The organism is Agrobacterium sp. El2ro-1b (assembly GCF_048298475.1).
GTDB lineage: Bacteria > Pseudomonadota > Alphaproteobacteria > Rhizobiales > Rhizobiaceae > Agrobacterium > Agrobacterium fabrum.
The window spans coordinates 57672-115342 of record NZ_CP103459.1; the positions used below are offsets into that span (position 1 = coordinate 57672).

General features: G+C 58.5%; 52 protein-coding genes (2 of these 52 cut by a window edge). 31 read left to right on the top strand and 21 right to left on the bottom strand.

Annotated elements, in window-relative coordinates; translation table 11 throughout:
* From NYR50_RS14625 to NYR50_RS14635, 3 genes are all read left to right on the top strand, one after another.
* Positions 1–361, top strand: the 3' portion of a protein-coding gene (locus NYR50_RS14625; protein ID WP_418137374.1) for a glutamate-1-semialdehyde 2,1-aminomutase. The gene continues 1043 nt to the left of window position 1, outside the view; the window shows 361 of its 1404 coding nt (coding positions 1044–1404); its start codon lies beyond the left edge, outside the window; it ends in the stop codon at positions 359–361.
* Between the two features lie 117 nt (positions 362–478).
* Positions 479–1549, top strand: a complete 1071-nt coding sequence (locus NYR50_RS14630; RefSeq protein ID WP_418137375.1) for an NAD-dependent epimerase/dehydratase family protein — start codon at positions 479–481, stop codon at positions 1547–1549.
* 13 nt (positions 1550–1562) lie between these two features.
* Positions 1563–2906, top strand: a complete 1344-nt coding sequence (locus NYR50_RS14635; protein ID WP_418137376.1) for a DUF4910 domain-containing protein — start codon at positions 1563–1565, stop codon at positions 2904–2906.
* 4 nt (positions 2907–2910) lie between these two features.
* Here the strand turns inward: NYR50_RS14635 and rfbC are convergent, their stop codons facing one another.
* On the bottom strand, positions 2911–3438 hold the full coding sequence (gene rfbC, locus NYR50_RS14640; protein ID WP_418137377.1) for a dTDP-4-dehydrorhamnose 3,5-epimerase: 528 nt from the start codon (positions 3436–3438) through the stop codon (positions 2911–2913).
* Between the two features lie 304 nt (positions 3439–3742).
* On the opposite strand from rfbC, the gene NYR50_RS14645 reads away from it, so the two are divergent.
* From NYR50_RS14645 to NYR50_RS14675, 7 genes are all read left to right on the top strand, one after another.
* The gene (locus NYR50_RS14645) at positions 3743–5035 is read left to right on the top strand and encodes a methyltransferase domain-containing protein (protein WP_418137378.1); all 1293 of its coding nucleotides are present in this window, start codon (positions 3743–3745) and stop codon (positions 5033–5035) included.
* A complete protein-coding gene (locus tag NYR50_RS14650) occupies positions 5032–5844 on the top strand; it encodes a glucose-1-phosphate cytidylyltransferase (RefSeq protein WP_418137379.1) in 813 nt (270 codons plus the stop codon). Before NYR50_RS14645 ends, NYR50_RS14650 begins: the two co-directional genes overlap by 4 nt.
* Complete coding sequence (locus tag NYR50_RS14655; RefSeq protein ID WP_418137380.1) at positions 5841–6494, top strand: PIG-L deacetylase family protein; 654 nt, start codon at positions 5841–5843, stop codon at positions 6492–6494. The genes NYR50_RS14650 and NYR50_RS14655 overlap by 4 nt, the downstream gene beginning before the upstream one ends.
* A gap of 86 nt (positions 6495–6580) precedes the next feature.
* Complete coding sequence (locus NYR50_RS14660; protein WP_080812426.1) at positions 6581–7291, top strand: helix-turn-helix transcriptional regulator; 711 nt, start codon at positions 6581–6583, stop codon at positions 7289–7291.
* A gap of 54 nt (positions 7292–7345) precedes the next feature.
* A complete protein-coding gene (locus NYR50_RS14665) occupies positions 7346–9508 on the top strand; it encodes a GumC family protein (protein ID WP_418137381.1) in 2163 nt (720 codons plus the stop codon).
* Positions 9509–9511: 3 nt separating this feature from the next.
* Positions 9512–10771, top strand: a complete 1260-nt coding sequence (locus NYR50_RS14670; protein ID WP_418137382.1) for a polysaccharide biosynthesis/export family protein — start codon at positions 9512–9514, stop codon at positions 10769–10771.
* 222 nt (positions 10772–10993) lie between these two features.
* Entirely contained in the window at positions 10994–11290 is a 297-nt protein-coding gene (locus NYR50_RS14675; protein WP_418137383.1) for a hypothetical protein, read from the top strand.
* A gap of 386 nt (positions 11291–11676) precedes the next feature.
* Here the strand turns inward: NYR50_RS14675 and NYR50_RS14680 are convergent, their stop codons facing one another.
* Entirely contained in the window at positions 11677–12669 is a 993-nt protein-coding gene (locus NYR50_RS14680; protein WP_418137384.1) for a GDP-L-fucose synthase family protein, read from the bottom strand.
* A complete protein-coding gene (gene gmd / locus NYR50_RS14685) occupies positions 12653–13723 on the bottom strand; it encodes a GDP-mannose 4,6-dehydratase (RefSeq protein WP_006311440.1) in 1071 nt (356 codons plus the stop codon). The genes NYR50_RS14680 and gmd overlap by 17 nt, the downstream gene beginning before the upstream one ends.
* Positions 13724–14039: 316 nt before the next feature.
* Between gmd and NYR50_RS14690 the strand changes: the two genes are divergently transcribed.
* Positions 14040–15119 (top strand): class I SAM-dependent methyltransferase, encoded by a 1080-nt coding sequence (locus tag NYR50_RS14690; protein ID WP_418137385.1) that lies wholly within the window; start codon positions 14040–14042, stop codon positions 15117–15119.
* A 229-nt stretch (positions 15120–15348) separates the two neighbouring features.
* On the opposite strand, the gene NYR50_RS14695 is transcribed toward NYR50_RS14690, so the two are convergent.
* From NYR50_RS14695 to NYR50_RS14715, 5 genes are all read right to left on the bottom strand, one after another.
* The gene (locus NYR50_RS14695) at positions 15349–16158 is read right to left on the bottom strand and encodes an inositol monophosphatase family protein (protein WP_418137386.1); all 810 of its coding nucleotides are present in this window, start codon (positions 16156–16158) and stop codon (positions 15349–15351) included.
* Positions 16159–16185: 27 nt separating this feature from the next.
* Positions 16186–17247 (bottom strand): ABC transporter ATP-binding protein, encoded by a 1062-nt coding sequence (locus NYR50_RS14700; RefSeq protein WP_418137387.1) that lies wholly within the window; start codon positions 17245–17247, stop codon positions 16186–16188.
* Complete coding sequence (locus NYR50_RS14705; RefSeq protein WP_418137388.1) at positions 17244–19475, bottom strand: ABC transporter permease; 2232 nt, start codon at positions 19473–19475, stop codon at positions 17244–17246. Before NYR50_RS14705 ends, NYR50_RS14700 begins: the two co-directional genes overlap by 4 nt.
* A gap of 77 nt (positions 19476–19552) precedes the next feature.
* Positions 19553–20578 carry an ABC transporter substrate-binding protein gene (locus NYR50_RS14710; RefSeq protein WP_174012300.1) on the bottom strand — a complete coding sequence of 342 codons (1026 nt, stop codon included), beginning with the start codon at positions 20576–20578 and terminating at the stop codon, positions 19553–19555.
* 98 nt (positions 20579–20676) lie between these two features.
* Complete coding sequence (locus NYR50_RS14715; protein WP_418137389.1) at positions 20677–21705, bottom strand: ABC transporter substrate-binding protein; 1029 nt, start codon at positions 21703–21705, stop codon at positions 20677–20679.
* A 217-nt stretch (positions 21706–21922) separates the two neighbouring features.
* On the opposite strand from NYR50_RS14715, the gene NYR50_RS14720 reads away from it, so the two are divergent.
* A complete protein-coding gene (locus tag NYR50_RS14720) occupies positions 21923–22669 on the top strand; it encodes a response regulator transcription factor (RefSeq protein ID WP_418137390.1) in 747 nt (248 codons plus the stop codon).
* Positions 22666–24798 carry a sensor histidine kinase gene (locus NYR50_RS14725; protein WP_418137391.1) on the top strand — a complete coding sequence of 711 codons (2133 nt, stop codon included), beginning with the start codon at positions 22666–22668 and terminating at the stop codon, positions 24796–24798. The genes NYR50_RS14720 and NYR50_RS14725 overlap by 4 nt, the downstream gene beginning before the upstream one ends.
* 175 nt (positions 24799–24973) lie before the next feature.
* Here the strand turns inward: NYR50_RS14725 and NYR50_RS14730 are convergent, their stop codons facing one another.
* The gene (locus NYR50_RS14730; RefSeq protein ID WP_418137392.1) at positions 24974–26062 is read right to left on the bottom strand and encodes a hypothetical protein; all 1089 of its coding nucleotides are present in this window, start codon (positions 26060–26062) and stop codon (positions 24974–24976) included.
* Between the two features lie 396 nt (positions 26063–26458).
* On the opposite strand from NYR50_RS14730, the gene NYR50_RS14735 reads away from it, so the two are divergent.
* From NYR50_RS14735 to NYR50_RS14755, 5 genes are all read left to right on the top strand, one after another.
* Entirely contained in the window at positions 26459–28753 is a 2295-nt protein-coding gene (locus tag NYR50_RS14735) for an FdhF/YdeP family oxidoreductase (RefSeq protein WP_418137393.1), read from the top strand.
* A 119-nt stretch (positions 28754–28872) separates the two neighbouring features.
* Entirely contained in the window at positions 28873–29682 is an 810-nt protein-coding gene (locus tag NYR50_RS14740; RefSeq protein ID WP_418137394.1) for a cyclase family protein, read from the top strand.
* Positions 29683–29821: 139 nt separating this feature from the next.
* Entirely contained in the window at positions 29822–30259 is a 438-nt protein-coding gene (locus NYR50_RS14745) for a curlin (protein WP_174012290.1), read from the top strand.
* 60 nt (positions 30260–30319) lie between these two features.
* Positions 30320–30718 (top strand): curli-like amyloid fiber formation chaperone CsgH, encoded by a 399-nt coding sequence (gene csgH / locus NYR50_RS14750; RefSeq protein ID WP_174012289.1) that lies wholly within the window; start codon positions 30320–30322, stop codon positions 30716–30718.
* A gap of 167 nt (positions 30719–30885) precedes the next feature.
* The gene (locus NYR50_RS14755) at positions 30886–31299 is read left to right on the top strand and encodes a curlin (RefSeq protein WP_418137395.1); all 414 of its coding nucleotides are present in this window, start codon (positions 30886–30888) and stop codon (positions 31297–31299) included.
* Between the two features lie 46 nt (positions 31300–31345).
* Here NYR50_RS14755 and phrB read toward each other — a convergent pair whose 3' ends face one another.
* Genes phrB through NYR50_RS14770 form a run of 3 tightly spaced genes read right to left on the bottom strand, consistent with a single transcriptional unit; the run spans position 31346 to position 34001 of the window.
* Positions 31346–32869, bottom strand: a complete 1524-nt coding sequence (phrB, locus tag NYR50_RS14760; protein WP_418137396.1) for a (6-4)DNA photolyase — start codon at positions 32867–32869, stop codon at positions 31346–31348.
* 44 nt (positions 32870–32913) lie between these two features.
* Positions 32914–33474 (bottom strand): GNAT family N-acetyltransferase, encoded by a 561-nt coding sequence (locus tag NYR50_RS14765; protein ID WP_418137397.1) that lies wholly within the window; start codon positions 33472–33474, stop codon positions 32914–32916.
* A gap of 59 nt (positions 33475–33533) precedes the next feature.
* Complete coding sequence (locus NYR50_RS14770; RefSeq protein ID WP_010974137.1) at positions 33534–34001, bottom strand: Lrp/AsnC family transcriptional regulator; 468 nt, start codon at positions 33999–34001, stop codon at positions 33534–33536.
* A 121-nt stretch (positions 34002–34122) separates the two neighbouring features.
* On the opposite strand from NYR50_RS14770, the gene NYR50_RS14775 reads away from it, so the two are divergent.
* The 11 genes from NYR50_RS14775 (at position 34123) to ehuA (ending at position 46035) form a co-directional block, all read left to right on the top strand.
* On the top strand, positions 34123–35601 hold the full coding sequence (locus NYR50_RS14775; RefSeq protein WP_418137398.1) for an NAD-dependent succinate-semialdehyde dehydrogenase: 1479 nt from the start codon (positions 34123–34125) through the stop codon (positions 35599–35601).
* Positions 35602–35614: 13 nt separating this feature from the next.
* A complete protein-coding gene (locus tag NYR50_RS14780; protein ID WP_418137399.1) occupies positions 35615–37018 on the top strand; it encodes an aspartate aminotransferase family protein in 1404 nt (467 codons plus the stop codon).
* 160 nt (positions 37019–37178) lie between these two features.
* On the top strand, positions 37179–38627 hold the full coding sequence (locus NYR50_RS14785) for a PLP-dependent aminotransferase family protein (RefSeq protein WP_418137400.1): 1449 nt from the start codon (positions 37179–37181) through the stop codon (positions 38625–38627).
* 67 nt (positions 38628–38694) lie between these two features.
* Positions 38695–39714, top strand: coding sequence for a hydroxyectoine utilization dehydratase EutB (gene eutB, locus NYR50_RS14790; protein ID WP_418137401.1), 1020 nt, complete (start codon positions 38695–38697; stop codon positions 39712–39714).
* Positions 39711–40724 carry an ectoine utilization protein EutC gene (gene eutC, locus NYR50_RS14795; protein ID WP_418137402.1) on the top strand — a complete coding sequence of 338 codons (1014 nt, stop codon included), beginning with the start codon at positions 39711–39713 and terminating at the stop codon, positions 40722–40724. Before eutB ends, eutC begins: the two co-directional genes overlap by 4 nt.
* Complete coding sequence (gene doeA / locus NYR50_RS14800; protein ID WP_418137403.1) at positions 40721–41899, top strand: ectoine hydrolase DoeA; 1179 nt, start codon at positions 40721–40723, stop codon at positions 41897–41899. The genes eutC and doeA overlap by 4 nt, the downstream gene beginning before the upstream one ends.
* A gap of 3 nt (positions 41900–41902) precedes the next feature.
* Complete coding sequence (gene doeB / locus NYR50_RS14805; RefSeq protein ID WP_418137404.1) at positions 41903–42916, top strand: N(2)-acetyl-L-2,4-diaminobutanoate deacetylase DoeB; 1014 nt, start codon at positions 41903–41905, stop codon at positions 42914–42916.
* Positions 42917–42976: 60 nt separating this feature from the next.
* Positions 42977–43828 (top strand): ectoine/hydroxyectoine ABC transporter substrate-binding protein EhuB, encoded by an 852-nt coding sequence (ehuB, locus tag NYR50_RS14810; protein WP_418137405.1) that lies wholly within the window; start codon positions 42977–42979, stop codon positions 43826–43828.
* Positions 43829–43888: 60 nt separating this feature from the next.
* The gene (gene ehuC, locus NYR50_RS14815) at positions 43889–44554 is read left to right on the top strand and encodes an ectoine/hydroxyectoine ABC transporter permease subunit EhuC (RefSeq protein ID WP_010974128.1); all 666 of its coding nucleotides are present in this window, start codon (positions 43889–43891) and stop codon (positions 44552–44554) included.
* 12 nt (positions 44555–44566) lie between these two features.
* Entirely contained in the window at positions 44567–45259 is a 693-nt protein-coding gene (gene ehuD, locus NYR50_RS14820) for an ectoine/hydroxyectoine ABC transporter permease subunit EhuD (protein WP_418137406.1), read from the top strand.
* A complete protein-coding gene (gene ehuA, locus NYR50_RS14825) occupies positions 45256–46035 on the top strand; it encodes an ectoine/hydroxyectoine ABC transporter ATP-binding protein EhuA (RefSeq protein WP_418137407.1) in 780 nt (259 codons plus the stop codon). Before ehuD ends, ehuA begins: the two co-directional genes overlap by 4 nt.
* A gap of 302 nt (positions 46036–46337) precedes the next feature.
* Here the strand turns inward: ehuA and NYR50_RS14830 are convergent, their stop codons facing one another.
* The 8 genes from NYR50_RS14830 to NYR50_RS14865 form a co-directional block, all read right to left on the bottom strand.
* Positions 46338–47057 carry a hypothetical protein gene (locus tag NYR50_RS14830; protein ID WP_418137408.1) on the bottom strand — a complete coding sequence of 240 codons (720 nt, stop codon included), beginning with the start codon at positions 47055–47057 and terminating at the stop codon, positions 46338–46340.
* 149 nt (positions 47058–47206) lie between these two features.
* Complete coding sequence (locus NYR50_RS14835) at positions 47207–48076, bottom strand: sugar phosphate isomerase/epimerase family protein (protein WP_418137409.1); 870 nt, start codon at positions 48074–48076, stop codon at positions 47207–47209.
* Between the two features lie 65 nt (positions 48077–48141).
* Positions 48142–48807: a nucleoside triphosphate hydrolase gene (locus tag NYR50_RS14840; protein WP_418137410.1), complete on the bottom strand. Its 666-nt coding sequence runs from the start codon at positions 48805–48807 to the stop codon at positions 48142–48144.
* 36 nt (positions 48808–48843) lie between these two features.
* A complete protein-coding gene (locus NYR50_RS14845; RefSeq protein WP_418137411.1) occupies positions 48844–49695 on the bottom strand; it encodes a sugar phosphate isomerase/epimerase family protein in 852 nt (283 codons plus the stop codon).
* A 1-nt stretch (position 49696) separates the two neighbouring features.
* Entirely contained in the window at positions 49697–50692 is a 996-nt protein-coding gene (locus tag NYR50_RS14850) for an ABC transporter permease (protein WP_010974122.1), read from the bottom strand.
* The gene (locus tag NYR50_RS14855) at positions 50689–51705 is read right to left on the bottom strand and encodes an ABC transporter permease (RefSeq protein WP_418137412.1); all 1017 of its coding nucleotides are present in this window, start codon (positions 51703–51705) and stop codon (positions 50689–50691) included. The genes NYR50_RS14850 and NYR50_RS14855 overlap by 4 nt, the downstream gene beginning before the upstream one ends.
* On the bottom strand, positions 51698–53188 hold the full coding sequence (locus NYR50_RS14860; protein WP_418137413.1) for a sugar ABC transporter ATP-binding protein: 1491 nt from the start codon (positions 53186–53188) through the stop codon (positions 51698–51700). Before NYR50_RS14860 ends, NYR50_RS14855 begins: the two co-directional genes overlap by 8 nt.
* 117 nt (positions 53189–53305) lie before the next feature.
* Positions 53306–54283 (bottom strand): substrate-binding domain-containing protein, encoded by a 978-nt coding sequence (locus NYR50_RS14865; RefSeq protein WP_080812516.1) that lies wholly within the window; start codon positions 54281–54283, stop codon positions 53306–53308.
* A 239-nt stretch (positions 54284–54522) separates the two neighbouring features.
* Between NYR50_RS14865 and NYR50_RS14870 the strand changes: the two genes are divergently transcribed.
* Positions 54523–55602 (top strand): LacI family DNA-binding transcriptional regulator, encoded by a 1080-nt coding sequence (locus tag NYR50_RS14870; RefSeq protein ID WP_418137414.1) that lies wholly within the window; start codon positions 54523–54525, stop codon positions 55600–55602.
* Positions 55603–55656: 54 nt separating this feature from the next.
* On the opposite strand, the gene NYR50_RS14875 is transcribed toward NYR50_RS14870, so the two are convergent.
* A complete protein-coding gene (locus NYR50_RS14875) occupies positions 55657–57069 on the bottom strand; it encodes a putative bifunctional diguanylate cyclase/phosphodiesterase (protein ID WP_418137415.1) in 1413 nt (470 codons plus the stop codon).
* A gap of 174 nt (positions 57070–57243) precedes the next feature.
* Between NYR50_RS14875 and NYR50_RS14880 the strand changes: the two genes are divergently transcribed.
* Positions 57244–57671, top strand: partial view of a sigma-54-dependent Fis family transcriptional regulator gene (locus tag NYR50_RS14880; RefSeq protein WP_418138252.1) — the beginning only. Its footprint extends 1456 nt past the window's final position; 428 of the gene's 1884 nt are visible here — the first part of the coding sequence; the start codon lies at positions 57244–57246; its stop codon lies beyond the right edge, outside the window.

Here is a 57671-nt window from a genome sequence, read left to right on the forward strand (position 1 = left end):
CTTCGGCATCCAGGGCCATTCGGCCTGCCTCAGCTACTTCACGCTCGACCAAACCGGAAAGCCGTCTCAGGCCTTTCGATCGCTGTTTCTGCAGGAAACCATCCGTCGCGGCCTTCTCGCACCGTCTCTCGTTGTAAGCTACACGCATCAGGACGAGGATATCGCCAAAACGCTTGACGCCATCGATGGAGCGCTCGTCGTCTACCGTAAAGCGCTGGAATACGGAGTAGACAAATTCCTGACGGGACGCCCGTCAGAGGTCGTCTTCCGGCGTTTCAACAGCAACGCGCAGCATCAGGCCAGTCATGGGCTGGCCATGGCCGACATGCCGGAATTATCGGAAAGCATCCGAAAGCCTTAAACGGCTGAGGCACCTAGACCGTTCGCATTATAGCTACAGCCGCTTTGCCCGGTGCATCGATCTCGCCTGAAAAGATACGCTCGTCGCAATCGAAAATAGATTTTGAGGGGAAGTTTCATGCACGTTCTGGTCACCGGACATCGCGGATACATCGGCTCCGTCATGGTACCCATCCTGCGAAAGGCCGGTCACGACGTATACGGCTATGACACCGAATTCTACCATCGTTGCGCTTATGTGCCGGGCGGACCCTTGCCGCAGGTGCCCGGCGTCTGCAAGGACATCCGCGATATCACGCCCGCGGATATGGAAGGTTTCGACGCTGTCATTCACCTTGCAGCGCTGTCAAACGATCCGTTGAGCAATCTCAATCCGGAAATTACCTATGAGATCAATTACCGGGGCAGCGTTCGGGCAGCGCAGGCGGCAAAGCAGGCAGGCGTCAAGCGTTTCATCTTCGCCTCATCGTGCAGTAATTACGGCGCCGCTGGCGAGGGACTGGTCAACGAGACGGCCGAGCTGAAACCGGTATCGGCCTATGGCACGTCGAAGGTCCTGGCGGAGCAGGAGATCGCAAGCCTCGCGAGCCCCGGTTTCTCACCGGTCTATATGCGCCCGGCAACAGCATATGGCCTTTCGCCCATGCTGCGTTTCGATATCGTCCTCAACAACCTGACCGCTTGGGCGGTGACCGAGGGACTGATCCTCCTCAAATCCGACGGATCGCCCTGGCGTCCGATCGTTCACATCGAGGATATTTCGCGCGCCTTTCTGGCCGCGCTCGAAGCGCCGACCGATGCCATACACAATCAGGCTTTCAACGTCGGACAGGATGCGCACAACTATCAGATCAGGGAGATCGCCGAAATCGTCGCTCTCACGGTGCCCGGATGCCGGCTGCAATATGCCAGCGATGCAAGCCCCGATACCCGCTCCTATCGCGTCGATTTCGGCAAGATCGCCCGTGCGCTTCCGGCGTTCAAACCGACATGGACGGCGGCCGCAGGTGCCGAGCAACTCTACCGGGCTTACAAGAGCGCCGGCCTGACAATGGCCGAATTCGAGGGACCGCACTATCAGCGGATCGGCCAACTCCAGAAGCTGATCGGCGACAAGGATATCGACATCAACCTGCGCCGCCCCATGGCCGCGCTGCGCCAGAACGCCGATATTGCGGCATCGGTTTAAACAGGAGGCCCGGATGGGCAAGATGGAGCCTGGTGCAAAGCTGACAGGCGATGCATGGCGAGAGGCAGGTATCGGCCAGACTATTCACGACCTGGCCTCCCGCCTCTTTCCGATCTGTCGCAGCATCACCGGCAAGGGCGTGCGCGACACCATCGATATCCTCAAAGACTACATCGATATCGAGCAGCGCGCCGTCCCGAGCGGGACACGGGTTTTCGACTGGACGGTGCCGCAGGAATGGATCGTCCGCGACGCCTATGTCAAAAACGCGGCAGGACGCAAGGCGATCGATTTTCAAGTGTCGAACCTGCACCTCATGAACTACAGCATCCCTCAACGTCGCGTGATGCCGCTTGGCGAACTGCAAGCGCATATCCATACCTTGCCGGCACAGCCCGATCTCATTCCTTACAAAACGGCCTATTACACGGATGCCTGGGGCTTCTGCATGGCGCATCACGACTTCCTCAAGCTCGAGGAAGGCGACTATGAAGTCGTCATCGACACCGAAAAGACGTCAGGCAATCTGTTCTACGGCGAATATCTGCATCGTGGAAAAAGCGCCAAAGAGGTGCTTCTCTTCGCGCATATCTGTCATCCGTCGCTCGCAAACGACAATTGTTCCGGCCTTGCATTGCTGACATGTCTTGCCGCCGGCCTGAAAGGCAGGTCCACATATTACAGCTACAGGTTCGTCTTTGCGCCCGGAACGATCGGCTCCCTGTCGTGGCTTGCGCAAAACGATGAAGGGATATCGAACATCGCGCATGGTCTTGTGGTGTCTTGCATTGGCGACGGGGGTGGGCCGAACTACAAGCGCAGCCGCCGGGGAGATGCGCTGATAGACCGGATAGCCGCCTGCACGCGCTGCGGAGAGGATCGCAAACACCTCGAGATCGCCGACTTCATCCCCTATGGCTATGATGAGCGTCAATTCTGTTCGCCGGGCTTCAATCTGCCGGTCGGCCTTTTGCAGAGAAGCGCTTTCGGCACCTTTCCCGAATATCACACCTCGGCCGACAATCTCGACTTCATCCGGCCCGAGCACCTCGCCTCATCCTTTTGGATGATCATGGACATGATCGATGCTCTCGAAGACAACTGGACACCGTTGAACCTTCGGCCCAAGGGCGAGCCGCAGCTCGGGAAATACGGGCTTTTCCCTGCGATCGGCGGCCATAAGACGAATGACGATCGCACCATGGCCTATCTCTGGATACTCAACCTCGCCGATGGCAATAACTCGCTAGTCGATATTGCCGAGAGGTCGAAAATGCCGTTCGTGGATATTGCGAGCGCTGCCGGAAGACTGCTCGAGGCGGGCCTCGTCTCCAACCTTGGTTTCCAGACGCGCTAGATCTTCACTGCCAGGCCGGCCAACCGAGGTCTTTCTCTGACATGACGGAGGGAGGCGCCGGCCATTCAACACCGATCGCTGGTTCGTCATGGCGGATCCCTGCCGCGCTCGCCTCGGCATAGGGCACCGAAATCAGATAGGACACGGCAACGTCGTCGCTGAGCGACTGGAAACCGTGCGCAAAACCCTCGGGAATATAGAACTGCGCGCCATTATCGGCTGACAGCACCGTGCCAACCCACTGCAGATAGGTCGGCGAGCCGCGTCGCAGATCGACAGCGACATCCCATATCGACCCTTTGACGCAGGAAACCAGCTTGGTCTCCTGATGCGGCGGTCGCTGGAAATGCAACCCTCGTATGGTGTGCTTGAGCTTTGACAGCGAGAGGCTGTGCTGACTGAAATCGGACACCAGCGCGTTGCTCTCAAATTCACGCTTGCAGAATGTCCTTGCAAACGAGCCGCGACTGTCCCGGACAGGTATCGTATTGACGAGCCAAAGCCCGTCGATCTTTGTCTTCTCAAACAGCATTCGGCGCTCCTGATGCAACCCGTATCCAAGAAGAATTCTACGCCATTTCAGCAGCGCCGGAATACATCCATAGGCAGCAGCATACCTTGAAGGCAGGCAGGCAAATAAGTCACCCTTTCGGTTACTGAAGCCGACAGCAGGAAGCGCATTTTCGCGGATATTCCTGTCAACCTACGGCTTATGGATGACGTTTTCGAGCCGAATGCAGTATCGTCACCCACCCTGATCCATAGTATTTTTTCCTTCTAATAAAAGAATTTTCTGAAATTAACTCAACGACACCGCGAAAATCAGGGGGCGTCCGATGAATAATGAGGCGGTTTTTTCTGCAAGACTGAGCTCGACGCAACATGTCGGGCTTTGCCGTCTTTGCAACTCGCCATTGGTGCATACCTTCGTCGATCTGGGAATGTCTCCGCCCTGCGAAAGTTTCGTTGCAGCTGATGCAGCCAACGACGTCGAGCCATTTTATCCGCTCCATGCATTTGTCTGCGACGAATGCTTCCTCGTCCAGCTTCAGGAATATGTCGCTCCTGAGAACATTTTCACGGAATACGCGTATTTCTCTTCATTCTCGGACAGTTGGGTCGCTCACGCAAAGCGCTATTGCGACATGGTCATCGAGCGCTTCGCGCTTGACCAGTCCAGTTTCGTTGTCGAACTTGCCAGCAACGACGGTTACCTGCTGCAGCATTTCCTGGCCAGCAACATCCCGATGCTCGGAATTGAACCGGCGGTCAACGTCGCGAAGGTGGCGATCGGGAAAGGTATTACGACGCTGACGGAATTTTTCAACGAGGCTCTGGCGACCGATATGGCGGCCAGGGGGCAAAAAGCCGATCTCATCATCGGCAACAATGTCCTCGCACAGGTGCCCGATATCAATGATTTCGTGGCCGGCATGAAAACCCTGCTCAAGCCTGAAGGCGTCATCACCCTCGAGTTTCCGCACATCGAAAAGCTTATCGCGGAAAACCAGTTCGACACCATCTATCACGAGCACTTTTCCTACTTCTCATTGCTGACAATAGAAAAAATGGCCCGTCGTCACGGGCTCAAGGTTTTCGATGTCGAAGAGATCCCCACACATGGCGGTTCACTGCGGGTCTTTTTCTCACACGAAGACAGCAGGTTTCCGCGTGAAGCCCGCGTGGATAGCCTCCTCGCACGGGAGTTGAATGCCGGGCTTGACAAGATCGAGACCTATACGGCGTTCGCCGAAGCCGTGCGCCAGACCAAGCGAAACCTCCTGTCCTTCCTCATCCGCCTCAAGGAGATGCGCAAATCGATCTGCGCCTATGGCGCACCGGGGAAAGGCAACACGCTGCTGAACTATTGCGGCATAGGTACCGATTTCATCGATTTCGCAGTCGATCGCAACCCTTACAAACATGGTCGTCTCACGCCGGGAATGCATATCCCGATCCGGCCCGTCAGCGAAATCCCGCGTATGAAGCCGGACTACGTTCTCATTCTCCCCTGGAACCTGAAGAATGAGATCGTTGCGCAAATGAACGACATCAAAAACTGGGGCGGGAAATTCATCGTTCCAATTCCCGACATATCCATCATTGATCCGAAGGAGTTGGCACAATGAAGGTCGTCTTGTTCTGCGGCGGCAGGGGTACCCGCATCAGGGAATATTCCGAAAGCGTCCCAAAACCGCTGATCCCGCTCGGGTCTCAGCCGATCATGCGGCATGTCATGCAATATTACGCCCGGTACGGGCATGAGGACTTCATCCTCTGCCTCGGCTACAAGGCGCATGTCATAAAAGAGTTCTTCCTGAACAGCCGGCCGGAGAGCTATGCCGATTGCGTCATATCAAGCCCCGGACGCGTGGAACTGCTGGAGGAGCTGCCGAGGGACTGGCGCGTATCCCTGATCGATACGGGGATATGGCGCAACATAGGCGAGCGTCTCTGGGCCGTGCGTCATCATCTCAAAGGCGAGAAGATGTTCCTTGCCAATTATAGCGACGGCCTGACCGACGTCGATCTCGACGACATGATCGCCCAATTCGAAAAGAGCGACAAGCTCGCCTGCTTCCTTGCTGTCAGACCGCCCCTCACCTACCACCTGGCGGAGATCGACGAGAGTGGAAGGGTCCGGGAATTTCGATCGTCGGAAACATCCGATATGTGGATAAACGGCGGCTATTTCCTGATGCGGCCGGAGATTTTCGACTACATGCGCGAGGGTGAGGAACTCGTGCTGGAACCGTTTTCGAGGTTGATTTCCGAAGACAAGTTGATGGCCTACAAACATGAGGGCTTCTGGCGGTCGATGGATACGCTGCGCGACTGGCAGACGCTGGAGGCGATGGTCGAGCGTGGTGACATGCCATGGATCGGAGACGATGCGTCAATGGCACGCAAATCGTCAAACACCAAGCTGCTGCCATGAAAAACATGTCCCTTGCCTCAGCCGGTGATCGACTGTCGATCCTTTGTCTTGGAGCTCATTCCGACGACATAGAGATCGGCGTCGGAGGCACGGTTCTCAGCCTGCTATCAAAGGGCGTATTGCTGGATGTCTATTGGTGCGTGCTCAGTGCCGGCAACGAGCGGGCCCTGGAGGCGCGCAGTTCCGCCGAAGCTTTTCTGGAAAAAGCAGCATCCTACTCGATTGAGCTTGCATCGTTTCAGGACAGCTACTTCCCCTCGCAGAGCCGTGAGATCAAGTCATGGCTGCTGACGTTGCGCGACAAAGTCAGTCCCGACATCATATTCACGCATAGCCGCGAGGATGCGCACCAGGATCACCGCGAAATCAACAGGCTCACATCCAATATCTTCAGAAATAACCTGATTCTGGAATACGAAATCCCGAAATGGGACGGCGATTTCGGCAGGCGAAATGCCTACGTGCCTTTGAGCGAAGACGCGATGAACATGAAGGTCGAGCTTCTCCTGCAGCACTTTGGAACACAGCGATCGAAGGACTGGTTCGACGCGGATACCTTTCGTGGCCTGGCGCGGCTGCGGGGAATGGAATGCCGTGCGCCGACACGTTTTGCGGAAGCCTTTACCGTCAGAAAGCTCACATTCGCCTGAAGCAAGCGCAAGCTCGACGACGGTACGAAAGAGACGTTTTTCGGAAATTCAAAGAAACCAAAAACAATACAGGGGGCATCTTCGTCATGATCCGTAACCATCTCTCCGAGAACCCGCCGGAAGGCGCACCGCATCCGCAGGCCGCAGCCAGTGCGGCCGGCTATATCGGCATCATAGATCGCCGCATGCTCGAGCGGGAATGCCTCGCCCATAGTCTAAACTATCAATATGCGGACAGGTGCATCCTGACCTTCTCCAATCTCGGCGAATGGCAACAGGCGCGCGCGGAAATCGGCATGCCTGCGGCAGTTCTGGTCAGCGCCTGGCCCGGCCCGTCGGCGGAGACAAACCGCGAGCTTGCGGAGATTGTCGCAGCGGTCTCACCGGCCGCCGTCGTCGTGCTCTCCGATGATCAGGATATCAATACCATCCTCGATACGATCGCTCTTGGCGTGCGCGGCTATATATCGAGTTCCGTCAGCGTAGACGTCTGTGTCCAGGCGATCGGTCTTGCAATCGCGGGCGGGCGTTTCATCCCGGCAAGCAGCGTGATGAACATGAAAAGCCTGTTCGGCCTGACGGCACATGCGACCATACCGCCGATGAAATTTACAAGTCGTCAATCGGCTATTGCGGAAGCCTTGCGGTGCGGCAAGGCGAACAAGGATATCGCTCAGGAACTGAACCTCTGTGAAAGCACCATAAAGGTGCATATCCGCAATATCATGAAGAAACTTGGAGCAACCAACCGCACGGAAGTTGCCTGCAAGATCGGCGACATGGGTTACGAGCACTAAACACACGCCATTCACCGACCGCTACCGAACGCCCCGCTTACAGCAGGAACCGTCATGATCCAGTCGTCATCATCTCCGGGTGAGCAGGAAGGTATTTCCCGCTTCATATCCATCCTGCGGGAGCGGCGCAGCGCCGTCTTCATCTGCTTTCTCGCCAGCTTCGCTGTCGCGGCAATCGGCTACGCGCGAACCCCGATCCGATACAAGGCCGAGGCAACCCTTGCGCTTGATGTCCGCAAGCTTCAGGCGCTCCCCACCGAATCCGTGGTATCGCCGCTGCCTCAGGAAAGCCCGGTGCTTCGAACCGAACTCGATATCATCGGCTCGAGGTCTATGGCCGAACGGGTTCTCGTCATCCTGCGGAAAGATCGCCTGCTCGAAGGGCGGCAAACCAACTCCGATCGGGCAACCAACGACGTGACCACGCTTGGCAACGACGCCGAGACATCGAAAATGGTCGACAACCTCATGACCAATGTTCGTGTGATGAATGATGGCCGGTCGTACACAATTTACATCTCCTATTATGCCGGCGATCCGGCACTCGCCGCGAAAGTCGCCAATGCTTTCGGGGAAGCCTATATCGACTATCAGATCGACCTCCAGACAACCGCAACCCGGCGCGTCAGCGCGTGGCTCGGGGAGCGGCTGGTCAGTCTTCGGACGGCACTGGAGGAATCCGAACGTCAGGCATCGCAATTTCGCGAGAAATCCGGATTGATAAACACGGGTGGTCTTCCGCTGCAGTCGCAGCGTCTTTCAAGTCTGAATGTCGAGCTGACGACGCTGCAGGCCAAGCTGGCGGGGTCAAGGGCACGACTGGCGACAGCGCTCGCATTGCAGAAAAGCGGCGATGGGCTGGGGATCACCGAAGTTCTGTCCTCGCCAACGATCCAGCTCTTAAGGGCCGAGCAGGCAAGGGTCATCAGAGCCATTGCGCAGATCGATGAAAGCGGCGCCGTGATGAGCCCCGAGCGGCCGCAATTATCCTCCCAGCTCAGTTCGCTCAACAAGCAGATCGTTTCAGAGATAGCGCAGATTATCGCTGCCTTGCGCAACGAGATCGAGGTCAACGAAAAACAGCGGCAGGAGGTTGAAGCCAGCCTCAATGATGTGCAACGCGCCATTTCCACGACGGATATGGCCATGGTTCAGTCCGGGCAACTCGACCGGGAAGCGGCGGCGAACCGCTCGATCTACGAGACATACCTCGCACGCTACAAGCAGACGATCGAGCAGGACGGTATCGCGACTGCCGAGGCACGGATCATATCGAGCGCCATGCCGTCCCGTAAGCCGACCAGTCCGGACGCGGGTCTGTGGGGCCTTGTTGCACTTCTTCTCGGTTGCAGCACCGGTTTGGCAACGGCTTTCATCCTGAATTTCACTGACCGGTCCGTTGGCTCCATCACGTCTCTTCAACAGAAAACCGGACTTAACGTCATCGGACGCATCCCGCGCATTTCCTTCGGAGAGTTCCAGAACAAGCCCGGGAAATTCAGCAGCGGCGCAGCGGATTTCTACAGCGCGTTTGCCGACCTGCAGACCCACTTACAGTTGGCCGAGAGCAAGGCGAAAGTGATCGCCTTCACGTCTTCCGCCGATGGGGAAGGCAAGACGTTCGTGATTGCCAACCTCGCCAGATCTCTTGCAATGAGCGGCGTGAAGCTGCTGCTGATCGACGCCAATCTGCGAAACCCGGCTCTCGGGACGGAATTCGATGTGGGATCGACGTCGCATGTCGCCCAGGCGATCAGCCATGAGGTCAGTCTGGACGACATTATCCAACGAGATCAGGCCTCCGGGGTCGACATCATCATCGCTGAGAAAAGCGATATGCCGCCAAATCTTGTTCTTGGAAGCAAGCGCTTCGCCGGCCTGATTGCGGAGGCGAGACAGCGGTACGAACTGATATTGATCGAGGCCCCATCCGTTGACCATGACCTCGACCTGTTGCGGATCGCCACACTTTCGGACGCCGTATCCTTCGTGGTCCGGCAGGACGTCGCCGATGGCACGGGCATGAAAAACGCCGTCATCAAGCTGCGGGTCGCGGGCCGACCGATCACGGGCATCATCCTCAACGGAATACGACGCCCGAGAAAGCGTCAACCACCGGTCTGGCCGAGGATTTTCCGGGACTGGAACCCTCATTTCAAGCTGCGGAAACGGGCGACCAGTCTGCGCCCACCGGCTGTGGTCCATAACGAGAGGTGAAACATGCGCTTCGTGACAAGGTCCAGGGGCCTTTCCCTGATGATCGCCAGTACCACCTTTCTGTCCTTGGTCTTTCACCAGATACCGGCCACGGCAGATGGCACCAACTACAAGGTCGCTACCGGCGACGTCCTGACGATCTCCGTCTATGGCGACCCGGGCCTGACCGGCCTCTTCCCCGTCAGTGCAGATGGAACGATCGGTTATCCGCTCCTTGGCAACGTCAACGTGGTCGACCAGACGGTGAACGAAATCGGTGAGCGGATCAGCCGCGATCTGGCAAGCCATGTGGCAAACCGCTCCGTTGCCGTCGCCGTCAAGGAATATGCTCCGATCTTCGTTGTCGGCGACGTCCAGAAGCCGGGGAAATACGAGTTCCGTCCCGGAATGATCGTGCTTGAACTCTTCGCGCTCGGCGGGGGATTGCGCGAGTCGAATGCACAGAGGGACACGTCGGGCATACAGCTGATCGCTGCCCAGCAGGAATATGAAGACATGTCGATGCAACTCCTGTCGCAGGACATCCGGCGCGTCCGGCTGGAAGCGGAACTGAACGACACCGAATTCGAGTATAAGGGCGACGAAATCGGACTTGTCCGGGATCGCGCCGCGCTGGAGAAGATCGTCGCATCTGAAACAAGTCTGTTTCGCCTTCGCCTGTCGGCGCAGCAGGACGAAAAGACCAATCTCGAAGTCCAAAGACAGAACTTCATTCAGGAAATAGACACGCTTCAGAAAAGCAACGTCATGCGCAGCCAACAGCTTGAGCTGCTCGACATGGACGTCAACGCCTCGAAGGAACTTGTGACGCGCGGTGCAGCCTCGGAATCTGCCTTGAGAGAGCGCAAGCGCGAGTTGCTATCCATGAACCAGCAGGTTCTGGAATCAACATCGTTCCTGGCGCGCGCGCAACAAAACAAGAGCGAGGTGGAGCGGCGGATTTTGGAGCTGAAAAGCAAAAGGCACAATGACGCCGCGACCGAATTGCGCGAGACCTCGCTGGACATCATGCGCCTGAAGAAAAAGCTGGACTTCAGCCTTCAATCCATGGCCGAGATCGGTTCGACGGCGCGGCGGGTTTCCAGCCTCGAGGACATGATCCAAACCAAGTTCTTCATCGTGCGGCAGGTTGCAGGCACATATCGCGAAATCGCTGCGGACGAGCATACGCAGGTCCGGGCGGGGGACGTCGTCCGCGTCCGCCTGTCGGTATCCGACAAAGATACGGTTTCGGCAGCGGTCGTCACAGGAAGCGTCAACTAGAGCAACGAGCGTCTCCGCCCCCCTGTTTGAGCGGCCCCACAAGGCAGCTACCGCTTTTGGAGAGATACAACTCCAAGTCGCAATTTGCTATCCTGAAGAGTGCCCTCCGACAGTCTTGTGAGGACCCGCACCAATCAAAAGAGTTTGCCGACGTTCCGATCGGTTAGCTCCCGATTTCCTCCAGAGAACAGAACAATCGGCACAGGTGCCGGGGAGACGGAGATGGAATCCGCGATCGTTCCGGTTGGTTATCACATGGTCAGGCAGCGTGCCGTCATCATCGTGAACGGCGAAAGAGGGCTGCAGCCCGTCCACGTGACGCAAGATGCCCTGAACGACATTCAGTCCCCACCACAGTGCGATGCGCAACGTCTGGCGCAATTCGTCGACGTGTTCGCAACGATAGCGGCATCCAAAATCGAGAAGGGAATGTTTGCCTTCGATGGACAGATCTGGATCACGGCGACCGACGTCCGGGCCTGGCTCAATTTGGCGGCGGAAAACCGACCGGCCAGGTGACGTCTGCCAAACTCTGAAGCTTCTGTCCTTGCCGGCACCCAAAGAACGAAAAGTTGCCAAAAATCAGATGGATAGACGGGACCCTACCGCTTATAGCCAGATTGATCCGAAGTGCTAAAAGCGGTTTGTTAGAGTAACCCGTCGCCCCCTGATATTTTGGCGGGTCCCTGGTAACCGGGGATACCTGGTGACTGGGAGGGCTCGCTCGTTCAATCGGGCGAGCCTATTTGCGTTCCGCACAAACCGTCACCAACGCCGCGCAAATCTTGTTGAGTCGACGGGTTCAGATTGAAATTTGCAAGAATATTACCCCAGTCAAGCTGGAACCACAGACCACACGCCACTCATGGAGTAACGAACGATCGGTCGGCCGCTTTGTGGGCTTGTTAAATGGCTTGTCGCACCATATCCGATTGCAGCGACTTTGGTTGTCGCCACCACTCATACAAATCCTGAATCCCGTATCTGAGTTCGACCGTCGAGGCCCAGCCAAGCGCGTTTAGCCGCGAGCAGTCGAGCAGCTTTCTGGGGGCTCCATCGGGTTTGCTGGTGTCAAAAACGATCTGCCCATCGTAGCCGACGATACCAGCAATCAGATGGGCGAGATTGCGGATGGATATCTCGCGTCCCGAGCCGATATTGATCAGCGGAAAATGCGCCGATGATTTCATGAGGAAACAACAGGCATCGGCCAGATCGTCCACATGGAGAAATTCCCGCAGAGGACTGCCCGTACCCCATAGAACGATCTTGTTATGACCGCTGATTTTCGCCTCATGCATTCTCCTGATCATCGCGGGAATGACATGCGAGCTTTGCGGATCGAAATTGTCGTTCAGCCCGTAAATGTTGGTCGGCATGACGGAGACGCAATTCAGACCGTATTGACTGGAATAGAATTGGGAAAGCTTGAGCGCCGCGATCTTCGCAATCGCGTAAGCCTCGTTGGTCGGCTCCAGCGGGCCGGTCAGAAGCGCATTTTCCGTGATCGGTTGTGCTGCAAATTTCGGATAGATGCAGCTCGACCCCATCCAGAGAAGCTTTTCGACACCGATATCGGCAGCCGATTTCATGATATTCATCGAAATGAGCGTGTTGGTGTAGAGAAAATCCGCCGGATAGGCTGCGTTTGCTGCGATGCCGCCGACCTTGGCGGCAGCGACAAAAATGACCTCGGGCCTTGCCGCCGCCATCCATTGCTCCGTCTCGTATTGTCGGGTCAGATCAAGCTCGCGGCGGGAGACTTTGAGGATTTCGCAATTCTCGCGCTCCAGACGTCGCACGAGTGCCGAACCGACCATACCCGTATGGCCGGCGACCCAGACACGCTTGCCATTCAAGCTGAATGGCATGTCTTTCGATTCAGGCGACGAACTCATTTCTTCCCTCTTCCAACATTACGAGGCGAAGATCCGCTTCGACCATTTCCTGAACGAGGTCGCAAAAGGACGTCGAATGACTCCAGTCGAGTTTTCTGCGCGCCTTGCTGGGGTCGCCGAGAAGAAAATCGACTTCCGCCGGACGAAAATATCTGGGATCGATTTCGATGATCGAATTGCCGGTTTTGGCGTCATATCCCACTTCGTCACTGCCATCGCCGTGCCATTCTATTTTCTTGCCAACCACGCCGAAAGCAAGCTCAACGAATTCCCGCACCGTATGTGCCTCGCCGGTCGCAAGCACATAGTCCTCGGGTATTTCCTGCTGCACGATGCGCCACATGCCTTCGACATAATCGCGCGCATGCCCCCAGTCCCTCTTTGCGTCGAGATTGCCCAGACGCAGCTTGCTCATGAGACCGCGCTCAATGGCCGCGACGCCGCGCGTGATTTTCCGGGTAACGAATGTCTCGCCGCGAATGGGGCTCTCATGATTGAATAGAATGCCGTTGGATGCGTGGAAGCCGTAACTTTCCCGGTAATTGACCGTCATCCAGTATGCGTAGAGTTTGGCCGCAGCATAGGGGCTTCTCGGATAGAACGGCGTACCCTCGTGCTGGGCAACAGTGCCCATCCCTCCGAACAGCTCCGATGTGGATGCCTGGTAAAACCGGCAGCGATCGCCAAGGTTCAGGATACGCATGGCTTCCAGCAGCCGCAGCGTGCCCAGCGCATCCGCATTTGCGGTGTATTCCGGCGTCTCGAAGCTGACCTGGACGTGGCTCTGGGCGCCGAGATTATAGATCTCGTCGGGCTGGACCTCCTGAATGACGCGGCACAGGTTCGTGGCATCCGTCAGGTCACCGAAGTGCAGGCGAAAGCGCAGGTCTTCTTCGAAGGGATCCTGGTAAAGATGATCAATCCGACCGGTATTGAAGGAGGAAGACCGCCTTTTCAGGCCGTGAACCATATATCCCTTGGCAAGCAGCAATTCGCTGAGATAAGCGCCGTCCTGCCCCGTTACGCCGATAATCAAGGCTCTCTTGTCTACCATCCACCACATCTCCCAGCGGTTCCGGCCCCGGATGGCGCCTCCCTTAAAGGTATAACGAGGCACTGCGCGTCGGCAGCATACCAAAAGGGAGAGGACGGCAAGTCAGAACTGGCCGATTCACCGTCCACCACGTCGACATCTGCCTTTTAGAGGAGGCAGGGTGGGTATTGCCGCTTTCGACTTAAGCCTTTTGGTCGAGTTGCAGGTCCCGCAGGTCGTGCCAGACTTCGGAAATACAACGCCGGGTCGCGCACGATCTTCTAAGGTGGCAGGGAGCGCGAGACGACATCATCTACGATTCATGGAGACGGATTGGATGGGTACGTTCGCGACGACTTACGAAAAAATGCAAGACTTCAACTGGCTGACGCGTTTTCTGCATGCGGGCCGCTATCGCAAGCTGCTTGAGGTCCTCGAAACAGTAAAGAAGGACGTTGGCAATCGGAAGGTCAGAATACTGGATATCGGCTGCGGTCCTGGAACTGCGGTCGGCCATATTCTCGAAAAATTCGACGTTGAGTATGTCGGCATCGACTACGATCCAATCTTCATCGATGCCGCGCGCAATCGTTACGGCCAAAACGAAAACTGCCGTTTCATCGTCGGAGACGCCACCGACGAGAGGCTTTACGAAACGATCCAGGCCGATATCGTCATTGCGCTGGAAACGCTCGAACATATCCACCTCAACCGCACGGTCCGCGTCATCGAGCATGTCTGCACAATCATTCGTCCGCGGATTTTCCTGGTGACGGTGCCGGTCGAAGTCGGGCCGGCCGTATGGATCAAAAACTGGGGTTCAGCGCTCATGGGCTACAACCGGCAATCAGGCAATCTGAAAGAGACCTTTTGGGCCGGGTTATATCGGATGGACCGGGTGCCGGCGCACCATACGTCACATCAGGGCTTCGACTGGCGGTGTCTGGCGCAGCTTATCCGCGTCAACGCGCCCTTGCGCGAAATCCGCAGCCTGCCGTTTTCTTTCGTTCCGCGCTTGCTCAGCCCGAACGTCGCGCTGATAGCCGAGCCGGTAAAAGCGACGATCGATCTGGCAAACGATGACCCCGAGGCATGGAAGATCAATCATGGCCAAACGGCCTTTCAGCGTCCGCATATTGTCGACGAGACCGATGCTGCCCGTCACGCCAAGTCCTCGGCAACATGGTCGATGCGTCTTAAAGGACTTTTGGGAATGGCCCTCGCCCCGATGCCATTTGCCTGGCATCGCTGGTCTTACATTTCCATTTCGCCAGGCGAACGGCACTCATCGCATTTCCTGCTGACGATCGACAAACACTTGCTGCCGCCTCATCAACCCGTTGAAGGCGACATTATCGTCCTTGCGGGGCAAGCCATTGCTCAAGGCATTTCCGAAGCCAGTTATCTGCTGATCTAGGATCATGACTTTTCAGCCGGAGCGAGGGCTGAGAAAAGACATCGAACCTACCGAGTTATAACCCGATGGAGATGGTTGCGGCAGCAAGCTAAGCTATTCGCCTAGCTGCCAACCCCAATACACCGATCAGTTCGTGATCAACTTCGGGACGCGGGCCGTTGTAGTCCAAAACGGCAAAAAACGGCCGCTACGGACCGTTTTTCGATATCGGGAAAGCTGCACGCCAAACTTAGACGTCAAGAGCTGCCTTATGAATGTCCACCAGTTCCTGATAACAGGAGGCATTGCCAGCAAGGACGGGCTGTCCTTCGAACAGCTTTTCACCTTCCAGCGAAAACGGCATGGAATGGCCGCCGGCTTCGTTGACGAGGCAGAACCCGGCCATGCAATCCCAGGCGCGCATGTGGGGCTCGTAATATCCGACAAGGCGTCCTGCCGCGACATATGCCAGCATCAACGCTCCCGAGCCGTTGCGGATGAAGTTGCCGCCGCGGGCCAGCACGTCACTGATGATGTGACCGACACGCTGCGGCGTGACATAGTTGTTGCTGCCGATGCCCGTCAGCGCATTCTGCAGGTTCCGTGATGGATCGAGTTGCAGGCGCGTGCCATTCAGGGTCGCGCCAAGGCCCTGTGCGGCAGCGTAGATTTCCTGCGAACACGGGACCTTGATGACGCCGATAACCGGGGCACCGTCGCGGATGACGGCAATGGAGACGCACCAGCTTGGCATGCCATTGACGAAGGGAGCGGTGCCATCGATGGGATCGACAACCCAGGTATAGCCGGAGGTGCCGTCTTGATAACCGTGCTCCTCACCGAGGAAACCGTCATTCGCGAAGGCTGCGGCGACGCGCTCGCGCAGCATGGTCTCGACGTTGCGGTCTGCAATGGAGACCACGTCCTGCAGATCGCGTTTCGTCTCGATCACGAGGCTGTCGCGCTTGTTGAAATAATCGAGCGCCATTGAACCGGCCTCTTCCGCAAGCGTCTTTGCCAGCGCAAAGCGTTGATCGAGGCCGTCATTCTGTCCTGTCATTTCCATTTTCCTTAAGTCCATGAGTCTTCAAGCGTCGATGAGGGCTATGCCACGGTTTTTGAAATTGAGTGTGACATCGCTCGTTTCGCGTTGCGTGTGGCTCATTTCATGGTCGACGATGAAGAGTGTGCCAACTTCGGTCTCGACTTCATATTCGATGTGGCCGCCGAGATAGGCCGTGTGCAGCACGCGGCCGGGCATGCCGCTGCCACCCGCCGCGCCGATGGTGATGGCACCGGGACGCACGGCAAGCTTGGCGCTGCCGGAGCGCGGGCCGCGGCTTCGGACCCGATGTTCCATGTTGCCAACCCGCACGAGGGATTCGTCACCCGTCTGGGAGACGACTTCGCAGGGCACCACGTTGGCCTCCCCCATGAAATCGGCGATGAAGGAGGATGCCGGTGCTTCGTAAAGTTCGCGGGGCGCGCCGGACTGGGCGATTTCTCCCTCCTTCATGACGATGATGCGATCCGATACCGCTAGCGCCTCATCCTGGTCATGCGTGACATAAACGGCAGTGAAACCGATCCTCTGCTGAAGCTCACGGATATCGGTGCGCACGCGCCGACGCAGGCGCGCATCAAGGTTCGACAAGGGTTCATCGAGGAGCAACACCTGCGGCTCCAGCACGAGGGCGCGGGCGACCGCGACGCGCTGCTGCTGGCCGCCGGAAAGTTCCGCCGGCAGGCGGTGGCCCATGCCCGCAAGGCCCACGAGCTTGAGCCCCTCTTCGGCCTTTTCCCGCGCCTCGGCCTTTTTAATGCCCGAGGATTGGAGGCCGTAGGCGACATTATCCAGGGCGCTCATATGCGGAAACAGGGCATAGGACTGGAAGACCATCGAGACATCGCGCTCGTTGGCGGGAAGCATGGTCACATCCTTGCCGCCGATGAGGATGCGGCCGGAATTGGGATGTTCAAGGCCGGCGAGCATGCGCAGCGTCGTCGTCTTGCCGCAACCGGAGGGCCCGAGAAGGGTGACGAGCGTGCCGGGCTCGATGGTCAATGACAGATCTGGAATGGCGGTGAATGCGCCGAAGGTCTTGCGGACATTTTCGAAGACGACGGAGCCCGGTTTGACGGTGATCATGCGATTTTCTCCTGAGGGTGAGAAACGGATTTGGCTGCATCAAGGCCCGCGACGCGGTTTTCGCGCCGCAGACGTCTTTCGCCGACGATGAGCTGGAAGCCTGCGATGACAGTGATCATGACGACGATCAGCATCGAGGAATAAGCGATTGCGACACCGTATTCGCCGTTTTCAACGAGGCCGACGATATAGGACGTCGCCATGTTGTATTGGGCGCTGACGAGGAAGATCACCGCGCTGATAGACGTGATGGCCCTGACGAAGGAATAGACCAGCGCCGCCCGGATGGCCGGGCGCAGGAGCGGCAGCACCACCAGGCGAATGGTGCGGAAGCTGTTTGCCCGGAGTGTGAGCGAGGCTTCATCGAGGCTCTTGTCCAGCTGGCTCATGGCCGCGATGCCACCGCGCACGCCAACCGGCATGTTGCGGAAGACGAAGCAGGCAATGAGGATCAGTGCCGATCCCGTCATTTCGAGCGGCGGCAGGTTGAAGGCCATGATGTAGCTGACGCCGATGACCGTGCCGGGAATGGCAAAGCTCATCATCAAAGCGAATTCGAACAGGTTCCTGCCGGCAAATTTCTGCCGGACGATGATATAGGCCGTCAGCAGCCCGACAGCCGCGGTGAGCGGAGCGGAAATCAGGGCGATCTCCATCGTCGTCCAGAAGGAGTTCCAGGCAACGCCCGTCCAGGCGATCGAACCATTGCTGAGGCTGACGGAGAAGGCGCGGACGTAGTGTTCGATCGTCAGCGTATTATCCAGACCCCAGGTCTTCACGAAACCGCCGACGAGGATCATGCCATAAACGACGATGGTGAAAAGCATCCAGGGAACGACAAGCGCGTGCACCGCAATCGACATGGATTTCGGAAGGGCGATATGCGCGCCGCTGTCGCCCTTGCCGGTGACGGTGGCGAAATTCTTGCCAGCCAGCCAAAAGCGCTGGGCGATGAAGGCAGACAGCGTGAAGCAGAGCAGCACGATAGCGAGGACTGCGGCGCGTGACGGGTCATTCTGCGAGCCAACGACGGCGAAGAAGATTTCCGTCGAGAGAACGCCGTGGCTGCCGCCCAGCACCAGCGGATTGCCGAAATCCGCCATGCTTTCGATGAAGCCGATCAGAAACGCATTGGCAAGGCCCGGCTTCATCAACGGAAGCGACACGCGCCAGAAGGTGCGCCAGCGGTCGGCACGCAGCGTCTGCGACGCCTCCTCCATCGACGGGCTGACGCCTTCGACGACACCGATCAGGACCAGGAACGAAATGGGCGTGAAGGACAGGACCTGCGCGATCCATATGCCCGTCAGGCCATAAAGCCAGCGGCCCGGCTCGATGCCGAAGACGCTCGACATGAATTCGGTGACGACGCCTGCACGGCCGAAAAGCAGAGTCAGGGCAAGACCGATAACGAAGGGCGGCGTGATGATCGGCAGGATCGTCAGCAGCCGCAGACCTTTCTTGAACGGAAAACGCGTGCGGGTGGCGACCAGCGCGAAGGCCAGTCCGAGGATGGTCGATCCCGCCGCCGTCATGATGGCGAGGAAGAGCGTGCGCCATGCGACACCGCAGCGGCCGGCACCGACGACACAATCCAGGCTCCAGATGCCGGGATCGCGCATGTTGCGGATAAATCCGTCGGGATTGAACGAGCCGTCAAAGTCCTGAACCGCGCCCACCATCATGCTGCCAATGGGATAAAAGACGAAGACGCAGACCAGGAATACGAGCAGCGAAATAGAGGAGACGACAAAGACGTCACCCTTCATGAAGCCCCGTTCGGCAAGACCAAACGAAATGAAGAGCACGAAGACGAAAGCCATCGTCACGGCGCCGGCGCCCATGGAGGGCTGGCCGTCGGCCATGGCTCCGAAGAGGCTTTCGGTGGCCTGCCAGGTCCATCCGGTAAAGCCGATCGCCAGCCCCTGAAGCACGAGGAAGGCAAGCCCGAAAGCACCGGCGGCCACGAGCAGCCTGCCGCGCAGGATAGGATTGGACAGCGTCCGCGCAACGGCTCCCAGCAGAAAGAAGATCAGGACGCCGAACAGCCAGGTGCGGCCTTCGGTTATCATCTGGAGAATGCCGGGCGCGACCTGCGATGATGTCGGAAAATCCGATAGCCAGCCAAGGCCAAAAAAGCCGCTTTCGATGCGGTACCAGGGCACCAGCACCAGGGCAGCAAGGCCCAAGGCCAGAACAATATCCAGCCTGCGATTGCCATGGGTCATGGTCAACCTCACAAAATTGAGTGTGTCGGAAAGAGGCTGCCTTCGGCATTGAGAACGAAGGCAGCCGACATGGGATATCAGTTGGCGGCGGCGCCGACGTCCTTGTCCCAGCGCTCCAGCAGGGCCTTGCGCTTTTCAGGATCGCCATAGGTCTTGAAGTCGTAATTGATCAGCTTGATATCCTCGAAGCGCGGCGCTTCCTTCGGAATTTCGGCCGTCTTGTTCGACGGAAGCTGGAACGACTTCGCATCCTTCATGCGCGATTGAACGTCCGGCTGCAGCGCCCAGTCATACCAGGTCTTGGCGTTCTCGAGATTGCGCGCGCCCTTGACGATGGACATGGAGCCGATTTCATAGCCGGTGCCTTCACACGGCGCGACCGACTTTACCGGAAAGCCTTCCGCTGTCTGCGCCACGGCATCATGCATGAAGACGATGCCGACAGCCGTTTCGCCACGCGCCGCCGCCTTGACCGGAGCCGAGCCCGACTTGGTATATTGCGAAATATTGCCGTTGAGCTTCTTCAGATAGTCGAAAGCCTGATCTTCGCCCATAATCTGCACCAGCGAGGCAAGTGCCGTGTAGGCCGTGCCCGAGGAATTCGGGTTGGCGATCTGGATTTCGCCCTTAAGTTCCGGCGCGAGCAGATCAGCCCAGCACTTCGGTTCCTTGTAGCCCTTCTTCTTGAAGATATCGGTATTGTATCCCCAGCCGAGCGCACCGGCATAAACGCCAACCGTCTTGTAACCGGCACTTTCGGCCTGGTTCTTTGCCCAGTCCTGCAACTGGTCGAGCATCTTCGATTTGTATTCAAGCGTCAGGTTTTCAGACGCCGCCTGAAGATGCGGATCGCCGGTGCCGGCCCACCAAAGGTCGGTCTTCGGGTTGCGGGCCTCGGCGCGGATCTTGGCATAAGCCTCGCCCGAGGACATGCGCACCATATTGACCTTGATGTCATGGCTCTTTTCGAAGTCACCTTTCATCTGCTCGCAGATCACCACATCTGCCGCGCAGATGAGATTGAGGTCGCCGGCAGCATGGGCCGGAACGCCCAGGAGCGTGGTGCCTGCGAGAAGCAGGCTGGATATGATCGTCAGTCGCATGATTTCCTCCATTGTTTGCGTCTGAATAAGTCTGCGGACATGGCTTCGCCGCTCCACATGCCGGTGGCTGTCGTCCTGGTCCGCTTCAAGTGGTCTGGTTATTGGCTGGTGGGATGGACTTCCGTGTGAAACCGGCGCAAAAGCCGTCCTCGTTCTTCCGGTGTGCCGAAGGTCGCAAAGTCGTAATCGACCATCTTGATCAGCGAGAGGTCTGGCGCGCCTGCCGGCAATGCTGCCTTTGCATTTGACGGCACCTGGTTTTGCCCCGCGGCAGCCCCCGTGGCCTGACCATCCGGGCTCAGTGCAAAGTCCACGAACCGACGGGCCTCCTCCCGGTTTTTCGTCCCCCTGATAATGCTGACCGCACCGATCTCATAACCGGTTCCTTCACAGGGAGCGACGATGACGAGGGGTGCACCCGCCTCCTTCTGCGTGACGGCGTCGTGCATGAACGATATGCCGATCACTGCTTCGCCGCGCGCCGCCGCCTTGACGGGAGCCGAGCCTGCCTTGGTATATTCGGCCACGTTCTGATCGAGCGCTTTCATGTAGCTGAACGCCTCCTCCTCCCCGAAAAGCTGGACGAGGGTCGCGAGCATGGTGAAGGCGGTGCCCGACGAGTTCGGATTGCCGGCCAATATCTTGCCGCGATAGGTCTCGCTGATCAGGTCTTTCCAGCAGCTTGGAACCGGAAGCCCCTGCCGCTGCAAGAGATCGCTATTATAGGCAAAACCGAGTGCACCCGCATAAATCCCGGCCGATTGCCCACCCGACATGGTGAAGAAGTTTTGCGCCCAGGGAAGAACCTCGGTTTCGTTCTTCGAGGCATAGGCCTCCAGCAGCCCTTCGGAGGCGGCCTGCAAATGAGTGTCGCCCGTACCGGCCCACCAGACGTCGACCGTGGGGGCGTCCTTTTCCTTGCGAACCTGTTCAAGAATTTCACCGGTGCTCTTGCGGACCATGATGGTCTGCACGCCGGTTTTCGTCTCGTAAGCGCGTTGCATCGCCGCGCACCAGGCATCATCCGCCGCGCAAAGAATGTTCAGCCGTCCATCGGCCTGCGCCCCGGCAGTGCCGAGCGCCCACAGGGCTAAACCGGCGCTGAATGCCGCAAGCGATGCTTTCACCTTGTCCTCCCATGGAACCTCCCCGTTCCATTCTTGAGGACAATCATGCCAGAACGACGAATTTCAGCAATCCATTGAATGGTTACCGATTTTTCAACGAAAGACACCTGCGGGCGAGATTGGTTACGAATGTTACAAATGTAACACGACCAGTCATCATCGAGCTTTTGAATATTTCATTGCTCTTGCATATGATCGGTGATGGGAGGACTTCATTTTGCAGAAACAGAGGATCGGGATACTGATCGTCGAAGACGATCCTGATATGGCGGAACTGATTGCCGATCTTGTCGAGGCCGAAGGCTGGTCTCCGCTTGTGGTGCACTCGGCGGAAGATGCCGCAGCGACACTGGGACACGAGCAAATCCATCTCGTGCTTCTGGATCACAATCTGCCCGGAATTTCCGGCAGAACCTTCGCTCAGCGCATCCGCACCGAACTGGGACTGAATGTCGGCATCGTCATGGTGACGGCGGCCGGCAGCGCAACCGAGCGCGTGCTGGGTCTGGAAACCGCCGCCGACGACTATGTCGTCAAACCTTTCGAGCCGATTGAACTGACGGCATGGATCAAAGCGGTTCTGCGGCGCATCGCTCCGTCCCTCAAGGTCGAAAAGGAGCCGGAGCGCGAAACCGAGACGAATTCACTGAGACTGGGAGACTGGGCGGTCGATCTTTCAGGGCGGCGCGCCGTCTGCCTTGCAGACCGCAGCAGGACCCTGACGACGGCCGAATTCGCGCTTCTGGAAATTCTGGCGGAAACGCCGAACAGGCCGGTCAGCCGATCCCATATCCTTGATCGCCTCGGCGCGGAAAGCGACCGCTTCATCGATCGCAACGTCGATGTTCTCGTGCTTCGCCTGCGCCGGAAGATCGAGCGTAACCCGGATCTGCCGCAACATATCCAGACACGCAGAGGCAAAGGTTACGTCCTGCATACAGACGTGGCAGAGCCGCAATTGTGATTAACAGGCTCTTCCTCCAGTCAATCGCGTTTCGTCTGCCCTTTGCCATCGTCTTCATATGCTCGTCGGTCTTCATTCTGTCGGCTGTCGCAATCTACGGCTTGCAGAAGGCGAAGACCGAAATGGCGACCTACAGCCTGCAGGCGTTCTCCAGCCTTGCGCGCGCTTCGCTCGTGTCGCGCCAGGTGGCCGATCTCGTTTCCAGCGCGCCGCTGCTGATGAACGCGACATCGCCTTACCGCGTATCGAGCGAAAGCCGCGCGGTCGTTTCGCAGGTGGACAGCCTTCTCGAGACAATCGCGCAATACAAGAGAGCAGAAACGCAGAACGCCATTCCAAACGACGATATCGTTGAGCTACTCCAGGCCATTCGCCAACAGACCCTGTCGCTCGCAGCGGACGCGGATGCCGCCCAGCAGCACAAGGCAGAGGCTGCAGCGGCGCTCGGCGAAATCGCAACCGGCCAGGCCGTCACCGAAGGCGCCCTTCGCCAGCGCCTGAACGCCATCGTGCAGGCTGCGGCCAATTCCGCCAGCCTGTTCCAGCTGGGTGAATTGCAGCGCCGCTTCACGTCGGAAACCGGATATTTCATGAACGAGCCCGCTGCGATGGATGACGCGGGAGCCGAAGGTCTTGTGCCCTACAAACGCGTGTTCGACGCCCAGACAAAATATCTTCTGGAAATGTTTGCGATCCAGTCCTCCGTATCGAAACTCCACGTCGTCTCCCGTAACCTTTCCCACGCAACCGAAACGCAGAGCGAAGCCGTCGCGCACAGACTGACGCAGGGCCTCGCCTCGGCTTCGGCGGCGCTCACCCGGCTGATCGTCATGGTCGCGATCGCTTTTGTTGTCGTCATCATTCTCTCGACCCTCTCCATCCGCTCCGTCATGCGGGTCTCACATGGCATAACGGCACTTTCAGGCGGCATGAACTCCCTCGCCAATGGCGAGCAGAATGTCAGCCTGCCCACCTATCGAGGCTCGGAAACCGAACTCATCCGCCTGTCGGACGCATTTCACGCCTTCAAGGACAGCGTCGACCGCGTGTCCCGTCTTCGCCGCACGGCCGAAGCCGCGGCCCGAACGATCCGCTCCACCTTCCGGACGATGAACGAAGGCATCGCGCTGTTTAACGCCAACGGCCAGCCCATCACCATGAACAGGCGCATCATCGAGCTTGTCGGAAAGCGCGGCGGTTACTCGAGGAAGCTGCCATTGCGCGCCTTCATCGAAACGATACCGGAGATCGATCCGGCCCTCTTGCCCTCTTCCGACGATCCGGGCGGGCTTGCCAGCCGGATCACCGTGCGCCACCGCACGCAGGACCAGCAGGTCACGGAGATTGCCGTCTCCCGGCAACCGGACGGCGGCATCGTGCTGCTGGCGCGCGACGTGACAGCGCTCGACCGCCAGGAGGCAGAGGCTGCAAAGGCGCAGCGGCTTGATGGCATCATGCGCATGACCCATCAGCTCAGCCACGAAGTCGGCAACATGATCGGCATCATTACCGGAAGCCTCGGGCTTCTGGAGCGGGAAACAGGCTTCAGCGAGCGCCAGCAGCGCAACATCAACCGCATCCGTAAAGCCGCCGATCGTGGCCGCCAGCTTGCCAGCAGCATGCTCTCCATCGGCAGCCAGCAGCCGATCCACCCTGCATATGTGGATGTCGCCTCGCTCCTGAAAGGAATGGTGGATGTCCTGGAGATTGCGGTCGGTACGCGCAACCAGATCAACCTTCGTCTTCAGGATGATCTGCCACGGCTGGCGCTGGACGCCGCCCTGTTTGAACAGTCCATCCTCAACCTCTGCCTCAACTCTGCCGCAGCCATGCCCACCGGCGGCGTCATCATCATTGCGGCCCAGAAATCGGATAATGTTGTCGAGATTTCCGTGGAGGACAACGGACACGGCATGGATCAGGGTGCGGTGGACCGCGCCTTCGAACCCTATTTTACCACGCGCGCCCAACAGGGCGGCACGGGACTTGGCCTTGCCATGGTCTACGGTTTCATGCGTCAAAGCGGCGGTGACGCCAAAATCACGTCGCAGCCCGCTTGTGGTGCGCGCGTATCGCTCACATTCCCGATCTTCGGCAAGCAGGACGATATGACTGATGACGCGCGATAAAATGACGTGCTGTCATCGCAGGTAACGCTTACGTCAGTTTTCTTTGAGGCAGGCAAGGAAACAAAAAACCGCCATCGTGAGGATAGCGGTTGCAGCGGGTAATAAGATAAGTTTGATCGTCTTGCTGGAGCGGGCCCCCGGTGTTGCGGAGGCCCGCTCTTATCACTCGCACTGGTTATTTGCGGTAGGCAAGTCCACCCCAGATGCGGCCTTCATCTCTGTGGCGTCCGCCATGCACTGCACCGATATAAGCGGCAGCAGCGGAGACGAGTGCGGAGGCAGCCAGCAGGAACGCGGTCAGAATGCCGGCGATACGGGCTTTTTCAGCGGCATCGGCAGCCTTGTTCTTGGCGTCTTCCAGCGCCTTCTGCGCTTCCGCCTTCACAGCCTCAACCTGCTTTTGCGCTTCATCCACCTTCTTCTGGGCTTCCGCTCTGATAGCCTGTACACGTTCAACCGTTTCGTTGACTCGTGCCTGGGCATCGGTCTGGCTGATGTTTGTACGGGCAGCGATCTGGTTGGTGAGCCAAGTCTTATCGGCATCGGAAATCTCACCGCTTGCAAGCAGATTGCCAAGGATGCCACTGATCTGCCGCTGGTAGTCGCCAGCGTTCTGGTCACCCGGTACGGTAGTAGCGGAGGCATCGGTTCTGAGCAGAGTATCGGTGAAGTAGTCGATCGGATTGGTTTTCAAACCTTGCGGAAGCATCTGCTCGACGCTGGGCGCTGCTGCCTGGCCTGCACCCTGCGCGAGACCGCCAGCCGCACTGCCGGCACCCGAGATGATGCCGCCAGCCAATTGGCCGACCCCCTGCACCGCTCCGCCGACCGCAGAACCTGTTGCTTCGACAGCGGTCTGTGCAACACTGCCCACGGCTTTCGCACCGCCGGACAGGACGCCGAGAGCGAGGAACGCGGAAACGACCGTTCCGAGACCCCAGACGACCAGACCGTTGACGCCGTCACGAACGGTCAGTTCGTTCCTGTCGGCAGCGCCGGCGGGGCGGCGCATCCGGCCGGCAATATAACCGCCCAGCATATAGGAGCCCACCATCGAAATGATCACGAACAGCGCCGTGATGATCAGCCACACCGTACTGACTTCGCCGCCGTTGTCGGCTGAAATAGAACTCAGACCCAGACCGCCAGCGAATGCGGTGAGGATCGCCATGGCGCCTGAGGAAATCACAGCACCGGCGAAGATGGCAGGCCAGTCGACATAGCTGCGGTTAGGATTTGTTTCGATACCCGTTGGATCAACCATCAACGTAGCCCCAGCAATGAGAGAATGAACAGGACGACGACGACTAGACCGACTAGATAAATAATGGAATTCATATGGTATCTCCTCCGAAAGGACGATCAATCCTCCGCGTAGCGGGTGATTAGAGGCGGTATGACATGCGAGCCGATTGCTCTGTGCTCAAAACTCGTCGCGGTCGAAAAAGTTTCATGAATGATTATCGCAGCATCAAGATTTTGCGGAAAAGCCGTCCGATGCAACCGGTCTTCATGCCCCGCCGGAGAAGACGGCTTTTTTCGTTTCGACCGCGGGAAGAGACGCAACCTATCTCTCAGCAATAAGTTTACGCCTTCGCAGTTGCGGTAGCGTCACTCAATATGACTATCGTCAATCGGCACAATCGAAGGAACCTCTGACATGGCAGAAGAACGGCCGGAAGGTATTGAAAAATACAGTCACCCAGCCGGTGGCTGGGATGCATTGAAGGCCGTCGCGAAGACGCTCGCGCATCAGCAGATCATCGCGCAGGGCACGATGACGCTGCTCGAGGCCAATCAGCCCGAGGGTTTCGACTGTCCCGGCTGCGCCTGGCCCGATCCCAAACACACCTCATCCTTCGAGTTCTGCGAAAACGGCGCCAAGGCCATCACCTGGGAATCGACCGCGAAACGATCCGGACCGGAGTTCTTCGCGCAGCATACGGTTTCCGAACTGTGGCAGTGGACGGATCACAAGCTGGAAGATGCCGGCCGGCTGACGCTTCCCCTGCATTACAATGCCGACAGCGATCGCTACGAGCCAATCGCCTGGGACGATGCCTTTCACCTGATCGCGCAGGAATTGAACAAGCTCGACGATCCCGGCAAGGCGGAATTCTACACTTCCGGCCGGGCCTCCAACGAGGCTGCGTTTCTCTATCAGCTTTTCGTGCGCGCCTATGGGACGAACAATTTCCCTGACTGTTCCAACATGTGCCACGAGGCGACCAGCGTCGGGCTTCCGAAATCCATCGGCGTCGGCAAAGGCACGGTGACGCTGGAGGATTTCGATCATGCCGATGCGATCTTCAGCTTCGGCCACAATCCCGGCACCAACCATCCACGGATGATGACAACGCTGCACAATGCCGCCAAGCGCGGCGTCCCGATCGTCGTCTTCAATCCGCTGAAGGAACGAGCGCTGGAACGCTTCGCCGCACCACAGGACCCGATCGAAATGGCGACGCTGTCGTCGACGCCCATCGCCTCCGCCTATCATCAGCTCCGCACCGGCGGCGATCTCGCCGCCCTGAAGGGCATCATGAAGGCGGTGTTCGAACTGGATGCGGAAAACCTTGGTGCAGGTGGCGCCGGCGTGCTCGATCGAGCCTTCATCGAGGAACACACGGCCGGCCTCGAGGCGCTGCGCGCCGATATCGACGCCACTTCCTGGGATATCATCTCATCCGTCAGCGGACTGACGAAAGAGGCGCTTGAAAGCGCTGCCCGGATTTATGTGGAGGCCTCGAACGTCATCATCTGTTACGGCATGGGCATCACACAGCACGCCAAGGGCACCGGCAATGTGCAGCAGATCGCAAACCTGCTGCTGCTGCGCGGCAATATGGGCCGCCCGGGCGCAGGCATTGCGCCCATTCGCGGCCATTCCAACGTGCAGGGAGACCGCACCGTCGGCATTACCGAAATCCCGAACAAATCGCTGCTGGATGGCATGGAGCGCGCTTTCGGTTTTCGGCCGCCTGCGGAAAAGGGGCATAATGCCATCGAAGCCATTGAGGCGATCATTGCCGGGAAATCCCGGGCGCTCATCTGCCTTGGCGGAAACCTCGCCGTCGCCATGTCGGATACGGCCGCGACCTTCGAGGGCATGCGCAAACTCGATCTCGTCGTTCACATTGCGACAAAACTCAACCGCTCGCATCTTCTGACGGCCAGAACATCCCTGATCCTGCCGTGCTTCGGACGCACCGATCTCGATACACAGGCCTCAGGCCCGCAGGCCGTGACCGTCGAAGATTCGATGTCGATGGTGCATGCCTCGCGCGGTTTCCTCAATCCGCCGGGAGAGCTTGTAAGATCGGAGCCAGCCATCATCGCCGGCATTGCCAAAGCGACCGTCGGCAACCGTTACGGAATTGACTGGGACTGGCTGATTGCCGATTACGACCGCATCCGTGACAAGATCGAAGAGGTCTTTCCCGATTTCAGGGATTTCAACAGCCGGGTCCGCATGAAGGGCGGCTTTCGCCTTGATGTCGCAGCGTCCTATCGTCGTTGGAATACGGAAAGCGGCAAGGCCAATTTCCTCGTCGCCACGGGGCTTGAAGAAGATCCGCTCATCTCCAATCCTGACGCGCTCGTCCTGACGACCATCCGCAGCCACGATCAATACAATACGACGATCTATGGCATGGATGACCGTTATCGCGGCGTCTTCGGGCGCAGGGACATTATTTTCATGAACCGGCACGACCTTGCCGAACGTGGCCTGAAGGATGGCGATCGCATTGACATTCACGGTATTGGCGCAGAAAGCGCGGATAGACACCTCGTGCAGGGTTTTACCGCCGTTGAATACAATATCCCAAAGGGTTCGGCGGCCGGTTATTATCCCGAAATGAATGCGGTGGTGGCGCTTGGCCATTATGATCGCCTGTCCGGAACGCCCTCCTACAAGGGTGTTCCCATTACGATACGGGCGGCAGCGAAATAAGAAGCGGGACGCGGCCATGTAAATTGGCCCTGTAAAAAGCTCGACACCCTTCTAGCTTGCGTCACCGCGCGTTTGCGTTAGCTTATCTCGGGCGAATTTCTCAAACGAGGGGCTGAGACATGTGCAATAGCTGCGTGATCGAGAATGTGAAACAAAACATGCTGTCGCGACGCCTGCTGTTCAAAGGCGCCGTGGCCGGAGCGACGGCGATGGCGGCGGGCAGCGTGGCGGCGCCGGTGCTGGCGCAATCGCCCAAGCAGGTTGTTGATCTCACCCATAGCTATGATTCCACATTTCCCACATTCGACGGCAAACCGGGCATAGAATTTGAGTGGGCGGCAGAGATTGCCAAGGACGGCTATCAGCTTCACAAGCTAACCATCTACGAACATACCGGAACGCACATCGATGCACCGTTCCACTTCAGTGCCAGCGGCGCGAGCGTCGACCAGCTGGAACCGCAGAAACTCGTCGCGCCGCTGGTCATCATCGACATTACCGACCGCGCGAAAGAGGATGCCAATTCCACCGTCGAGGCCGAAGACATCGAGCGCTGGATATCTGCGAATGGCGACATACCGGCAGGCGCAATCGTGGCTCTGCGCTCCGGCTGGGCGACGAAAGTGAAGAGCCCCTCATTCCGCAATGACGATGCCGGAAAATTCGCCTTCCCCGGTTTCGGCAAATCCGCGACCGACCTGCTGCTCGAGCGCGACACGGTGGCCATCGGCGTCGACACGCTGTCGCTGGACCCGGGCAATTCGGCAGATTTTGCCGTTCACAATTCCTGGCTTCCGGCGGGGCGCTACGGGATCGAAGGCCTGAACAACCTGGAGGCTTTGCCGGTCAAGGGCGCGACCATGATCGTCGGCGCACCGAAGCATAGCGGTGGAACGGGTGGGCCGGCGCGTATTCTGGCTCTGGTCTGAGGCATGCACATCCGACAAGAGCAACCTACGGCCGCCGGCGCATGAACTCCGACTGAATAGTCTCTTCAGCTTCCATTCCAATGGGACCGTCTAGAACAAAGACGTTCAACCGCGGTCCCATCCGCCTGAGGAGACAGTCATGATCCGGAAGTCTTTTATCGCAAGTGCACTCGTTGCTCTCGTTGGCCTCTCAGCTAGCGCACCCGCCATGGCCAATGATGTGCGCATCGAACAATATGGTTGGTCCAACTCTGCCGGCGGCGCGCAGGAAGGGTATGGCAACCGGATCCGCACCTATCAGAATGGCGGTTACAACCGGATCGTCGGCCACCAGTATGGTCGTCACAACCTTTCGGCTGTCGGTCAGGAAGGGCATGACAATTACGGTTCCACCACGCAGAACGGCAACCGCAACGTGGCCGGCATCGGCCAGTTTGGCTCCAACCACACCACAATCCTGACCCAGGACGGCAATGGCAACATTGCAGCCGGCGTTCAGGTCGGCCGTGGCTGCAGCGCCAATGTCAGCCAGGGCGGCAACGACAATGTCGCGGCCTTCGTACAGGCCTGCCCGTAACGACATTGCCATGACGTGAAACGATCGAGATCGGACACCAGATCATCAGGGAGACGTGCCATGCCCCATAATGTCAGACACCCGCGCCGCCTGGCGGCAATCCTTGCACTGGCCCTGCTTCCTGTCGGCGCCCTTGCGGCCATATCGACCGCGAAGGAACCGGCCGATGGGCGGTTCTGCGAGATCAAGGCAACACCGCAGGCGGGTATGGTGAGACTTGAGGCCGTCGCCAAGGGTGATACCGGTGCTGGCGGGACTTACGCCTTTTACGTCGAAAAATCAGGCGGCAGCGGCAGTTCCGTCATCAGCCAGGGTGGAGACTTCAACGCCGCCGCCGGACGGTCGCAGCTGCTGAGCTCGGTGACGCTCGATGCGAAGGGAGCCCGCTACAAGGCGGCGCTCGATCTCGTGATCGACGGGAAGAGCTTCAGTTGCACGAAGCAGATTGGCGGCGATTAAGTCGCCGCACACCATCAATTTTCACCTTAGAGGGCGCCGGTTCTGGCGCCCTTTTCTTTTGCGCGCGCCGAGTGACTGAACGCGATGTGAATGGGTAATTCCGGTCGGGTTCAGTTGCGGAATGCGACTATGGATCATCGGCAAGGCGCTGACAGATGGAGATAAGAATGGCCCGCAACATATTGAAACTTCTCACCGCCACCCTGCTTGTCGGTGGCCTCATTCCGTTCGGATTTGCAGCACCGGCCCATGCCGGTGGCCGCATCTCCTTCGACCTTGCACCCGGCAATAATGCCGATGGCGACCTGCTTTCGACCGGGCTGCGAGCCTATTCGCTTTACCGCAACTTCAAGGATGCCGACATAAAACAGCTCGGCCGCGGCAATGCGGCGGGCATCGCCCAGAATGGCGGCGGCAATCTTGGCTTCATCCGGCAGCGCGGCAACGGCCATTCCGCGACGCTGCAGCAGAACGGCAACAACAATGCCTATGGCATTTTCCAGTATGGGCGCAACACCGACACCAATGTGGTACAGGATGGCAACAATGGCAGTGGCCTGACCTTCAGTTACGGCTGGTAAGGGCGAAAGGCGGCCCGCCGTTATTGGAAAAGCCCCCTTGCCTGCATCAGTCAAGCTTTCGCAGAAAAGCGGCAGCCTTTGCCCTCAGATCATGGCGCACATCCTTGCTCATCCTGGCCCAGGTGGCGTAGGGTTGCGCCAGGCGATGATTGGATTTCAGCTTTTCCCTGTTGCGGGCGAGGAAGTCCCAATAAAGTGCATTGAACGGACAGGCATTGTCTCCCAGACGCTCCTTCGGATCGTAGCGACAGGTATCGCAATAATCGGACATCCGGTCGATATAATTTCCGCTGGCTGCATACGGCTTCGTTCCAAGAAAGCCGCCATCGGCGAACTGGCTCATGCCGATCACATTGGGCAGTTCAACCCATTCATAGGCGTCCGCATAGACCTCGAGATACCACCGATGCACCGCCTTTGGATCGATGCCGGCGAGCAGCGCGAAATTTCCTGTTATCATCAAGCGCTGGATGTGATGGGCATAGGCATTCTCGATGGTTTCCGTGATAACCGTCGCCATGCAGTTCATGTGGGTCTTGCCCGTCCAGTAGAAAACCGGAAGCGATCTATCGTTTTCGAAAAAATTGCTGTCGACATAGTCCGGCCCGGCAAGCCAATAGATGCCTCGCATATATTCCCGCCAGCCAATGATCTGACGGATGAACCCTTCGACGGCATTGAGCGGGGCTCCACCTTCATGATAGGCCCGCTCCGCAGCCTTGCAGACATCAAGGGCGTCCAGCAGGCCGCAATTGATATAAAATGACAGAAGCGAGTGGTTCAGGTTTGGGTCATCCTGCAGCATGGCATCCTGCGTGGCGCCGAAGTTGCACAGGAAATCGTCGATAAAGGCGCTCAGCGCCCGCTCTGCATCGGTGCGGGTGACCGCAAAACCGAAATTTTCAAGTTTGCCGAAATTGTCCGGGAACAGTCGCGCGACGGTGTCGATCACCTCTTTTGTTATCTCGTCCGGCGCAAAGACAGGATGTTTAGGCCTCAAAAGATCCGGCTTGGCGGGTTGGCGGTTCTCCGCATCAAAATTCCAGCGCCCGCCGACAGGCTGCTCACCATTCATCAACAAGCCGGTCTTGCGTCGCATTTCCCGGTAGAAATATTCCATCGTCAGGCTTTTTCGGCCCGCAGCCCAGTTCCGGAACTCGTCTTGACTGGACAGGAAGCGCCGGTCGGAACGGATGTCCACCTGGATGCCAAAGGCTCCGGCAAAGCCATCCAACTCTGACCTGACCCGCCATTCCCCGGGTTCGGTCACACAGACCCTCGAAGGCGTGAGGTCATCTATTGCCCGCTTCACCTCACCGGTAAACGAGCCCGCATTGTCGGGATCGTCAATTCGCGTGTAACGAACCCGGTAGCCCTCGCATCGCAATTCCTCGGCAAAGTGGCGCATGGCGGAAAAGATGAAGGCGATCTTTTTCTGGTGATGGCCGACATAGGTTGCCTCCGCCATCACCTCGCAAAGCAGGATTGTATCCTGCCTCTTGTCGACGCCATCGAGCGCGGCGATTGAAGGCGATAATTGATCGCCCAGGATCAACACCAGCTGAGACATCGAGAACCTCCTTCAAACCGGACACAAACCTCAACCGGGCGACCTCATGAACAGGGGGGCCATTCTGACTTCAGAACGGCATATATGAACTCGTCGCCCCATGTCCCGTTGAACCGGTCATTCTCGATCAAATGGGCTTCCTTTCGCAGGCCGAGACGTTCGACAACGCCGATCGATCCATGGTTGAGGGTATCCAGCCGCGCAAAAATCCGATGATGTCCAAGCGTGTCAAAGCCGAACGTTATCATGGCCCTCACAGCTTCCGTGGCATAGCCTTTTCCCGAAAACACCGGATTGAAAATATAACCCACCTCGGCCTGTAGAGCCGCCGCGCTGGCGATTTTGAGAAGGACCTCCCCGACAAGCGCTCCATCCTCAGCGCGGATGACGGCAAGTCGCAGCGTATCTCCGTCCTTCTCGAAAGGCGCCGAAAGCAGGCCGGTAAACTGCGCCTCCATCGCTTCCGCCGATGGCGGCGAGGAGTACAGGAACCGATAGACGTCGTCGCGCCTGTGGTAATCCCCATATGCCGCCAGATCCGCGGACTGAAACCTGCGAAGGATCAGCCGGTCGGTCATTATAGGGAGTGAGATCTCAGTCATCATCGTAGCGCCTTTTCATCAATCACCGACATCTGGTGGCGCGTCCTTGCAGTCACAAGTCGTCACACCTCGATTGGAAAAGAAAAACCGGCTTTTACGCGGTCCATCACAACCATGGTCTTGAAACCCTTGATATCGTGGTTTTCGTAGAAGAACCGGCGGGTGAAAACCTCGTAGTCTTCCATGTCCTTTGCCGTGATCACCAGAATGAAATCAGCATCGCCAGTGACATAATATCCGATCATGACCTCGCGCGTCGTCCGGATCGCCGCTTTGAAGCGGTCGACGATGTCGGCCCGCTCGCGCTCAAGCGAGACGAGTACGATCATGGTGATGCCGCGTCCCACGGCCTTTGGCGAAACGATGGCGACATCCGCCTCGATGATGCCCTCCTCTCGCAGTCGCTTCAAACGCCGCTGACAGGCCGTTGGCGACAAATTGACGATCTGCGCCAGCTCCTCCGAGGTCAGGCGATTGTTTTTCTGGACGGCGTCAAGCAACGCCCTATCAGCTCTATCAAGCGTAATCATGCAGAATTCCTGCGCTTTTGGATGGAAACAAGCATTATTTCGGCGTTAAAACGCATAAAAATGCCGTCTTGCGATCATGCAGCGCCGCTAGGCTGATGGCAAATAAAACGGGAGCATTTTTATGAAAGGCATCGCAAGCACTGCTTTGAAAAACCTGCATCGACGCGATTTGATCGAAGACCGTGCGTTTGTGAATGGAGCATGGATCGAGCGCGATCAGACGTTCGCCATCGTTGATCCCGCGGGTGGCGATCACCTTGCCGACGTGGCGTCCTGCACGCTCGATGATGTCGATTTTGCGATAGACGCAGCCAGCAAGGCTTTCGCCGGCTGGCGCGATATGCTGCCTGTTGATCGCGGCGACATTTTGCGCAACTGGAGTGCGCGCATGCGGGAGAATGCCCATGACCTCGCCACGATCATCAGCGCCGAACAGGGCAAACCGCTGGCGGAATCACGCGGCGAAATTGCCTACGCCGCCAATTTCCTTGACTGGTTCGCGAGTGAGGGGGAGCGATCTTACGGCGAAACAATTCCAACCCATCTGAAGGGCAGCAATCTTTCCGTACGAATGCAGCCGATCGGCGTTACCGTCGCCATCACGCCATGGAACTTTCCCTCAGCGATGATAGCGCGCAAGGCCGGTGCTGCGCTTGCTGCCGGCTGCACGATGATCGTCAAACCTGCTCCGGAAACACCTCTCTCCGCACTGGCGCTGGCAAGACTTGCCGAAGAGTCCGGCGTACCACCTGGCGTATTGCAAGTTCTGCCGGGAGAAGCCGCACCCCTTGCGCGCCGCCTTCTGGAAAATACCGAGGTGCGGGCATTTTCCTTTACGGGTTCGACCGAGGTGGGACGAATCCTTCTGACGCAATCTGCGGCGACGGTCAAAAAAGCATCATTGGAGCTTGGAGGGCACGCACCCTTCATTGTCTTCGCAGATGCAGATCTCACAGAGGCCGTCAAAGGCTGTCTGGGCGCAAAATTCGCCACTTCCGGGCAGGACTGTCTTGCGGCAAACCGCATCTATGTGCAGCGCAGCCTTTATCCACGATTTGTTGAGCGGTTTGCCGAGGCGACGTCCAGGCTGACTGTTGGTCACGGCCTCGAAACCGGTGTCGATATCGGCCCCATGACGCGGCCATCCGTCGCCGAAAAGTGCCGCCAGCAGGTTGCCCAGGCGCTGTCGGCCGGTGCGCGGCTCGTCTGCGGCGGACAGGACAGTCCACTCGGCGGCAACTTCGTCACCCCGACCGTGCTTGCCGATGTCACCGACGACATGCTGATCGCCCGCGAAGAAACCTTCGGCCCGGTGGCCGCCATCTTGCCGTTCGATGACGAGGCGGAGGTGATCCGCCGCGCCAATGCAACAGAGATGGGACTGGCGGCCTATCTCTACACCAACGATCTCGGCCGGGCGATGCGCCTGACCGACCAGCTCGAATACGGCATGGTTGCCGTCAACACGCCGAAATTCACCGGAGCGCCCATTCCATTCGGCGGCTGGAAACAATCAGGCCTTGGCCGCGAGGGCTCGCGTCACGGCCTCATGGAATATCTCGAACCCAAATATGTCTGCTTCGGCAATCTGGCTGCCTGAAAGGATCTCACCTATGACCATCGACATCAAAAATATCGCGGAAATGGATCGAAACGCCGTTCTGCATCCCTTCACGCAGCTCAAGGATTTTGCCAGCGGCAAGCTCGGCGAACCCACCATCGTTGAAACGGGCAAGGGCATCCGCATTCAGGACGCGCACGGCAAGCAATTGATCGATGGATTTGCCGGTCTTTATTGCGTCAATGTCGGTTATGGCCGCACCGAGGTAGCTGAGGCGATTTCGCGGCAGGCCTATCGCCTTGCCTACTACCATTCCTACGCCGCCCACACGACGGATGAACTGGCCATCCTTTCCGATCGCCTCGTCAAGATGGCACCGGGAAAAATGAGCAAGGTGTTCTATGGCATGTCGGGGTCCGACGCCAACGAGACACAGGCCAAGCTCGTCTGGTATTACAACAATCTGCGTGGCAAGCCGCAGAAGAAGAAGATCATCTCCCGCGAGAGGGGATATCACGGCTGCAGCGTCGTCTCCGGCTCGATGACAGGCATGAGTTTTTATCACGACCACATGGACCTTCCGCGGGCCGGCATCCTCCATACCGGCGTTCCGCATCACTATTGGGGCGCGGAAGCCGGTGAAACCGAGCTGGAATTCTCAAAACGCCGCGCCGCCGAACTGGAAGCCCTCATTCTGCGCGAAGGACCGGACACGATCGGGGCATTCATCGCCGAGCCGGTGCTTGGAACGGGCGGTATCACACCGCCGCCGGAAGGTTACTGGCCAGCCATCCAGGAGGTTCTCAAAAAATACGATGTGCTGTTGATTGCGGATGAGGTTATTACCGGCTTCGGCCGCACGGGTTCCATGTTTGGTTCACAGCATTACGGCATCGAGCCGGATCTGATCACCGTCGCTAAAGGCCTGACCTCGGCCTATTTCCCGCTTTCCGGAGCCATCATAGGGGAGAAAGTCTACAAGGTGATGGAGGACGGCGCGGATCGCGTCGGCGCCTTCTCCCACGGCTACACCTATTCCGGCCATCCTATCGGCGCGGCGGCTGCAAACGCCGTGCTCGACATCGTCGAAATGGAAGACCTGCCGGGCAACGCACGGGCCGTTGGCAGCTATTTCCAGGAACAGCTGAAGGCGACGTTCGCCCAGCTTCCAATCGTCGGCGAGGTCCGCGGTGTGGGCCTGATGGGCGCTATCGAGTTCGTCGCTGATCGGGAAAAGAAGACCCGTTTTGCCCCTCATCTGACGGTCGGCGCACGCGTTTCAAAGGCGGCGCGCAACGGCGGCCTCATTGCGCGCGCCATGCCGCACGGCGATATTCTCGGCTTTGCACCGCCGCTCGTCACAACGAAGGCGGAGGTGGACGAAATCATCGCCATCGCGGAAGCCGCCGTTCGCAGCGTCATGGACGATCTGGTCCAGGCCGGCGAGAAAATCTGATCTGCAGCTCCAGTTTTCAACTATCGCAAATGCTGCTCATTTCGACGGCAACTGCGCCTCTTTGCGGCGCAGTTGCCGTCTGCGCTGCATAAGGCTTCATCTTTTCGCAGAAGCATGCATAATGTCATGAAATTACCTTCGTCGAAAACGAGACAATTTCATGCGTCGTCAAGCCAATTCACCCAGCCCAGATCCAGTTTCCACAACGAGACCGGTGGCATGGCGGCCGACGCTGGCCAAGCAGAAAGGCGAAACGAAACATTCCGCACTGACGGAACGTATCATTGCCGATATCGACGCCGGCGTTTTGAGACCGATGGACCGCATGCCGACCCACCGCGATCTCGCCCGCGAACTCGGCCTTTCTGTTCAGACGGTGAGCCTTTCCTACAAGGAGGCGGAGCGGCTCGGTTATCTCAGCGGCGAAATCGGCCGAGGAACCTTCGTGAAGACGCGGGTGACGGAGCGGGCAGGTCGCATGATGCTCGATCACAGCCCCACCGAGGTGCTCGATCTCTCCATCATCCGCGGCGTTTATCTCGATGACCATGAAAATGCCTCTCGCACCATTCTGCGCGAGATGGCCGATAGTGACAATTCTGGCTTCATGCGCCCCTGCCGGCCGGTCGCGGGCCTCGACAGCCATCGCGAAACGGCCAGAACATGGCTTGGCATGATGGGCGTGACGGCCGGTGCTGAACGCATTCTTGTGACCAATGGCGCGGCGCACGGCATTTTTCTCGCTCTGAGCTGCATCATCCGTTCTAACGACGTGGTTCTCTGCGAGAACCTGACAGACCACGGTATTATCGGCCTGTCTAATATCCTCGGCTTCAGCCTCAAGGGCCTGCCCACGGATGAAGAGGGCATTTTGCCAGACGCGCTGGAGGCCGCCTGCGCAGCCGGAGGCGTGCGCGCTCTGGTGCTCATTCCAACCCTTAACAATCCGACCGGGCACGTATCGGGCGCGGCGCGAAGGCAGGCCATCGCCACCATCGCCGAGCGGTACGGCATTTTTGTCATCGAGGACGAAGTCTACCGTCCGATGATCGAGGATGATCTGCCATCCATCACCGAAATGCTGCCTGATCTGGGCTTCTTCGTCACCAGCTTCACCAAGACAGTGTTGACAGGGCTGCGCGTCGGTTATCTCGTCGTGCCACCCGCCTATTCCATCCGCGCCGCCTCCATCCTGCGGGTGTCGAGCTGGAGCGGGACATATCTCACGGCCGAGATCGCTACGCGTTGGGTCGAAAACGGAACGGCACGGCGGCTGCTGGATGTCCAGCGCACCGAGGCCCGTGCGCGGCAGAAAATCGCCATGGACATACTGGGTGACCATATAGGGTCGACCCACCCCCTCTCCTTCTGCGCCTGGCTGACGGTTCCGCCGCGCTGGACGGAGGATGGTCTGGTGCGCGCGCTCACGAACCAGAATGTCGCGGTAACCCCCTCCGAACCCTTTATTGCCGGTCCGGGCCATGGCGGCGGCATTCGCATATGCCTGGGCGGCCGCCTCAATCATGCAAGCCTCGCCAGGGCCTTGACCACCGTGCGGCAGACATTTGAGCAATTGCCACCGGTTTACGACATAGGTTCTATCGGTTGAGGTAAAGCCCCAAAATTATTGAATCATTACAATATAATAATTGACATGATTTTATTTCGCTCTCAACATGACAATCATGAAGAGCGAAAACCTGTCCATATCCGCCGATAAAAACCAGCTTCCGGTCTCGCTGGCCGCGATAGAGCGGGCGGCAACGCGGCTTTCGGGACAGGTGGAGCGCACACCGCTGGTTCGCTCGGAGTTTCTCTCCGAACGCTGCGGTCATCCTGTTCATCTCAAACTTGAAACCCTTCAGCCTATCGGCGCCTTCAAACTGCGCGGCGCGATGAACGCCATCCTCTCGCTTGACGATGCGACGCGTCGGCGCGGTCTAGTCACCGCCTCGACGGGCAACCATGGTCGGGCCGTTGCTTACGCCGCCGCCAAACTCGGCATTCCCGCCACGATCTGCATGTCGGCGCTGGTGCCGGCAAACAAGGTTGAGGCGATCCGCATGCTTGGCGCGGAAATCCGCATTGTCGGCAGGTCACAGGATGATGCGCAGGAGGAAGTGGAGCGCCTGACCAACAGCCTAGGGCTAACCGCTATCCCGCCTTTCGATCATGCTGACGTCGTGGCCGGCCAGGGCACTATCGGCCTCGAGGTCGTCGAAGACATGCCTGAACTGGCGACAATTCTCGTTCCTCTCTCGGGCGGTGGCCTTGCGGGCGGTATCGCCGTTGCGGTGAAGGCGCTGAAGCCAAGGGCGCGGGTCATCGGCATTTCAATGAAACGGGGTGCTGCCATGCATGCGTCGGTCAAAGCCGGCCACCCCGTCTCGGTTTGCGAGGAAGAAACGCTGGCGGATTCGCTTGGCGGCGGGATTGGACTGGCGAACCGCGTGACCTTTGCGCTTTGCCAGACACTTCTCGACGAGATCGTGCTGGTCTCCGAAGATGAAATCGCGGCCGGCATCCGCCATGCATCCCGCGAGGAAGACCTGAGAGCGGAAGGCGCGGGCGCCGTTGGCTTCGCAGCAATCCTCGCCGGCAAGATAACGGTGAGCGGCCCTGCCGCCATCATCGTATCGGGCGGGAATATCGATCCGACGGTCCACAAGACGATCATCGACGGGGGAGTCGCATGAGCCAAATCAAAATCCTAACCGAAAAAGATCTGCGCGCTGTCGTGAAGCTCGACCTCTCCGCAATTGATTGTGTCGAACGGGCCTTTTCGGCGCTTGCTACGGAGGCTGTCGCCATGCCGCCGATCCTGCGGCTCGATATCCCTGAGTTTCGTGGTGAGGTGGATGTGAAGACGGCCTACGTGCCGGGTTTCGACGGTTTCGCCATCAAGGTCAGCCCGGGTTTCTTCGACAATCCCAAGCTCGGTCTGCCGAGCCTGAACGGGCTGATGATCCTCTTCAGCGCCAGGACCGGACTTGCGGAGGCCCTGCTTCTCGACAACGGTTATCTTACCGATGTGCGCACCGCCGCAGCCGGTGCAGTCGCAGCAAGGCATCTCGCCCGCGAGGACGCTTCGGTCGCGGCAATTTTCGGGGCGGGCATGCAGGCGCGTCTGCAGCTTGAAGCCCTGACGCTGGTGCGCCCGATCAGATCAGCGCGGATCTGGGCCCGGAGCCATGACGAGGCCGAGAAGCTGGCCAGCGATTTCGCCAGAGAGCACGGTATCGACGTTATCGCGATGACCGATCCCCGAGGCGCTCTGAAAGGAGCCGACATCATCGTCACCACGACACCGGCCGAAACGCCGATCCTGCTCGCCGACTGGCTGGAAGAAGGCCAGCATCTGACGGCCATGGGATCGGATGCCGAACACAAAAACGAGATCGATCCGGCCGTGTTTGCCAAAGCGCGCTATGTCGCGGACCGGCTGTCGCAGACCCGCATTCTCGGTGAACTACATCATGCCATCGCTGCAGGTCGTGTCGCGCCGGATCAGCCCTTTCCGGAGCTTGGCGCCATCATCGCCGGCAAGGCGCAGGGCCGACGCTCGAACAACGACATCACCTTTGCCGATTTGACCGGCACCGGGGTGCAGGACACCGCCATCGCCAATCTCGCCTTTACCCGCGCGAAAGACGCCGGCAGCGGCCAAATCATCGAAAACACTGTAAAAATGGGAGACGCAGCGTGAGCGTAACGCTGAACTTTACACGCGAGGAATATGCCGCGCGCCTGTCCAAAACCCGCGATGCCATGGAAAAGGCAGGTATCGACCTGCTTGTCGTCACCGACCCATCCAACATGCATTGGCTGACGGGCTATGACGGCTGGTCCTTCTATGTCCACCAATGCGTGCTGGTGCCGCCACAAGGCGAGCCTATCTGGTATGGCCGCAAGCAGGATGCCAATGGCGCCAAGCGCACCGCCTACCTCGGCCATGACAACATCATCGGTTATCCGGACCACTACGTTCAATCGACCGAACGGCACCCGATGGACCTGTTGTCGCAGATCGTCGATGACCGGGGCTGGTCAGGTCTGTCGATCGGCGTCGAGATGGACAATTATTATTTCTCGGCTGCTGCCTTTGCATCCTTGCAAAAACATCTGCCGAACGCCCGCTTCAAGGATGCTGCCGGTCTCGCAAACTGGCAGCGCGCGGTCAAAAGCCCGGCCGAACTCGATTATATGCGCAAGGCCGGCAAGATCGTCGAACTGATGCACAAGCGTATCGTTGACGTGGTCGAGCCGGGCATGCGCAAATGCGATCTCGTCGCCGAAATCTACGATGCCGGCATTCGTGGCACCGCGGAATTCGGCGGGGATTACCCAGCGATCGTTCCACTGCTCCCATCGGGCGCCGATGCTTCTGCGCCGCATCTGACATGGGACGACAAGCCGATGCGCTTGGGCGAAGGCACCTTCTTTGAAATCGCCGGCGCTTACCGACGTTATCATTGCCCGCTCTCGCGCACCGTCTTTCTCGGCAAGCCGACGCAGGCGTTCCTTGATGCGGAGAAGGCGACGCTTGAGGGCATGGAGGCCGGCCTTGCGGCTGCCAAACCCGGCAATACCTGTGAAGATATCGCCAACGGGTTTTTCGCGGTGCTGAAAAAATACGGGATCATCAAGGACAATCGCACCGGTTATCCAATCGGGCTCTCTTATCCGCCGGACTGGGGCGAGCGCACCATGAGCCTGCGCCCCGGCGACCGCACGGAGCTGAAGCCCGGCATGACGTTCCACTTCATGACCGGTTTATGGCTGGAAGACATGGGGCTCGAAATCACCGAGAGCATCGCCATCACCGAAACGGGTGTCGAATGCCTGTCCAACGTGCCACGGCAACTGTTCGTGAAAGGCTGAGAGATGTTGAACACGGCGCTACGCCCCTCACCTATCACGCCGACGGTCGATTTTGACAGGAAAGGCGTACAGCACGGTCATCTGCGGCTGCCATACAGCCGCGATGACAGTGCATGGGGGTCGGTGATGATTCCGATCTGCGTCATCGCCAACGGCGACGGGCCGACAGCCCTCTTGACCGGCGCCAATCACGGCGACGAATATGAGGGGCCAGCCGCGCTTTTCGAACTTGCCCACACACTCGATCCAGCTGACGTCAGCGGGCGTATCATCATCGTGCCAGCGCTCAACTATCCGGCCTTTCGCGCGGGAACACGCACCTCGCCGATCGACCGCGGGAACCTCAATCGCAGCTTTCCCGGTCGGCCCGACGGTTCCGTGACAGAGAAGATCGCCGATTACGTGACCCGTCATCTGTTACCGCTTGCGGATATCGTTCTTGATTTTCATTCAGGCGGCAGGACGCTTGATTTCCTGCCTTACGCTGCCGCTCACGAATTACCTGACAAGACACAGGAAGCCCGGTGTTTCGAGGCGGTTGCAGCTTTTGCTGCCCCCTATTCGATGAAGATGCTGGAGATTGACGCCGTCGGTATGCTGGACACGACAGCCGAGGAACTGGGCAAGGTCTTTGTCACCACTGAGCTTGGCGGCGCGGGCACGGCCAGCGCAAAATCGATCGACATCGCCCGCAAAGGCACCGTCAACCTGCTGCGCCATGCCGGCATCCTGACCGGCACCCCGGTGCCGGCGCCGAGCCGCTGGCTGGACATGCCCTCCAGCAACTGTTTCACCTTTGCCGAAGATGACGGGCTCGTCGCCTTCGTCCGCGATCTGGGAGACGCGGTCACGGCGGGTGAAACCATCGCCAGGGTCTACCCCGTCGGAAAAACCGGTCTTGCACCGGTCGAATACCGTGCCTCCATCAGCGGCGTGCTCGCAGCGCGCCACGTTCCCGGCCTGATCAAGGCCGGCGACTGCCTTTCCGTCATCGCCACGGTCACGGAGAATACCTAGCCAGAAGAATGAAGTGAGATCCGAAAACGGACCACGCAACCCAACCAGAGGAGTTAGAACATGAACATGACCAAACTCGCCGGGCTTTCCGCCCTCGCCCTCATCATCGGTGTGACTTCGGCCAGCGCACTCACCCTTGAGGAGGTGAAGAAGCAGGGCTACATCCGCGCAGCGACCGCCAATGAAGTGCCCTATTCCTACATGCAGCCCGACGGCACCTCCGCAGGCATCGGCCCCGATGTCGCCAATGCGGTTCTGAAATCGATGGGCATCGAGGAGGTGAACTGGACGGTGACGCCATTCGGCACGCTGATCCCGGGGCTAAAGGCGCGTCGCTTTGATTTCGCAGCCGCCGAACAGAACATTTCGCCCGAGCGCTGCAAGCAGGTGGCCTTCACTGAACCGAACTCGTCCTATGGCGAAGGTCTGCTGGTGAAGAAAGGCAATCCGAAAAAGCTGACCACCTATGCCGATATCGCCAAGGATCCTGCATTGAAGGTCGCCGTCGTATCCGGCGCCAACAATGTCGATTTCCTGCGCGCCGTCGGCGTCAAGGAAGAGCAGATCGTCTTCATCCCGGCGAATGCAGATGCGATCCCCACTGTCCAGAGCCGCGCCGACGCCTATGCAGCCACGGAGCTGACGGTTTCGGAACTGGCCAAGGGTCAGGCCAATGTCGAGCAGGTGAAGCCCTTCGTTGATCCTGTCGTCAAGGATGCGCCTGTGCGCAATTACGGCGGTTTCGCTTTCCGGCCGGAGGACAAGGAGCTGCGTGATGCCTTCAACGCCGCGCTCGTCGAATTCCGCAAGACCGACGACTACAAGAAAATCCTCGCGAAATACGGCCTCTCCGAACAGAGTATCGCGGCCGCGGCCGAAAAGAAGGTTGCCGATCTCTGCGCCGGAAAATGACGCCCGCCGGCGCCCGGGCAAAACCGGGCGCCGATTACCAGGAACTCGGGAACACTCCAGATGGACATGACCGCTTACCTGCCGATGTTGTGGCAAGGCGCCGTCGTCACCATGACGATAACGCTTGCAGCCCTCGTTGTCGGCACGGTACTCGCCTTTTTCTTCGGCATTCTGCGCGTCGAGGGTGGACCAATCCTTTCGACTGTCGCGCTGTGCTACACGGAAGTGTTTCGCGGCACCTCGCTGCTGGTCCAGCTTTTCTGGTTCTATTACGCGCTGCCGCTCATCGGTCTGAGTTTTGATCCGGTCACCACCGGCGTCATGGTGCTCGCCGCCCATGCGGGTGGGTATGGCGCCGAGATCGTCCGCGGTGCATTGTCTTCCGTCTCAGTACAGCAGCTGGAAGCAGCACGAGCACTGAACTTCACGCGAATGCAGACGCTGTTTCGCATTTCCTTGCCGCAGGCGGTCGTCGAAATGATGCCGGCCTTCGGCAATCTGGCCATAGAAACGCTGAAGCTCTCCTCGCTCGTCTCGCTGATTTCGATTGCCGACCTCACCTTCGCGGCGCAGTCGATCCGCAACCTGACGCTCGATAGCACCAGCATCTATTCGATCACACTGCTCTGTTATTTCGCGATGTCGCTGATCCTGATGGTCATCATCCGGGTGATCGAACATGTCGTGCGGCGCGGCAATGTCTTTCCGCGCACCCGCCATTCGTAAGGATATTCAGTCATGATGTATGGTTACGAATGGGACACGACCACCTGGATCACCTACACAACCTCCATCCTGCCCATCATTCTGATCGGCCTGACGGTGACGCTGAAAGCCGCCGCCGCCGGTTTTGCCATCGCGCTTATTCTGGGGCTGGTTTTTGCGCTGCTGCGCCGCAGCCGGGTGAAGTTGATTTCCTGGCCGACCGCGGTGGTTGTCGAATTCCTCCGCGATACGCCGCTTCTGGTGCAGCTTTTCTTCCTCTATTACGTGCTTCCCGAATTCGGTATCGTTCTGCCGGCGTTTCTCACCGGTGCGCTGGCGCTCGGCCTGCAATATGCCGCCTATACCTCCGAGGTCTATCGCGGTGGCATGGAGGCGGTGCATCACGGCCAGTGGGAAGCGGCGACTGCGCTTAATCTCACGCGCCTGCAGACCTATCGGGACATCATCATCCCGCAGGCCATCCCGCGCATCGTCCCGGCCATGGGCAACTATCTTGTCGCCATGATCAAGGAAACGCCGGTGCTTTCCGTCGTCACGGTTCTCGAGATGATGGGGCTGGCAAACATGATCGGCGAGCGCACCTTCGAATATCTGGTGCCGCTGACGCTTGTCGGTCTGATCTTCCTTCTCCTGACCATAATCTGCTCGGCAGGCCTCAGCCGCCTGCAAAGGGCGCTTCCAAAAGCAGGAATACCCTTGCGATGACAAACAACACCAATCAGCCGCTGATCGAATTTTCCGATGTCACGAAGCGTTTCGGCATTTTGACGGTCCTCGACCAATTCAATTTCAGCGTGGCAAAGGGCGAGAAAGTCACCCTTATCGGTCCTTCCGGCTCCGGAAAGTCGACGGTTCTACGCATTCTCATGACGCTGGAACCGTTCCAGGAGGGAAAGCTGACGCTCGCGGATATCTCCTACCATCAGCCTGGCGGTAAAGGCCCCTTCCAAGCCTCGGAAAAACACCTTCGCCAGATCCGTAACCACGTCGGCATGGTTTTTCAGAGCTTTAACCTCTTCCCCCACATGACCGTGCTGCGCAACATCGTGGAGGCGCCGGTGCGTGTGCTGGGCATTGCACGTGCGGAGGCAGAAGCACGGGCAATCGAACTCCTGAACATGGTCGGCCTGGCCGACAAGAAAGATCACTTTCCAGTGCAGCTTTCCGGCGGCCAGCAGCAGCGTGTCGCTATCGCGCGCTCGCTTGCCATGCGCCCGCGTGTCCTGCTTTTTGACGAGCCGACCTCGGCCCTCGATCCGCAACTGGTGGGCGAAGTGCTTTCCGTCATCCGCGATCTTGCCCATGAGCACGATCTGACGATGCTTCTCGTCACCCACGAAATGCGATTTGCCCGCGAGGTTTCCGATCGAGTGTGCTTCTTCGACAAGGGCCGTATCTGCGAACAGGGGAAACCGGACGAGATTTTTGGCCAGCCAAAGGAAGAACGGACACGCGAGTTTCTGTCGTCTGTTTTACGGTGAGTTTACAGCCTTCGCAGCTCACCGCGCTTATTCACCAAACGTAGCCAGAACGTCGCCGTGACGGCTGAGCACGATTGACTGTCTGGATCCCGGCCCAGACTGAGTGTCGTCGGCGGGCTGCATCACCCACCACGCGCCAGGATAGTCGTCACGAAGATGCCGGGAATTCAAGCGGATTTCCGTGCCGGGCGGAGAACGCTCCGTCCCGACCATTTTTTCTTCAGACAGCCTCGCCCTCCTGATTTCATAGAGGTTTCGCTCGCCCTCAAGCGCAAGTGTCACGTCATCGATATCGAAATCATCTATGTGGACGATCTGGCCTTCCGGCGTATCGAGAACCCATCTGTCGGAATCGACAAAGCCATCGGTGTAGACATTGCCGGTTGAGGAACGCAGGGACGTCCCCTTCGGCAAGCTGATGCCGTCAATGACATGCCATCGGCGAGAATGCATGTGCTGAAGGCGGATATGCCGCCGTCGGGCTTCAGGCCGAATTCCACTGGCTGTGTCGCATCGCAGCGCCAACCGTTCTGTGTGCTAACGCCCTGCCCGGTTATCCGCATATTGTCAGGTGTAAAGCCGATCGTCTCGTAATTCTCGTTGGTTTTGATCGAGATATAACGGGCGATCTCCACGGCATCTATATCCGCAACGGGCACGGGATGCGGAAAGAGGGCGCGACGGAAGGACTCTGGTGTATCGGCGACCGACAGTTCGAGTTTCGTGCCTTTGGGCATATCGATCTGGCCGAGGCGCGTCGGCTCCGCGAGTTCCGGGCGGTAACTTGCCACCCTCTCTTTTTCATAGGCATGCATCTGGATATAAAAATCAGCGATCTGCCACAGGGTGAAGAGTGCGACAGCGGTTACCAGCCCATAGGGCATGACCATCGGGCGCGTCCAGCGTCCTGCCGCATATCGAATGAGAAGCCCCAGTGTCCACACGGCCCAGACGAAGGTCGTCGCGAGAAGGAAGGCGAGGAAAAGCAGTGCTTCGACGGATGGCAGTGCGACAGGGATCATGAAACCAGCGGCCTTGGACGGATCGTCTTGATCCTGAAGAGACACTGGAGCTTTAGCCGCAAGCGATAGCCAGTTCAACTCGCAGATGGTGGCAGTGCCGAACCGGGCGACGGCAGATGGCGGCCGCCCGGTCAGAATATTATCGCAAATCAGCCACCAAGGACGAAGCGGGAGAATGCCAGCGCATTGCGGGCATCCTCATCCATTTTCACGATGTCGGCGCCGCCGCTCAGGTCGCGCCACACCTTGATATCCGAGCCGATGGTGCCGCCTGTCTTGACGAAAGGCTCCATGATTACCGCGCCAGTGTAGTTGATATCACGCAGCGCAAGGCCGATTTCGTGCCACGGCATTCTGCCCTTGCCCGGTACGCGGCGATTGCTTTCACCCGTATGGAAATGCCCCAGAAGCGGCCCGGCCGTGCGGATGGCGTCGCCGAAACTGTCTTCCTCGATGTTCATGTGGAAGGTATCCAGCATCACCTTCACATTGTTCTTGCCGACATCCTTCACGAAAGCGACGCCTTCGGCCGCCGTGTTGAGGACGTGGTTTTCAAAGCGGTTGAGGACTTCGATGCACAGGTTGATGCCGAGATCATTGGCGAAATCGGCAATGCCGTTGATACCCTCGACGCCGCGCGCATAATCGCCTGCCTTGTCGACCGGCTGCGAATAATCGATCGGCCAATAGGAATGCAATGCGCCGCCGATGGTGTGGATATCGAGCTTGGCGACGTTCGAAAGGGTTCGTTCAAAGAACGCCTTACCGGCGGCACGCACCGCAGCATCTTCCGACGACAGGTTCTTCGTTTTCGACGGACCGATGCCGGCGGTGAGGATGATGCCGTTATCCCTGGCGCTCTGCCTGATGGTCGCGAGTTCGGCGTCGCTATAATCGTTGATATGATGCGCGGCGACTTCGATGATGTCGAAACCGAGCTTGGCGACCTTCTCGATATAGGGGCCGAACTTGGCGCTCCACTCATGTTCCCAGTAAGAATAATAGATGCCGTGTTTCATGGGGTCTCTTTCGTTTTTCTGTTTCGCTTGACTTTGGATAAGGAGGCGCAGTCATTCAGGAGGGCTCAGGACGCGGCGCCTTTGCCCGGATTTCTGACGCGAAGATCAGGCTCGGCGCTTGTGGACGTGATGAAGCGGCCATTGGGAAGATCGTTCTCCTCCACCTTCCTGATGATCTCGTCCTCGCCGAGACCGAAACCAAGCCATCGGTCCCGCAGCCGCGCACGCAGATCGTCCTCGTCGACGTCGACAAAGACAGTGAGATCGAAGATCGGTTTCAGACGATCCCAAGGCGTCTCTCTGGCGAGGAGATAATTGCCCTCACAAACGATGATATCGACAGATTGAGGGATCACCCGGCCGCCGGCGCGCGCAATCTCGATGGCGCGATCAAAGACCGGCACGGCGACGACACCGTCCTCATTGGCTTTCAGACGCTCAAGCATATGGCGCAGGCCGTGCGCGTCAAAGGTATCGATGGCACCCTTGAAGGCACGGCGGTTCATCGCCTCAAGCACGGCGTCGTCATAGTGAAAACCATCCATCGGAAAAAGTGCCGCGGACACACCTTCGCCTGTGTTCAGTGCGTCGACCACGCGTTCGGCGAGGGTTGATTTTCCCGATCCGGGGGCGCCGGCAATGGCAATCATCACGCGCCGGCCATTCGAGCCGGCAAAACGCTTCAGTGCGAGGCCTGCAATTTCACCGGCATTATCGTCAATTTTACTCAAGGTGCTCCTCGCCTCGAAAAGTGGTATCGCCACCAGCTACCCGAAAATCCGGTACTGATTTGCCTTGTCGCGTAGAAAGGCCAACCCCTTCTGCAGGGACTCTTCCGCGCTGGCCGCGACGGGCCGCCACGTCGAAATCGCGCCCGCCATCTCCACCGGCATCGCGGCAAAGCCCTCAAGGGCAAGGACGCCGTTGAACCTTATGGCCGCGAGCGCCGAAAACACCTCGTCCCAGGCGACGTTGCCGAAACCCGGCGTGCCGCGGTCGCTTTCCGACATATGCATATATTTCAGATGGTTGCGGGCAGCGATGATGCCATTGGCAATGCCCTTTTCTTCCATGTTCATATGGAAGGTATCGAGATGGATGAAGATGTTGTCGGCACCGATGCGCTCCACCAGCGCCACCGCCTGTTCGGCGGAGTTGAGCAGGTGGTTTTCGTAACGGTTGACGGTCTCGATGCCGAATTGCAGACCGAGCGTTTTTGCGTGGGTGGCGGCCTCGGAGAGCGCCCTCGTCAGATTGTCATATTCACCCTGCGTCGGCGGAAAACCGGTGCGCTCAGTGGTTCCGCCATAGGTGACACCCGTCAGCGCCTTCGCCCCCATGGCGGCGGCCTTGTCCAGCGCGGCCTTGAGATGTTCGACTGCGGCTTGCGGACGGACCGAAGCCCAGGCCGGTTCCGGCAGCACGAGCGAACAGACAGCACTGAGATCGTGCTGTTCCAGCAGGCTGCGCGTGTGTTCCGCATCGACTGAAGGGATATCGACAAGCGGGATTTCGATGAAATCCTGACCGTAGCTGGCTGCACCGGCAATCGCGCGGGCGGCATTTTGATGGCCCCATTGCAGAGACCACATCATTGCGTGAACACCGAGGCCTTTCACGTCATACCTTCTTTCTGAGAGATGCGAAGTAACTGGAGAACAACCCACGCGCCGCCATGACGACGATCATCAGCACGCCCCAGAGCGCGGTCGCCAGATGCTGGTTGGCGCCGAGAAGATTGAGGCCGGACGACAGGAGCTGCAAGACGATAAGCGCGACGAAAACGGGAAGCACTCGGCCGAAACCGCCGAAAGGATTGATGCCACCAAGAAAGGCCGCAAGCACCGTGATCAGCAGGTAGGATTCCCCATGGCCGACGCGCACGGAGTTGAAACGGGCCAGCATGATGATGCCGGCTACTGCGCACATCAGACCCGAAAGCGTATAAACGAGCACCTGGATCTTGCGGGTGTTGAGACCGGAATAACGTGCGGCCTCAATGTTCGAGCCGATCATAAGAAGACCAAAGCCGAGCTTGGTGCGCGTTAGCAGCACATGCCAGATGCCGACGCAGACGATGAAAATCAGAAGCGGGATCGGCAGGCCGAGAAGCGTGCCATGACCGAGCGGCGCCATATAGGCTGGGAAACCGGAGACATCGCCGCCACGCGTCAGAAACTCGCCCAGTCCGCGCAGGAAGATCATCATCGACAGCGTCACCAGAATGGGGTGCGCGCGGGTGTAGGCGATCGCCGCTCCCGTCATCGCCCCGGCGGCTCCGCCGGTGACAAGGGCGGCAAGGCACGCAAACAGGAATGCGCTCGGCGGCGCATCCACCCCGCCATGGGCCTGCAGCACCCAGGCTGCGGCGAGCCCCGACAGATTGGCGGCGAAGGTGACGGACAGGTTGATCCCGCCCGTCAGCAGCGGCAGCAGCATCGCGAGTGTCAGCAGGCCAAGTTCCGGCAACTGGAAAGCGACCGAGCCGAATGTTGCAAGCGACAGAAAGTTGTCCGCAAAGGTTCCGAAGATGAGCATGACGGCGATGAGGGCAATCACCGGGCCTGCCATGTCGGCCCCGAAGATCGCGTTGAATTTCCGGATGAGACTGTTCATCGCTGGGCGCTCCCCTTTTTCGCGGATGTGCGAAGCGCACTCGGCAGAAGCTTGTCGAACCGGGTGGAGGACAGCGTGATGGCGATGAGAATAATGGCGCCGACGATCATCTTGAAGGCAAAGGGAGAAACACCCATCAGGTTAAGGCCGTTCTGGGTGATCGACACCATCAGCACGCCAAGCACGCAGCCGATGACAGAGCCCTTGCCGCCGCCAAGCCGCGCCCCGCCAAGCACGGTGGCAGCAAGCACATCCAGCTCGCGGCCATAAAGCGCGTTCGGCACCACCTCCTGCGCATAATGCGCCTGCATGAGCCCGGCTATACCCGCCATCAGGCCAAGCCAGCCGAAGGAAATGTAATGCATGGCGCCGATATTGATGCCGAAGCGGCGTGCGCCCTCGGGGTTGTCACCGAAGGCATAAAGCTTGCGCCCGACAGTGGTGCGCGAAATCATGAACCAGGTGGCGACACAGCAGAGGATCATGACGACGACCGGCAGCGTCAGCTCGACCCACGATCCATCAGGCATTTCGCGCTCGTAAAACACCACACGCGTCGAGAGCCATTCCGGCAGGTCGTAAATCGACACGCCCTTGGTGAAGAACATCAACAGCCCGAAGAAGATGTTGAAGGTAGAGATGGTCGCGACGATGGAAATGATATTGAGCCGCCAGACGAGGAAGGCGTTGACAAAACCGAGGCTGAGGCCAACGGCACCGGCGATGATAAAACCTTCCGCCCAGTTGCCGCCGCCGAGCGCATTGAGCGCCAGCACCGTCAGATATTGCACGACGGAGGCCGCGACAGCGAAGGAGATGTCGATGCCGCCCGAGATCAGCACGACAAGCAGGCCGACCGCGAAGATGATGTTGACCGCCGAGACATTCAGCACATCGAAGGCGTTGGATATCGTGAGGAAGCGGTCGGTGGCGAAAGAAAGCCCCGTGCAGAGCAGCACCATGACGACAAGCAGGGTGAATTCGGTCGTATGTCCGAGGATGAGCCTACGCATAGATGGCGGCCTCCAGTTCGGTCAGCGACAGGCGTCGCGGATCATAGGTGGCGTGGAACCGGCCTTCGACCATGTGGATGACCCTGTCTGTATTAAAATAAACTTCCGGCGCCTCATCGGAGATGATGATGATCGACAGGCCCTCTGCGGCGAGCTTGCGGACGATTTCAAAGATGCCGGCGCGGGCGCCGACGTCGACACCCACGGTCGGCGCATCGAGGATGAGAATTTTCGGCCCGATCGCCAGCCATTTGGCAATCGCCACGCGCTGCTGGTTGCCGCCAGAGAGCGTGCGGATCGGATCTTCCGGCAGACCGATCTTGACGCCGAGCGCTGAAATCCAGCGGGAAACGACATCAGCCTTTTTCGACGTGGAGATAAGGCCGCCACTCAGTAACTTATCAAGCGACGCCATGACCAGATTGTCGGCAATCGACTGCGGCTGATTCAGGCCAAGCGACAGCCGGTCTTCGGAAAGATAGGCAACGCCAGCCCGGATCGCATCCCGGTTGGAATGGAAATCCACCTTCTTTCCATCGATAAGGACTTCACCCGATTGCGGCCGGTGCATGCCGAACAGCGTCAAGGCCAGTTCGGTTCGACCAGCGCCGAGCAGGCCGGTGATCCCCAGCGTCTCCCCGCGCCGCAGATCGAAGGAAACATCCTCGAACTCACCGGCCCGGGTCAGGCCGCGCACCGAGAGAACCACGGGCTTGTCGTCGTGATCGGCGGCAATGACGGCGCTATCGAAGTTGCGGCCGGTCATCAGCTCGGTCACGCGCGACTGCGTCATGCCTTCGACCGGGAAAACGCCGACAAGCGATCCATCCCGCAAAACGGTGATGCGATCCGATATCTCAAGCACTTCCGCCAGACGATGCGAAACGAACACGACAGCGACACCTGACGCCGAGAGGTTGCGGACGATATCGATGAGGTAATCGGTCTCCGACTGCGTCAGAGATGCGGTGGGTTCATCCATGAAAACGAGACGGGCTTCGCCAACCAGCGCACGGGCAATGGCCACGATCTGGCGCTGGGCAATCGGCAGCTCCTTGAGCGGCCTGTCGAGATCGAACGAGACACCGAGCCGTGCCAGCGCCTGTTCGGCGGCGTTTTCGATAGCGCGCTTGTCGACCAGCCCAAATCTGCCGTTCACCGCATATTGGAAACCGATATTTTCGGCCACCGTCATCTCATCGAAAAGCGCCAGATCCTGCCAGATCACCTGGATACCAAGCGATTGCGCCAGCGTCGGGGTCATAGCAGCGATGGGTTTGCCGTCGAAATAGAGTTCTGCATCGCTTTCGGGCTTATAGACCCCGGTGATGACCTTGATCAGGGTGCTTTTGCCGCAGCCGTTTTCGCCGGCAAGGCAATGCACTTCGCCCGGGTTGACCTCGAAGGAAACAGCCTTCAGGGCGCGTACGCCACCGAAGGTGACCTTGACATTTTTGAGGGACAGGAGCGGTTCTGCGCTCATGATGGCGTATCTCTCCTTTCGCCGCGAAAGCATTGCAGACGTGGCGCTCGGCATAAATTTCGGATGGACGTCGCGCGGGCGGTGTTTCCCGCGCGACGCCTTCGGCCTTGGGGAGGATCAGAGGCCCATGGAAACGAGCTTGTCGATGCTTTCCTTGTCGATCTTCAAGAGCTGATCGACGACGATGGTGTTACCCTTGGGATCGATGGTGCCGAGACCTTCGATCGTGTCGCCGGCCTTGGGTGTTTCGCCCTTGGCGATACGGTCGGCGAGCGTAATGAAGACCTCACCCGCCTGCTTCGGGTTCCACATAAAGCCACCCGTCAGCGCGCCTGACTTAATGAGCTTGGCGCCCTGTCCCGGCGAGAACGGGCCGATGACGAAGACCTTGCCGTCCTTGCGGCGCTCTTCAACCGCACGTCCCGCACCTATCGGTCCCTGCGAACCGAAAGCGAGGAAGCCCTTGAGGTCGGCATTGGCCGACATCAGGTCAAGCGCGGTCGAACGGCTCTTGTCGAGGTCTTCCGCGACGCCGTAGCGGTCGCCGACCAGTTTCATATCAGGGTAATTGGCCTTGATATAGGCGATGGCGGCATCGGCCCAGGCATTGTGAAGCGGAACGGTGAGTGAACCGACGAAAACGGCATAAGAACCTTTTCCGCCCATCTTTTCCGCCAGCAGCTTGCCATGTGCTTCACCGAAGCCCTTGGCAGACGCCAGCTCGAAATCCCAATCGGCGCCGAGCTGTTCCGGGGATTCATGGGTGATGACCTTGATGCCGGCGGCCTGGGCTTTTTTCAGTACGGGTTCCAGCACCTTCGCATCATTGGGCACAACACCGATGAAATCGACCTTCTGGGCGATCAGGTCTTCAATCGCGCGCACCTGCAGGGCGGGGTCGGCACTGGTGGGGCCGACCATGAAACCGTCAACGCCGAGCTTCTTGCTCTGCTCCTTGATGCCGGCCTCCATGGCGTTGAACCATGGAATACCGCCGATCTTGACGACGACGCCAACCTTGGGCCCTTCGGCAAAGGCTGCGGATGAGAGCAACGCAAGCGACAGACCAACCGCCGCAGCAATAATTTTCTTCATTGATGTTCCTCCTCAAAAATTCGGCAAACGAAATCCGCCCGCAGCCCGTTTTTCCCGGACGCGTTCAAAATCTCTCATCTCGCTTATTCGAGACTCTCCCTTGCCACTCCCATAGCAACCACCATGCACAATCGATATTGCCAACTTGCACAATCGATGGTGCAATAACCATATCATGAAGCGCCCTTCCGTCAAGGGGATGCGTGCTCTAATAATCGGAATCAGTTGGGGAGATCACAGTGACGGGCATAAGTTCAAAAAAAGCCACCATTTATGACTTGTCGATATTATCAGGCGCTTCTGCATCGACGGTCAGTGCGGTGTTGAACGGATCATGGCGCAAGCGGCGCATCTCGGAAGAAACCGCAGACAAGATACTCTCGCTCGCCAAGGCTCAGCGCTACACCACCAACCTGCAGGCGCGCGGACTCAGAAGTTCGAAATCCGGCCTCGTCGGGCTTCTGGTGCCGGTTTATGACAACCGGTTCTTTTCATCGATGGCGCAAACCTTCGAGGGTCAGGCCCGCAAACGCGGCCTGTCGCCCATGGTCGTTTCCGGCCGGCGCGACCCCGAAGAAGAACGACGCACCGTCGAGACGCTGATTGCCTATTCGATCGATGCCCTGTTCATTGCCGGCGTGACCGACCCCGATGGCGTTCACCAGGTCTGCGCGCGCGCGGCACTTCCGCATGTGAACATCGACCTGCCCGGCAAGTTTGCATCTTCGGTAATTTCCAACAACAGACACGGCGCGGAAATTCTGACAGCAGCGATCCTTGCCCATGCGGCAAAAGGCGGCCCGCTCGGCCCCGACGATGTCATCCTGTTTGGCGGCCATGACGACCACGCCAGCCGCGAGCGTATTGATGGTTTTCATGCCGCGAAAGCCGATTATTTTGGCGTTGAGGGCGGCGACGATATCGAGATAACAGGCTATTCGCCGCATATGACGGAGCTGGCTTTCGAACGGTTCTTTGCCCGCAGGGGCCGCCTGCCCCGCTGTTTCTTCGTCAATTCTTCGATCAATTTCGAGGGACTGCTTCGTTTCATGGGGCGCCATGACGGCGAGGCATTCGGCGACATCGTCGTCGGCTGCTTCGACTACGACCCATTCGCATCTTTCCTTCCCTTTCCGGTTTACATGATCAAACCCGATATCGCGCTGATGCTCGAAAAAGGCTTCGAGCGGCTGGAAGAAAACCGGACGGAGCCCGATGTCACCATTATCGAACCGCAGCTCATCCCCCCGCGAACCGCGCTTAAGGGGCCGCTGGACGACATATGGGATCCGGTTGCATTGCGGCGTATGGCGACGTGAAACGCCATCTCCATCACTAGAATCGGGTGGTAACGGCGTAAAGCGCAGTTTGTATCAGGCGGTATCTGGCCCGGCGGCATGTTGCTCGAACTCCTCAAGACGGGTCGGTCGCGCAAAAAGATAGCCTTGAAAAAGCTCGCAGCCATAAGACAGCATCACGCGAAGCTCCGCCTCCGTCTCTACACCTTCGGCGAGAACCTCCAGAGAGAGGTCGTGTCCCATCCGCACGATGTTTTTGGTGATTGCTGCCAGACGCGCACTCTCGCTGACACCCTTCACGAAGCTGCGATCAATCTTGAGCTGTTTCAATGGCAATTGACGAAGATAACTCAACGACGAATAACCTGTTCCGAAATCATCAAGCGAGATCGCAAACCCGGCGCGGTCCAGGAGCTTCATCTTGGCAATGGCAGCTTCTATATCCGAAAGAAAAACGCTTTCGGTCAGCTCCAGTTTAAGCAGCGGCGAGTCAACGCCGTAAGACGAGACGGCTTCGAGAAGCTGATCGGAAAATCCCCCATTCGCAAAATGGTCAGCGGTGATGTTGATCGACAGCGTGAGCTCACGGGTAAACGAATTCTCCTGCCATCTTGCCAGCGTCTTACACGATTCGGCAATCACCCATGCACCTATGGTGGGCATAAATCCGGTACGTTGTGCGAGTGGAATGAACTCCGCCGGCGATATATAACCCCGTTTGGGGTGGTTCCACCGCAAGAGCGCTTCCGCACCGATCAGCCTACCATCCGCACGCACTTGCGCCTGATAAAAAAGTTCAAATTGCCCATTGGAAAGCGCAGAGCGCAACTCCAATGCGTTTTTCGTCTGACTGCGAAACTGCGCCTGCATGGCCGCGACGCCACCGCACAATATGCCCGTCGCGAAAATGCTGTTGAACCATGCGCTGATGCTTCGCACATCCTGCGACAAAGGGGTGCTAAACGGCGAGCTTGCCGAGGACGCGCAGAAAAACAGGAAAGCCAAAAGACCCGCTGAAATGACCAGCGCCTGAAGCACGGAGCGCTTTCGCTGGAAGTTCAAATATCCGACGAAAACGATGACGAGCAGATAGAGGTGCGTCGTTCTCGGCACCACGGCATCCTGCACGTCGATAAAAAACGAATACCAGCAGACGAACGCACCACAGGCGATCTGAGCGAGGATAAGGCCGCGTGAGAAATGGCCCATCACGCAGATCAGCCAGCAGGGCACGATTGCCGCTCCAAGCACCAGAAGGCTGACCGCGATATTCCACCGCTCCGTAAACGCAAAGAACACGAACCAGCCCGTCGCAAGTGCAAGGCCGAGCCATGCAGCGATGCGGCACAGGAGAAGAAGGTGCTGTGAATATTCCTCTCGGTCTTTGGTTTTCTGAAAGGGCATGCTGGCCTTGCTTTTGATGAGAAGCGGCGAACCCGCTCCTTGCTGGAAAAGCCACAAGGAAGCTAGACCGACAAAACCGAACACCCGGCTTTTCCGGGAACGCGGTTAAACAAAGCCGAATATGATCAGACAAGTTTTCATCGACGCCATTTGTGATCCGCGCGCTCCAAAATCGCAGGAAGATTAGCCATGTTTCATAAAACTGGTTATGGTCGCCGGAAAAATCACGGGAGGCGGCTGTCCAAGGGCCGGTGGTTTATGGGTTTTTCGGATCATATCAAGGAAATCGAGACCGTCGGCCAGGGCAGGAATACCGGCCGGGATGCGGTGGTGCTGGAATCCTGGCGGCGTTGCCTCGACACCTACCAGCTTGATCCGACGAAGGCGCGTGAAGCGGTCATCGTCTCCGAGACACGTCTTCGCGAGCATCGCCAGCAGGCGGAAGACCTCGTGCACATCGCCCGCTCCGGCCTGGAACGGCTTTACCGGCAAGTGGCCGAGCAGAATTACGTCCTCCTCCTTTCCGATCGGCAGGGCGTGACGGTGGAGTTCCTGGGCGATCCCTCCTTCAACAACAATCTGCGCAAGGCAGGGCTTTATCTTGGCTCGGAATGGTCTGAACCCCGCGCCGGCACCTGCGCCGTCGGCGCCTGCATCGCAACCGGTGAATCGCTCACCATCCACCA

What these genes read in the sequence shown, in the direction of transcription:
- NYR50_RS14740 (WP_418137394.1), top strand. Translation starts at nt 28,873, where the DNA reads ATGTGCAATAGCTGCGTGATCGAGAATGTGAAACAAAACATGCTGTCG.
- phrB (WP_418137396.1), bottom strand. Translation starts at nt 32,869, where the DNA reads ATGTCTCAGCTGGTGTTGATCCTGGGCGATCAATTATCGCCTTCAATC.
- NYR50_RS14775 (WP_418137398.1), top strand. Translation starts at nt 34,123, where the DNA reads ATGAAAGGCATCGCAAGCACTGCTTTGAAAAACCTGCATCGACGCGAT.
- NYR50_RS14710 (WP_174012300.1), bottom strand. Translation starts at nt 20,578, where the DNA reads ATGCGACTGACGATCATATCCAGCCTGCTTCTCGCAGGCACCACGCTC.
- NYR50_RS14745 (WP_174012290.1), top strand. Translation starts at nt 29,822, where the DNA reads ATGATCCGGAAGTCTTTTATCGCAAGTGCACTCGTTGCTCTCGTTGGC.
- NYR50_RS14780 (WP_418137399.1), top strand. Translation starts at nt 35,615, where the DNA reads ATGACCATCGACATCAAAAATATCGCGGAAATGGATCGAAACGCCGTT.
- NYR50_RS14705 (WP_418137388.1), bottom strand. Translation starts at nt 19,475, where the DNA reads ATGACCCATGGCAATCGCAGGCTGGATATTGTTCTGGCCTTGGGCCTT.
- NYR50_RS14635 (WP_418137376.1), top strand. Translation starts at nt 1,563, where the DNA reads ATGGGCAAGATGGAGCCTGGTGCAAAGCTGACAGGCGATGCATGGCGA.
- NYR50_RS14730 (WP_418137392.1), bottom strand. Translation starts at nt 26,062, where the DNA reads ATGGTTGATCCAACGGGTATCGAAACAAATCCTAACCGCAGCTATGTC.
- NYR50_RS14660 (WP_080812426.1), top strand. Translation starts at nt 6,581, where the DNA reads ATGATCCGTAACCATCTCTCCGAGAACCCGCCGGAAGGCGCACCGCAT.
- NYR50_RS14735 (WP_418137393.1), top strand. Translation starts at nt 26,459, where the DNA reads ATGGCAGAAGAACGGCCGGAAGGTATTGAAAAATACAGTCACCCAGCC.
- NYR50_RS14695 (WP_418137386.1), bottom strand. Translation starts at nt 16,158, where the DNA reads ATGACAGGACAGAATGACGGCCTCGATCAACGCTTTGCGCTGGCAAAG.
- NYR50_RS14755 (WP_418137395.1), top strand. Translation starts at nt 30,886, where the DNA reads ATGGCCCGCAACATATTGAAACTTCTCACCGCCACCCTGCTTGTCGGT.
- ehuC (WP_010974128.1), top strand. Translation starts at nt 43,889, where the DNA reads ATGGACATGACCGCTTACCTGCCGATGTTGTGGCAAGGCGCCGTCGTC.
- NYR50_RS14850 (WP_010974122.1), bottom strand. Translation starts at nt 50,692, where the DNA reads ATGAACAGTCTCATCCGGAAATTCAACGCGATCTTCGGGGCCGACATG.
- NYR50_RS14860 (WP_418137413.1), bottom strand. Translation starts at nt 53,188, where the DNA reads ATGAGCGCAGAACCGCTCCTGTCCCTCAAAAATGTCAAGGTCACCTTC.
- NYR50_RS14830 (WP_418137408.1), bottom strand. Translation starts at nt 47,057, where the DNA reads ATGATCCCTGTCGCACTGCCATCCGTCGAAGCACTGCTTTTCCTCGCC.
- eutC (WP_418137402.1), top strand. Translation starts at nt 39,711, where the DNA reads ATGAGCCAAATCAAAATCCTAACCGAAAAAGATCTGCGCGCTGTCGTG.
- NYR50_RS14655 (WP_418137380.1), top strand. Translation starts at nt 5,841, where the DNA reads ATGAAAAACATGTCCCTTGCCTCAGCCGGTGATCGACTGTCGATCCTT.
- NYR50_RS14645 (WP_418137378.1), top strand. Translation starts at nt 3,743, where the DNA reads ATGAATAATGAGGCGGTTTTTTCTGCAAGACTGAGCTCGACGCAACAT.
- NYR50_RS14680 (WP_418137384.1), bottom strand. Translation starts at nt 12,669, where the DNA reads ATGAGTTCGTCGCCTGAATCGAAAGACATGCCATTCAGCTTGAATGGC.
- doeB (WP_418137404.1), top strand. Translation starts at nt 41,903, where the DNA reads ATGTTGAACACGGCGCTACGCCCCTCACCTATCACGCCGACGGTCGAT.
- NYR50_RS14835 (WP_418137409.1), bottom strand. Translation starts at nt 48,076, where the DNA reads ATGAAACACGGCATCTATTATTCTTACTGGGAACATGAGTGGAGCGCC.
- NYR50_RS14785 (WP_418137400.1), top strand. Translation starts at nt 37,179, where the DNA reads ATGCGTCGTCAAGCCAATTCACCCAGCCCAGATCCAGTTTCCACAACG.
- ehuB (WP_418137405.1), top strand. Translation starts at nt 42,977, where the DNA reads ATGAACATGACCAAACTCGCCGGGCTTTCCGCCCTCGCCCTCATCATC.
- NYR50_RS14865 (WP_080812516.1), bottom strand. Translation starts at nt 54,283, where the DNA reads ATGAAGAAAATTATTGCTGCGGCGGTTGGTCTGTCGCTTGCGTTGCTC.
- ehuD (WP_418137406.1), top strand. Translation starts at nt 44,567, where the DNA reads ATGATGTATGGTTACGAATGGGACACGACCACCTGGATCACCTACACA.
- NYR50_RS14765 (WP_418137397.1), bottom strand. Translation starts at nt 33,474, where the DNA reads ATGATGACTGAGATCTCACTCCCTATAATGACCGACCGGCTGATCCTT.
- NYR50_RS14690 (WP_418137385.1), top strand. Translation starts at nt 14,040, where the DNA reads ATGGGTACGTTCGCGACGACTTACGAAAAAATGCAAGACTTCAACTGG.
- gmd (WP_006311440.1), bottom strand. Translation starts at nt 13,723, where the DNA reads ATGGTAGACAAGAGAGCCTTGATTATCGGCGTAACGGGGCAGGACGGC.
- NYR50_RS14630 (WP_418137375.1), top strand. Translation starts at nt 479, where the DNA reads ATGCACGTTCTGGTCACCGGACATCGCGGATACATCGGCTCCGTCATG.
- NYR50_RS14675 (WP_418137383.1), top strand. Translation starts at nt 10,994, where the DNA reads ATGGAATCCGCGATCGTTCCGGTTGGTTATCACATGGTCAGGCAGCGT.
- csgH (WP_174012289.1), top strand. Translation starts at nt 30,320, where the DNA reads ATGCCCCATAATGTCAGACACCCGCGCCGCCTGGCGGCAATCCTTGCA.
- NYR50_RS14650 (WP_418137379.1), top strand. Translation starts at nt 5,032, where the DNA reads ATGAAGGTCGTCTTGTTCTGCGGCGGCAGGGGTACCCGCATCAGGGAA.
- NYR50_RS14665 (WP_418137381.1), top strand. Translation starts at nt 7,346, where the DNA reads ATGATCCAGTCGTCATCATCTCCGGGTGAGCAGGAAGGTATTTCCCGC.
- NYR50_RS14770 (WP_010974137.1), bottom strand. Translation starts at nt 34,001, where the DNA reads ATGATTACGCTTGATAGAGCTGATAGGGCGTTGCTTGACGCCGTCCAG.
- NYR50_RS14855 (WP_418137412.1), bottom strand. Translation starts at nt 51,705, where the DNA reads ATGCGTAGGCTCATCCTCGGACATACGACCGAATTCACCCTGCTTGTC.
- eutB (WP_418137401.1), top strand. Translation starts at nt 38,695, where the DNA reads ATGACAATCATGAAGAGCGAAAACCTGTCCATATCCGCCGATAAAAAC.
- rfbC (WP_418137377.1), bottom strand. Translation starts at nt 3,438, where the DNA reads ATGCTGTTTGAGAAGACAAAGATCGACGGGCTTTGGCTCGTCAATACG.
- NYR50_RS14700 (WP_418137387.1), bottom strand. Translation starts at nt 17,247, where the DNA reads ATGATCACCGTCAAACCGGGCTCCGTCGTCTTCGAAAATGTCCGCAAG.
- ehuA (WP_418137407.1), top strand. Translation starts at nt 45,256, where the DNA reads ATGACAAACAACACCAATCAGCCGCTGATCGAATTTTCCGATGTCACG.
- NYR50_RS14670 (WP_418137382.1), top strand. Translation starts at nt 9,512, where the DNA reads ATGCGCTTCGTGACAAGGTCCAGGGGCCTTTCCCTGATGATCGCCAGT.